This window comes from Pseudomonadales bacterium (assembly GCA_024234165.1).
Lineage (GTDB): Bacteria > Pseudomonadota > Gammaproteobacteria > Pseudomonadales > UBA5518 > UBA5518.
In genome coordinates, this window is record JACKOP010000001.1 from 288357 (window position 1) to 346027 (window position 57671).

The 57671-nt window shown below is 63.5% G+C and carries 53 protein-coding genes and 1 pseudogene (2 of these 54 cut by a window edge); 11 read left to right on the plus strand and 43 right to left on the minus strand.

The features are described from left to right. On the minus strand, positions 1-491 hold the start of the coding sequence (locus H7A12_01170; GenBank protein MCP5319439.1) for a biotin carboxylase. It extends 2380 nt beyond the left edge of the window; only the first 491 of its 2871 coding nucleotides appear in the window; its start codon is at positions 489-491; the stop codon falls past the left edge of the window. Positions 492-528: 37 nt separating this feature from the next. Next, positions 529-2256, minus strand: a complete 1728-nt coding sequence (locus H7A12_01175) for an acetyl-CoA carboxylase carboxyltransferase subunit (GenBank protein ID MCP5319440.1) — start codon at positions 2254-2256, stop codon at positions 529-531. 231 nt (positions 2257-2487) lie between these two features. Here H7A12_01175 and pabB point away from each other — a divergent pair, with 231 nt between their 5' ends. After that, positions 2488-3888, plus strand: a complete 1401-nt coding sequence (gene pabB, locus H7A12_01180; GenBank protein ID MCP5319441.1) for an aminodeoxychorismate synthase component I — start codon at positions 2488-2490, stop codon at positions 3886-3888. Here pabB and thrH read toward each other — a convergent pair. Continuing rightward, positions 3875-4486 carry a bifunctional phosphoserine phosphatase/homoserine phosphotransferase ThrH gene (gene thrH / locus H7A12_01185; protein ID MCP5319442.1) on the minus strand — a complete coding sequence of 204 codons (612 nt, stop codon included), beginning with the start codon at positions 4484-4486 and terminating at the stop codon, positions 3875-3877. The genes pabB and thrH overlap by 14 nt on opposite strands. Positions 4487-4567: 81 nt before the next feature. Then, positions 4568-5542: an HTH-type transcriptional regulator CysB gene (gene cysB, locus H7A12_01190; GenBank protein ID MCP5319443.1), complete on the minus strand. Its 975-nt coding sequence runs from the start codon at positions 5540-5542 to the stop codon at positions 4568-4570. A 205-nt stretch (positions 5543-5747) separates the two neighbouring features. Here cysB and H7A12_01195 point away from each other — a divergent pair, with 205 nt between their 5' ends. Together H7A12_01195 and H7A12_01200 are read left to right on the plus strand one after the other, a co-directional pair. Beyond that, the gene (locus H7A12_01195) at positions 5748-6116 is read left to right on the plus strand and encodes a DUF202 domain-containing protein (GenBank protein MCP5319444.1); all 369 of its coding nucleotides are present in this window, start codon (positions 5748-5750) and stop codon (positions 6114-6116) included. A 27-nt stretch (positions 6117-6143) separates the two neighbouring features. Next, positions 6144-6974, plus strand: coding sequence for an urea transporter (locus H7A12_01200; GenBank protein MCP5319445.1), 831 nt, complete (start codon positions 6144-6146; stop codon positions 6972-6974). 30 nt (positions 6975-7004) lie between these two features. Here H7A12_01200 and H7A12_01205 read toward each other — a convergent pair whose 3' ends face one another. The 11 genes from H7A12_01205 to H7A12_01255 form a co-directional block, all read right to left on the minus strand. After that, positions 7005-7904, minus strand: a complete 900-nt coding sequence (locus tag H7A12_01205) for a 5'-nucleotidase (protein MCP5319446.1) — start codon at positions 7902-7904, stop codon at positions 7005-7007. Between the two features lies 1 nt (position 7905). Next, positions 7906-8718, minus strand: a complete 813-nt coding sequence (locus tag H7A12_01210; protein MCP5319447.1) for a DUF2889 domain-containing protein — start codon at positions 8716-8718, stop codon at positions 7906-7908. A 3-nt stretch (positions 8719-8721) separates the two neighbouring features. Next, positions 8722-9753 carry a D-cysteine desulfhydrase family protein gene (locus tag H7A12_01215; GenBank protein MCP5319448.1) on the minus strand — a complete coding sequence of 344 codons (1032 nt, stop codon included), beginning with the start codon at positions 9751-9753 and terminating at the stop codon, positions 8722-8724. Positions 9754-9777: 24 nt separating this feature from the next. Beyond that, entirely contained in the window at positions 9778-10125 is a 348-nt protein-coding gene (gene yajC, locus H7A12_01220; protein MCP5319449.1) for a preprotein translocase subunit YajC, read from the minus strand. 279 nt (positions 10126-10404) lie between these two features. Next, on the minus strand, positions 10405-11211 hold the full coding sequence (gene xth / locus H7A12_01225; protein ID MCP5319450.1) for an exodeoxyribonuclease III: 807 nt from the start codon (positions 11209-11211) through the stop codon (positions 10405-10407). Positions 11212-11274: 63 nt separating this feature from the next. Next, a complete protein-coding gene (locus H7A12_01230; protein ID MCP5319451.1) occupies positions 11275-12309 on the minus strand; it encodes a zinc-binding dehydrogenase in 1035 nt (344 codons plus the stop codon). A 34-nt stretch (positions 12310-12343) separates the two neighbouring features. Next, positions 12344-13096, minus strand: coding sequence for an SDR family oxidoreductase (locus H7A12_01235; GenBank protein ID MCP5319452.1), 753 nt, complete (start codon positions 13094-13096; stop codon positions 12344-12346). 18 nt (positions 13097-13114) lie between these two features. Further along, positions 13115-13873, minus strand: coding sequence for an SDR family oxidoreductase (locus H7A12_01240; GenBank protein ID MCP5319453.1), 759 nt, complete (start codon positions 13871-13873; stop codon positions 13115-13117). Positions 13874-13924: 51 nt separating this feature from the next. Further along, a complete protein-coding gene (locus tag H7A12_01245) occupies positions 13925-14410 on the minus strand; it encodes a nuclear transport factor 2 family protein (GenBank protein ID MCP5319454.1) in 486 nt (161 codons plus the stop codon). A 100-nt stretch (positions 14411-14510) separates the two neighbouring features. After that, entirely contained in the window at positions 14511-16667 is a 2157-nt protein-coding gene (locus H7A12_01250) for an FAD-dependent oxidoreductase (protein ID MCP5319455.1), read from the minus strand. Positions 16668-16669: 2 nt separating this feature from the next. Further along, on the minus strand, positions 16670-17080 hold the full coding sequence (locus H7A12_01255; protein ID MCP5319456.1) for a nuclear transport factor 2 family protein: 411 nt from the start codon (positions 17078-17080) through the stop codon (positions 16670-16672). Positions 17081-17294: 214 nt separating this feature from the next. Between H7A12_01255 and H7A12_01260 the strand changes: the two genes are divergently transcribed. After that, positions 17295-19643 carry a TonB-dependent receptor gene (locus H7A12_01260; protein ID MCP5319457.1) on the plus strand — a complete coding sequence of 783 codons (2349 nt, stop codon included), beginning with the start codon at positions 17295-17297 and terminating at the stop codon, positions 19641-19643. A gap of 73 nt (positions 19644-19716) precedes the next feature. Next, a complete protein-coding gene (locus tag H7A12_01265) occupies positions 19717-20193 on the plus strand; it encodes a nuclear transport factor 2 family protein (GenBank protein ID MCP5319458.1) in 477 nt (158 codons plus the stop codon). A 73-nt stretch (positions 20194-20266) separates the two neighbouring features. Here H7A12_01265 and H7A12_01270 read toward each other — a convergent pair whose 3' ends face one another. Then, on the minus strand, positions 20267-21403 hold the full coding sequence (locus H7A12_01270) for a helix-turn-helix transcriptional regulator (GenBank protein MCP5319459.1): 1137 nt from the start codon (positions 21401-21403) through the stop codon (positions 20267-20269). Positions 21404-21602: 199 nt separating this feature from the next. On the opposite strand from H7A12_01270, the gene H7A12_01275 reads away from it, so the two are divergent. After that, positions 21603-22049 carry a nuclear transport factor 2 family protein gene (locus H7A12_01275; GenBank protein MCP5319460.1) on the plus strand — a complete coding sequence of 149 codons (447 nt, stop codon included), beginning with the start codon at positions 21603-21605 and terminating at the stop codon, positions 22047-22049. 248 nt (positions 22050-22297) lie between these two features. Here H7A12_01275 and H7A12_01280 read toward each other — a convergent pair whose 3' ends face one another. From H7A12_01280 to H7A12_01290, 3 genes are all read right to left on the minus strand, one after another. Continuing rightward, a complete protein-coding gene (locus H7A12_01280) occupies positions 22298-23659 on the minus strand; it encodes an IS701 family transposase (protein MCP5319461.1) in 1362 nt (453 codons plus the stop codon). A gap of 222 nt (positions 23660-23881) precedes the next feature. Next, on the minus strand, positions 23882-24340 hold the full coding sequence (locus H7A12_01285) for a hypothetical protein (GenBank protein MCP5319462.1): 459 nt from the start codon (positions 24338-24340) through the stop codon (positions 23882-23884). Between the two features lie 67 nt (positions 24341-24407). Then, positions 24408-25277 (minus strand): TIGR03619 family F420-dependent LLM class oxidoreductase, encoded by an 870-nt coding sequence (locus H7A12_01290; GenBank protein ID MCP5319463.1) that lies wholly within the window; start codon positions 25275-25277, stop codon positions 24408-24410. A gap of 142 nt (positions 25278-25419) precedes the next feature. Here H7A12_01290 and H7A12_01295 point away from each other — a divergent pair, with 142 nt between their 5' ends. Next, positions 25420-27396: a PAS domain S-box protein gene (locus H7A12_01295; protein MCP5319464.1), complete on the plus strand. Its 1977-nt coding sequence runs from the start codon at positions 25420-25422 to the stop codon at positions 27394-27396. Positions 27397-27410: 14 nt separating this feature from the next. Continuing rightward, positions 27411-28268 (plus strand): TIGR03619 family F420-dependent LLM class oxidoreductase, encoded by an 858-nt coding sequence (locus H7A12_01300; GenBank protein ID MCP5319465.1) that lies wholly within the window; start codon positions 27411-27413, stop codon positions 28266-28268. Positions 28269-28733: 465 nt separating this feature from the next. Here H7A12_01300 and H7A12_01305 read toward each other — a convergent pair whose 3' ends face one another. The 7 genes and pseudogenes from H7A12_01305 to cas4 form a co-directional block, all read right to left on the minus strand. Continuing rightward, a complete protein-coding gene (locus H7A12_01305) occupies positions 28734-28970 on the minus strand; it encodes a hypothetical protein (protein ID MCP5319466.1) in 237 nt (78 codons plus the stop codon). Positions 28971-28980: 10 nt separating this feature from the next. Continuing rightward, positions 28981-29830, minus strand: a pseudogene (locus tag H7A12_01310) (AAA family ATPase). Continuing rightward, positions 29827-31308: a transposase gene (locus H7A12_01315; GenBank protein ID MCP5319467.1), complete on the minus strand. Its 1482-nt coding sequence runs from the start codon at positions 31306-31308 to the stop codon at positions 29827-29829. The pseudogene H7A12_01310 and the gene H7A12_01315 overlap by 4 nt, the downstream one beginning before the upstream one ends. 77 nt (positions 31309-31385) lie before the next feature. Then, positions 31386-31961: a hypothetical protein gene (locus tag H7A12_01320; protein ID MCP5319468.1), complete on the minus strand. Its 576-nt coding sequence runs from the start codon at positions 31959-31961 to the stop codon at positions 31386-31388. 4752 nt (positions 31962-36713) lie between these two features. Further along, the gene (gene cas2, locus H7A12_01325) at positions 36714-37004 is read right to left on the minus strand and encodes a CRISPR-associated endonuclease Cas2 (GenBank protein MCP5319469.1); all 291 of its coding nucleotides are present in this window, start codon (positions 37002-37004) and stop codon (positions 36714-36716) included. Positions 37005-37007: 3 nt separating this feature from the next. Next, positions 37008-38039, minus strand: a complete 1032-nt coding sequence (gene cas1c, locus H7A12_01330; protein ID MCP5319470.1) for a type I-C CRISPR-associated endonuclease Cas1 — start codon at positions 38037-38039, stop codon at positions 37008-37010. 2 nt (positions 38040-38041) lie between these two features. After that, positions 38042-38671 (minus strand): CRISPR-associated protein Cas4, encoded by a 630-nt coding sequence (gene cas4, locus H7A12_01335; GenBank protein ID MCP5319471.1) that lies wholly within the window; start codon positions 38669-38671, stop codon positions 38042-38044. Positions 38672-38723: 52 nt separating this feature from the next. Between cas4 and H7A12_01340 the strand changes: the two genes are divergently transcribed. Both H7A12_01340 and H7A12_01345 read left to right on the plus strand, forming a co-directional pair. After that, positions 38724-38975, plus strand: coding sequence for an addiction module protein (locus H7A12_01340; protein MCP5319472.1), 252 nt, complete (start codon positions 38724-38726; stop codon positions 38973-38975). Beyond that, positions 38972-39280 carry a type II toxin-antitoxin system RelE/ParE family toxin gene (locus H7A12_01345; GenBank protein MCP5319473.1) on the plus strand — a complete coding sequence of 103 codons (309 nt, stop codon included), beginning with the start codon at positions 38972-38974 and terminating at the stop codon, positions 39278-39280. The genes H7A12_01340 and H7A12_01345 overlap by 4 nt, the downstream gene beginning before the upstream one ends. On the opposite strand, the gene cas7c is transcribed toward H7A12_01345, so the two are convergent. From cas7c to H7A12_01430, 17 genes are all read right to left on the minus strand, one after another. Further along, complete coding sequence (cas7c, locus tag H7A12_01350) at positions 39268-40269, minus strand: type I-C CRISPR-associated protein Cas7/Csd2 (protein ID MCP5319474.1); 1002 nt, start codon at positions 40267-40269, stop codon at positions 39268-39270. The genes H7A12_01345 and cas7c overlap by 13 nt on opposite strands. Before the next feature lie 14 nt (positions 40270-40283). After that, complete coding sequence (cas8c, locus tag H7A12_01355; protein ID MCP5319475.1) at positions 40284-42083, minus strand: type I-C CRISPR-associated protein Cas8c/Csd1; 1800 nt, start codon at positions 42081-42083, stop codon at positions 40284-40286. Beyond that, positions 42076-42819, minus strand: a complete 744-nt coding sequence (gene cas5c, locus H7A12_01360) for a type I-C CRISPR-associated protein Cas5 (GenBank protein ID MCP5319476.1) — start codon at positions 42817-42819, stop codon at positions 42076-42078. The genes cas8c and cas5c overlap by 8 nt, the downstream gene beginning before the upstream one ends. Before the next feature lie 13 nt (positions 42820-42832). Further along, positions 42833-45049: a CRISPR-associated helicase Cas3' gene (cas3, locus tag H7A12_01365; GenBank protein MCP5319477.1), complete on the minus strand. Its 2217-nt coding sequence runs from the start codon at positions 45047-45049 to the stop codon at positions 42833-42835. Positions 45050-45426: 377 nt separating this feature from the next. Further along, complete coding sequence (locus tag H7A12_01370; GenBank protein MCP5319478.1) at positions 45427-45768, minus strand: type II toxin-antitoxin system prevent-host-death family antitoxin; 342 nt, start codon at positions 45766-45768, stop codon at positions 45427-45429. Between the two features lie 202 nt (positions 45769-45970). Continuing rightward, positions 45971-47077 carry an S-(hydroxymethyl)glutathione dehydrogenase/class III alcohol dehydrogenase gene (locus tag H7A12_01375; GenBank protein MCP5319479.1) on the minus strand — a complete coding sequence of 369 codons (1107 nt, stop codon included), beginning with the start codon at positions 47075-47077 and terminating at the stop codon, positions 45971-45973. Beyond that, positions 47074-47829 carry a thioesterase family protein gene (locus H7A12_01380; GenBank protein ID MCP5319480.1) on the minus strand — a complete coding sequence of 252 codons (756 nt, stop codon included), beginning with the start codon at positions 47827-47829 and terminating at the stop codon, positions 47074-47076. Before H7A12_01380 ends, H7A12_01375 begins: the two co-directional genes overlap by 4 nt. Before the next feature lie 80 nt (positions 47830-47909). Beyond that, positions 47910-48821, minus strand: a complete 912-nt coding sequence (locus H7A12_01385) for an alpha/beta fold hydrolase (GenBank protein MCP5319481.1) — start codon at positions 48819-48821, stop codon at positions 47910-47912. 30 nt (positions 48822-48851) lie between these two features. Further along, a complete protein-coding gene (locus H7A12_01390; protein ID MCP5319482.1) occupies positions 48852-49280 on the minus strand; it encodes a SufE family protein in 429 nt (142 codons plus the stop codon). A gap of 30 nt (positions 49281-49310) precedes the next feature. Then, entirely contained in the window at positions 49311-49844 is a 534-nt protein-coding gene (sufT, locus tag H7A12_01395) for a putative Fe-S cluster assembly protein SufT (GenBank protein MCP5319483.1), read from the minus strand. Beyond that, on the minus strand, positions 49844-50185 hold the full coding sequence (locus H7A12_01400) for an iron-sulfur cluster assembly accessory protein (GenBank protein ID MCP5319484.1): 342 nt from the start codon (positions 50183-50185) through the stop codon (positions 49844-49846). Before H7A12_01400 ends, sufT begins: the two co-directional genes overlap by 1 nt. 29 nt (positions 50186-50214) lie before the next feature. Further along, positions 50215-51441, minus strand: coding sequence for a cysteine desulfurase (locus H7A12_01405; GenBank protein ID MCP5319485.1), 1227 nt, complete (start codon positions 51439-51441; stop codon positions 50215-50217). Further along, positions 51438-52745, minus strand: a complete 1308-nt coding sequence (gene sufD / locus H7A12_01410; GenBank protein ID MCP5319486.1) for a Fe-S cluster assembly protein SufD — start codon at positions 52743-52745, stop codon at positions 51438-51440. Before sufD ends, H7A12_01405 begins: the two co-directional genes overlap by 4 nt. Next, positions 52746-53495 carry a Fe-S cluster assembly ATPase SufC gene (gene sufC / locus H7A12_01415; GenBank protein ID MCP5319487.1) on the minus strand — a complete coding sequence of 250 codons (750 nt, stop codon included), beginning with the start codon at positions 53493-53495 and terminating at the stop codon, positions 52746-52748. It abuts the gene before it with no gap. A gap of 52 nt (positions 53496-53547) precedes the next feature. Beyond that, positions 53548-54984, minus strand: a complete 1437-nt coding sequence (gene sufB, locus H7A12_01420; GenBank protein MCP5319488.1) for a Fe-S cluster assembly protein SufB — start codon at positions 54982-54984, stop codon at positions 53548-53550. After that, positions 54981-55424, minus strand: coding sequence for an Rrf2 family transcriptional regulator (locus tag H7A12_01425; protein ID MCP5319489.1), 444 nt, complete (start codon positions 55422-55424; stop codon positions 54981-54983). The genes sufB and H7A12_01425 overlap by 4 nt, the downstream gene beginning before the upstream one ends. A 73-nt stretch (positions 55425-55497) precedes the next feature. Beyond that, positions 55498-56121, minus strand: coding sequence for a TetR family transcriptional regulator (locus tag H7A12_01430; protein ID MCP5319490.1), 624 nt, complete (start codon positions 56119-56121; stop codon positions 55498-55500). A gap of 274 nt (positions 56122-56395) precedes the next feature. Here H7A12_01430 and H7A12_01435 point away from each other — a divergent pair, with 274 nt between their 5' ends. After that, positions 56396-57671, plus strand: the 5' portion of a protein-coding gene (locus H7A12_01435; protein MCP5319491.1) for a carboxypeptidase regulatory-like domain-containing protein. 854 nt of this gene lie beyond the right edge of the window; 1276 of the gene's 2130 nt are visible here — the first part of the coding sequence; its start codon is at positions 56396-56398; the stop codon falls past the right edge of the window.

Genomic DNA, 57671 nt, shown 5'->3' on the forward strand with positions numbered 1-57671 from the left:
TCGTCCTTGAAGCCCGCGCCGCGCACGGTACGGCTGCACGGCCCGATGAACGTGAGCCCGGCCTGCTCGATCGCCTTGACCAGTTCCTCGTCCTCGGACATGAAGCCGTAGCCGGCGAAGATCGAATCGTAGCCGTTGTCCTTCGCGATCGCGATGATCTGGCGAATGCGCTGCGTACGCTCTTCCTTCGACGCGCCGGTGTAGTCCGGCACGCGGTGGACGCGATCGGGGTCGGTCAGGGTGCGCAACTCCGGCGCCAGTGCATTGCTGTAGACGATGGAGTCCTTCTCGGAGAGCAGGATGCCGTAGCTGCAGATTCCCATTTCCTCGAAGACGTCCATCGCTTCGCGCCGGATCGGGCCGCGACAGATGATCAGCGGACGCATGTCCTCGCAGGCGAAGCTGCGCACCCACGTCGAGGCGCTTTGCGCCAGCCTGCGGTTGCGATGTATCAGGGGGTTGTTCAGGTAGTGTTCGTTGCTTGTGCGCACTGGTTGTTTTCCGCGATGTATGCCGGTGAGACGGGTTTCAGTGGAACTCGCGCTGCACGCCGGAGAACGGTTCCGGACGGTAGTGCTCGAGGTGGAACAGGAGGTTCTCTCCGATCACACGACGCAGGTCGGACGGCATCACGATCTGCGAGATCGAACCGAGGCTCAGCGCCTCGTTCGGATTCATCAGCTCGCGCTCGTAGCGTTGTGCGAGAGCGGTCTCGCCTTCCTTCACCCACGCGTCCACGTGATTGCGGGCGACGGCGACCGCTTCATCCTCCGGCATGCCGTCGCTGCGCAGACGCCTGAGCTCGGCGCTCATGCGCTCCTGCCGCTGGCCGCGGATCGCACGCAGTTCGTCCTTGTAGACGAACTCCACGCCGGCAGGCCCCATCACCGCCGCGCGCGTGGTCGGCAGCGCGATCACGAAGTCGGCACCGGTCGGGTAGTTGTTGTACGAGGCGTAGGCGCCACCGAAGGCGTTGCGCAGGATCACGAGGAAGCGCGGCGTACGCAGGTCGACGATCGAATCCAGCATCGCACGCCCCGCCTGCACGATTCCGCGGGTTTCCTGGTCGCGCCCGGGCAGGAAGCCGGTGGTGTCCTCCATGAACACGATCGGAATGTTGTAGAGGTTGCAGAAACGGATGAACCGCGCGTTCTTGTACGCCGCGTCGATGTCGATCTGGCCGGAAGCGACCGCCGAGTTGTTGGCCACGAATCCCACCACGTGTCCACCCATGCGACCGAACGCCGTGATCGTGTTGCGCGCGCGGTCGGCCTGGACCTCGAGGAAATCGCCGTGGTCGCTGATCTGCTGGATGATGATGCTGGCATCGAACGGCGTGTTGAAGCCGGTCGGCGAGTTGAACGCCTTTTTCAGCAGGATATCGATATCCCAGGTCTTGCGCTCGATGGGATCGGAAGTCGGCTGGTAGCGCGCAAGCTCACCGTTGTTGTCGGGAATGTAATTCAGGATCTCGCGCACCTTGCGCAGTGCAGCGACCTCATCCTCGACCACGAAGTCGGTCACCCCGGATTGCGAGTGCACGGAGGGTCCACCGAGTTCCTCGGGCGTCACATCCTCGCCGAGCACCGACTTCACGACGCCGGGACCGGTAAGGCCGAAGAAGGTGCCGCGCGGCTGGATCACGAAACTGCCCTGGCGCGGAAGGTAGGAACCGCCGCCGGCGTTGAAGCCGAACATGCACATGATGCTCGGAACCACGCCACTCACCTTGCGCAACGCGGTGAACGCCTCGGCATAGCCGTCCAGCCCACCGACACCGGCAGGAACGTAGGCGCCTGCGCTGTCGTTCAGGCCAACCAGCGGGATACGGCGCTTGCCCGCCAGCTCGAACAGACGCGCCAGCTTGCGTCCGTTGGTCGCATCCATCGAACCCGCACGCACCGTGAAGTCGTGTCCGTACAACGCGACTTCACGGCCCTTCACCTTGATTACCGCCGTCACCAGCGAAGCACCGTCGAGATTCTCGCCCCAGTTCTGGAACAGCACCGTCGGCTCGCCGTCAGCCAGCACCTTGATGCGCTCCCAGATCGTCATCCGGTCCTTCTGGTGCTGGCGCTCGATGTTGACCACGCCGGCAGCACGCTGCGGACGCTGCTGCAGCGCATGGCCCGCCGCCAGCGTCTGCTCGTAGAGCCCCGGCTCGTAACTGATCTGCCCCGGGACCGTGAACTCCATGTCCACTTCCTTGCCGAACGGGTTCTTCAGCGAAAAACCCACGCCCTTGTCGTCACTCATCTGACTTCGCCTCTGTGGATTTGCGGGCGCTGCGTCGCCCAACGCAATACATGACAGCTATCTGTTTTGCGGCATCTGGCCGCCAGTTTGCCATGCCAGCCCGCATGCCGGCAGTGCCACTCCGGCACGGGGTTGGCAAGAAGTCACCAACTGGATAAAAACCGCGACATATTAATGACTTACGTTTATGATATCAACACGTTCCATAGCTGTTTTCGCAAGACCCGCGCAATGGGCGAACTCTCGATTCTGCCGCTGCCGTACCGCATCGACTGTTGCGATCACTTTGCCCGGCTGCGCTCGCTGCCCGGTGCGGTGCTGCTCGACAGCGTTCGCGCGCACGGTGCGCAAGGACGCTTCGATGTGCTGAGCGCGCTGCCGCTGTGCGAACTCGTGAGTCGCGGCAACCTCACGACGATTCGCGCGCGTGACCACGTCACCCACAGCACCCTGGACCCGTTCAGGCTCGTCGCGCAGGCACTGGAGGATCATCTTTCCCCTGCTGCGTCCAGGCCCGACGCGTGGCCATTCCAGGGCGGTGCGATCGGCTGGTTCGGGTACGAGCTCGGTCGGCGCAGCGCAGGACTCGCTCTGCGCAGCACGGCAGACGCACCAGCCGACATGCAGGTTGGCATCTACGGCTGGGCGTTGCTGCAGGATCACGAGCAGCGCAGCGCGGTTGCCCTGTTTACTCCCGCAATCGACGAGGCCACACGGCGGCGCGTGCTCGCCGCGCTCGAATCGCCGCTGTCGCCGCCGGCAGCACCGTTTCTGCTCGACGGTCCATTCCGGAGCAATTTCGGCACCGGCGGCTATGAACAGGCATTCGCACGCGTGCAACGCTATCTGCTCGACGGTGACTGCTACCAGGTCAACCTTGCCCAGCGCCTCAGTGCACCCTGCCACGGTGATCCGTGGGCGGCTTATCTGCACCTGCGTGCGCGTACCGCCTCGCCTTTCTCGGCCTTCCTGCAGGGAGACGATGCCACTGCCGTGCTGAGCTTCTCGCCGGAGCGTTTCGTGCGCGTGACGGGGGCGCACGTCGAGACGCGTCCGATCAAGGGCACGATACGCCGCGGCAGCACACCCGAGACCGACCGGATCCAGGCCCGCGCCTTGCTCGCCTCGGAAAAGGATCACGCCGAAAACGTGATGATCGTCGACCTGATGCGCAACGACCTGGCACGCTCGTGCCGCATCGGTTCGGTACGCGTGGAAAAACTCTGCGCCCTGGAGAGCTATGCCAACGTGCACCATCTGGTCAGCGTGATCAGCGGCACCCTCGACGCGCACTCCGGTCCGCTCGACGTGCTCGCACGCTGCTTTCCGGGGGGCTCGATCACGGGTGCGCCGAAGATCCGTGCGATGCAGATCATCGACGAACTCGAGCCGGATCCACGCAGCGTCTACTGCGGCGCCATAGGTTATGTGTCACGTCACGGTGCGATGGACACCAGCATCGCGATCCGCACGCTGGTCTGCGACGGTCGCGAAGTGCATGCCTGGGGCGGCGGCGGCATCGTGGTGGAGTCGGACTGCAGTACCGAGTACCGTGAAACACTGACCAAGATCGAACCGCTGCTCGATGGCCTGCGCGCCGCCAGCGCGGCGCCCGGGATCAGATGTCCCTGATGCTGGCAGCCCGAAACGCCTCCTTCAGCGCTTCATAACCTTCCACTGCCGGGAACTGCGGGAACTCGGCAACCACGTTCGCCGGCGCATTGAACAGGATGCCGGCATCGGCCTCTGCGAGCATCGTGGTGTCGTTGTACGAATCACCGGCTGCGATCACGCGAAAGTTCAGCGAACGGATCGCACGTACCGAGTGGCGCTTCGGATCCTTCTGGCGCAGCACGTAGTTCGTGACGCGTCCGTCGCCGTCGACCTCGAGCCGGTGACAGAACAACGCCGGCCAGCCGAGCTGGCGCATCAGCGGCGCCGAGAACTGGTAGTAGGTGTCGGACAGGATCAGCACCTGGAAACGTTCACGCAGCCAGTCGAGGAACTCACGCGCACCGGGCAGCGGCTCCATCGTGTCGATCACAGCCTGGATGTCGGGCAGGCGCAGCCGGTGCTGATCGAGCAGGCGCAACCGCTGCTTCATCAGCACGTCGTAATCGGGAATGTCACGCGTGGTCGCGCGCAACTCTGCGATTCCGGTGCGTTCGGCGAATTCGATCCAGATTTCCGGTATCAGCACGCCTTCAAGGTCGAGACAGGCTATTTCCACAGGGGTCTCCAGCAGGATTGGATGCAATGGGAGCTCTGCATGCGACGCATGCCGCTGTCACGGATTCGTCATTACGTGCAATCAAAACGTCGGCAACTCGATGTGCTCGAACATCGCCTCCACCTCGGTGCGACTCTGGCAGTGCCACGCCTGGTCGACGAGCCGGCGCGTGAGGTGCGGTGCAAACAATTCCATGAAATCGTACATGTAGCCACGCAGGAAGGTGCCGCGCCGAAAACCGATATTGGTCACGCTGGGCTTGAACAGGTGGCTCGCATCGAGCACCACCAGCCCACGATCCTGCGCCTCGTCGACCGCCATGCGCGCGATGATGCCGATGCCGAGGCCGAGCCGCACGTAGGTCTTGATCACGTCGGCGTCCGTCGCGGTGAACACCACGCGCGGCGTGAGGTGCTTGCTGTGAAATGCCTCGTCGAGACGCGAGCGACCGGTGAAACCGAACACATAGGTCACGATCGGGTACGCCGCCACATCCTCGATCGTGAGGCGTCCGACGTTCGTCAGCGGATGCCCTTCGGGCACGATCACGCAACGATTCCAGCGGTAGCACGGCATCATCACGAGGTCGGTGAACAGTTCCAGCGCCTCGGTCGCAATCGCAAAATCGACCGTGCCGTCGACTGCCATCTCGGCAATCTGGACCGGAGTGCCCTGATGCATGTGCAGCGATACGTCCGGGTAACGCTGCATGAACGCCTTGATCGTAGGCGGCAGGGCGTAGCGCGCCTGGGTGTGCGTGGTTGCGACCGACAGCGTGCCCTTCTGGTCGTTGCGAAACTCCTGCGCCACCTGCCGGATCGACTCGACGCGACGCAGTATCTCGCCGGCGCGCTCGAGGATTGCCTCGCCGACCGGGGTTACACGCGTGAGATGCTTGCCGCTGCGCTCGAAGATCTCGACGCCGAGCTCGTCCTCGAGCAAGCGGATCTGCTTGCTGATGCCCGGTTGCGACGTGAACAGGCTCTGCGCAGTCGCCGAAACATTCAGGTCGTGACGGGCGACCTCCCAGATGTAGCGCAATTGCTGAAGCTTCATGGAGTCGGAAATCGGCGAACAGGCGCGTTCAGGACGCGCGCAGGATAGCGGTTCTTGCCAGTGGCGGCTACCCGATGCCGGTGGGCGATCGGCAAGCCGGCAGGAAGTCCGGCAAGGTTGCAAAATATGCCGGAACGGGCGCGCTGCGCTTCCATCGGTACGCCTGGTCGCGTTAAATCGCTGCCAACGTGTACGGGAGTCGTCGATGTCCGATCTCAAGGACCCAAGGGTACTGTTTGCAGCCGAACGCACCCTGCTCGCGTGGAATCGCACCAGCCTCTCGCTGATGGCTTTCGGCTTCGTGGTCGAGCGTGTGCGGATCGTGATCCAGGCGATGTCACCGGATTCGATTCATGCAACCAATATGGAAACGAGTTTCTGGCTGGGGCTCGGTTTCATCGTGCTGGGCACGTTCACATCGGCGTACTCGGCCCGGCAGTACGCCGTCGTGCTGCAGTCCCTCACACCAGCGGAGTTCCCGCCGCACTACGCAGCGCGCTGGGGTATCTGGGGCAACCTGGCGCTGGCTGCGTTCGGGATGCTGTTGGCGCTGATCCTTTTCGTCTGGCGCTGATCCCTCACCCGAAATCCGGATCTTCCGATGGAATTCCTTTTATCCGTGCTGCGTGGCCTCGGCCAGATCATGTTGCAGCGCAACGCTGCCACCGGAGTCGGGTTCGTGCTGGCGATCGCCATCAATTCCCCGGTTGCTGCGTTCGCTGCATGCCTCGGATCGCTGGCGGGCACGGCGCTGGCGTGGCTGGGGAAGTTTCCGCCGACCGAAACCCGGGACGGCCTGTACGGCTTCAATGCCGCACTGGTCGGCATTGCGACCGTGCACTTCCATCCCTTGTCGATCGTCGTTGCTGCGGCAGGAATCTGCAGCGTCGTGGTTGCAACCGGACTCATGCGTGCGATGCAGCTCCGCTCGCTGAATCCCTATACCTTTCCTTTCGTGCTGACGGTCTGGCTGATGTTCCTGCTGATCCCGCCAGGGCAGGCAACAGGATCGAGCCACATGACGAGCGGGTATGCGCTCGCGGACGGATTCCTGCAGGCGTTCGGCCAGATCATGTTCCAGGGGAATTCGCTGACCGGCCTGGTCTTTGTCGTTGCGATACTGATCAACTCGACCCGATGTGCCGGATTCGCCACCCTCGGTGCGGCCGTGGCCGTCGCCACCGCTGCCGCGCTCGGCTGGCCTGCCGATCAGCTCGCCGCGGGAATCCACGGGTACAACGCCGTGCTGAGCGCCATTGCGCTTGCGCTGGTTTCGCGAGGATTCATCTTGCCGGTGATTGGCATCGCGCTGTCGATCGCGATTACCAAGGCGTTGCTCGTGAGCGGCGTTCCGGCGCTGACCTTCCCCTTCGTGCTGGCGACCTGGATCGTCCTGATCGCCCGCAGGTTTGCAACCGGGGAGGCGCGTTAGTCCACCAGCGCAATCGCTACGCGTGGGCGCTCAGCGGTTGGCCACACCGTGCGGTACGTGACCGGTGGCGACGTGGCGGCTTGCCGAGTCGCAATGGCCGAGCTGGTCGTCGAAGAACACGTCGGCACCGTAAGCACGCAGGAATTCGCCCTTGTCGAGCCCGCCGAGGAACAGGGATTCGTCGATCCGTATTCCCCATGCGCGCAGGGTGCGTACCACACGCTCGTGCGCCGGCGCCGAGCGGGCGGTCACCAACGCGGTACGAATCGGGCAGGTGTCGTGCGGGAATTCGTGCTGCAGGCGCTGCAGTGCGGCCAGGAACGCCTTGAACGGCCCCCCGCTCAGCGGTTCGCGTGCGGAAGCCGTTTCGCTGCGTGCGAATGCATCCAGTCCCTGGCTCTTGTAGACCTGCTCCGCCTCGTCGGAAAAAAGCACCGCATCGCCGTCGAACGCGAAGCGGATCTGCTGACCGGCCAGGCCGGAGTTCTGCGACGGCAGGAAGGTCGCCGCCGCGACGCCCTGCTCCAGCGCCTGACGCACGTCCTCGGCTTCCGTCGAAAGGAACAGGTGACAGCCGAAGGCGCTGACGTAACGCCACGGACTCTCTCCGCCGCAGAACGCCGCGCGCGAAATCGCCAGGCCGTAGTGCTGGATGCTGTTGAACACACGCAGTCCGGTGTCGGCGCTGTTGCGCGACATGAGGATCACCTCGACGCGCGTGTCCTCGGGCAAGCGCTCGTTCAGTGCCAGCAGCTTGTGCACCAGCGGGAACGCGTCTCCGGGTGCCAGCACCTCGTCCTCGTGCTCGATCTGGTAGCGGTGATACGCCTCCAGGCCTGCACGTTCGAAGACCTCGTGACTCGCGTCGAGGTCGAACAGCGTGCGCGAGGAGATCGCGATCACCAGCCGGTTGCCCAGTACCGCAGCCATCTCATCGACCGTCCGTCTGGCCGCTGGACCCGGGTTGCACGAATCGGACGAGTTCCTCCGGCGCGTCGCCGTAATCGCGGACCGAATCGACGACCGGTAACGCGCTGTCGAATCGCACGTTCTGGTACGCAAAGCAGGTATTGGCAGCACGCTCGCGTGCGCTCAGCGTTTCATCGGGAGCGCGTTGACGCATGGCTGCCAGGTCCCAGCGCTGCGAGGTGCCCACGATGATCGCCATCTGCAGCACCGCTGCCGCCTCCAGCTCGTCGCCGCTCCAGACCTGGGCCGACCACGCAGCGAAACCACGCAACACTTCGCGACCCGCAAGTTCCACCGGCGTCACGATCCGCGGGTGATCGATGCGCCAGCGATGCACCACGCGCCCGTCGAGCGCCACCTCGGCAAGCGTCGATTCGCCTTCATGCGGGTCAGGCAGCGTGACGTCGTACTGGCGTGACGGCGTGCCACGCAGCGCCTGCGCGACCGCGAACCCCAGCAGGTCGTGCAGATGGGTGCAGTGCGTGCGCGGGTCTTCCCAGGAGCGGAATTCGGCGCGGCTGCCGGTCAGCGGCCGGCCGACCAGGCGCTCCAGATGTGTGGTGGACGCCGGACATATGCGCGTCGGATAGCGCAGCCATTGCGCCTCGATCGCGCGGATCACGTGCCCGTCGTGGTGCAGGCTGAGTCGGCACGCATGCAGATTGTCCTCAAGCCCACCGCGTACCACCGTTGCGTCGTCCGCCAGCAGGCGAATGCGACGCCGGAACACGCGCTCACCGTAACGTGGATGAGGAATCGGTGGTCTGGTGAACATCGCTCAACTCCCATGCTCCAGCAGCCCGGCGGCGTGCGCTTCTGCACGCTGTGCAAACAGCCCGAACACGCCGCCCGTATGCACGAATACCACATCGCCGCTGCCGGTGAAACGCCCAGCGCGGATTTCCTGGAGCATCCCGTGGAATGCCTTGCCGGTGTAGACCGGATCGAGCACGAGTCCTTCGACGCGCGCAAGCTCGCCAATCGTGGCGAACACGGCGGCATCGGCCTTTGCGTAGCCGGCGCCGATGTAGGCGTCGAGCACATGCACACCGAGTGCTCCCACGTCGAGCGTCACGCCATAGCGCTGCCTCCAGGCAGCGAGGTCGGTACGCACCTTGCGCCGGAACCACGCGGCATCGTCACAGACCGCCATGCCCCAGACTTCCGCCGGCATCCCGGCCAGCGCCAGCCCGGCAGTAAGCCCGGCCTGGGTGCCGCCCGAACCCGTGGCGCACACCACCTGCTGCGGCACGATGCCAACCCGCACGCAGTCGGCTGCGAGTTCGGCGGCACCGGCCACATAGCCCCATACGCCGATCGCGTCGCTGGCTCCGGTCGGGATCAGGAACGGACGACGACCCTCGGCGTGCAGCCGCGCCGCGTGTGTGGCGAGCAGTTCGTCGAGTTCCTGTTGATAACGCTGCACCGGGTAAGTGTGCACCGCGGCGCCAGCGAGTCGATCAAGAAACAGATTGCCGTCCGGAATACCCTGCGGCTCGCCACGCAGCACCAGCTCGACGCCAAGGCCCAGCCGCGCACCGAGCAGCGCGGTCGCACGACAGTGATTCGACTGCAGGCCACCGCAGGTAAGCAATGTGTCGGCACCATCGGCGAGCGCCTGGGCGATCGTGAACTCGAGCTTGCGGATCTTGTTGCCACTCGCCGCGCACTCGCTGAGATCATCGCGCTTGACCCAGATCCGTGGGCCGCCGATCGCCTGGCTCAACCGATCCAGCGGTTCCAGCGGGGTGGGAAGGCGAGCCAGTTGCAGGCGCGCAGGTGCAACCAGCCCGCAGATCCGCTCGTCCATCAGCTCAATCCCGGCACCGCGACATCACTTCTTCTCGCCCGCGGCGCCCACGCCCTTCAGCGTTCCCTTCGGCAGCACACTCTGCACCGCCCACTTCTGCAGCTTGATCTCGACGTCGTCCGCCACCTTCAGCACCACGAAGTCCTGTTCGAGCGCGGTGACGCGCCCGAGGATTCCGCTCGTGGTCGCCACCTCGTCACGTACCGCGAGCTTGCCGAGCATGTCCTGGTGCTCCTTCTGGCGCTTGCGCTGCGGACGGATCGCAATGAAATAGAACAGCGCGAAGATGCCGATCATGAACGCAAACGAAATCATCGGATCCCCGCCTGCGGCCGGGGCGCCCTGAGCATGTGCAGCCGGAATCAAAAACATGAATTCTCCTGAAATCAATGGATTGGAAAATATACTTCAAGCGTGATATTCAAAATGAACTTACGGGGTGCGACTGTAAAGACTTTGGCTTCGCCTCACAACCGCAAGCGTTTGACCCAAAACCCCGATGCAGGGGTATCGAGATCGTCGCAAAACGCTGCGAAACGTGCGGCGATGCCTTCACCTCGGGGGGCGTGCGCCGCAGGGATGCGGCGCTCGAGCCTGCACGGATGCATTTACGGCGTCCCACCGAGGTGAAGGCATCGTCGCACGCTGCCTCTATCGAGGATCGGAGGCTTTTGCGACAGCCTCTTGCAGGCTCCACTCGAAGTCCATCGCGAGTGGTGCGTGGTCCGAGAAGCGCTCGTCCCGGTAGATCGACTCGCCACGGATCCGCTCGCGCAACCCCGGTGTCACCGCCATGTAATCCAGGCGCCACCCCACGTTGTTCTCTCGCGCCCGCCCACGGTTCGACCACCAGGTGTACTGACGCGGCTGCGGGTTCACCTCCCGGAACGCATCGATGAAACCCACCTCACCGAACAGCACGTCGAGCCACGCGCGTTCCTCGGGCAGGAAACCGGAGTTCTTGCGGTTGCCACGCCAGTTCTCCAGGTCGATCTCCTTGTGGCAGATGTTCCAGTCGCCACAAACGATGTACTCGCGCCCGTCTGTACGCAGTTGGCGCAGATGCGGCATCAACCGCTCCATCAGCGCGAACTTCACGGCCTGCCGCGCTTCACCCGAACTGCCTGACGGCAGGTACAGTGACACCACGCTCAGGCCGTCGTAGTCGGCCTGCAGCCAGCGTCCCTCGCTGTCGACGGGATCCCAGCCCAGACCTCGTTGCACGGCGAGCGGCGGCTGACGCAGGTAGAGCGCGGTGCCGGCATAGCCGGGACGCTGGGCGTCGAAGTAGTGACAATCGTAGCCGGCAGGAAAAAAGTGCCCGTCGTTCAACTGGTCGATGCGCGCGCGCGTTTCCTGTACGCAGACGATGTCTGCGTCCTGCGCTTCGAGCCAGCCAAAGAACCCTTTTGCCGCTGCCGAACGGATGCCGTTCGCATTGAACGTGATGATTCTCATGCATCGATCCCCCGCATCGGGCTGCAACGTACAACGCCCTGCGGGATCATCGTCTTGCAAGGTTCAAGGACAGACCATCACCTTGATGGCCCGGCCATTGCCTTGGGTGACGAACGCGTCGGCAACGTTCTCGATTGGAAAACGGTCTGAAATCAGCTTGTTGCGATCTATTTTTCGATTCTTCATCAACTCCAGAGCCTGCACAAGCTCCTCCGCCTGGTAGCCGAGCGACCCCATGATCAACGGCTGCTTGTGGATCAGGTCGGTCAGATTCAGCGTCACTTCGTCCTCGAAGGCGCCGAAGCATACGATCCGCCCACCCCAGGGGCGCAGCAGGTCGAGCGCGGTCTGCAACGGCGGCGGTCCCTTCATATGACGGATATAACCGGCGCAGTCGATCACCACCGCAACGTCGGGCGGGGTCATTGGCGGGAACAGCACCGGTATCGTGCCGCAGATCCGTGCGGCTGCAGCGACCACGTCCTCGCTCGCCGCGTTGATCGTATCGCTCGCGCCGACCTCCAGTGCCATTGCCAGCCGGGATGCCGAAACGTCGACCGCCATGATGTGACCGATATCCGGAACCAGGGCACGCAGCGCCTGCACCACCCCGAGCCCGATCGCGCCCACGCCGAAGACGACCACGTTTTCCCCCGGGGCGACTGCCGCCTTGCGCACCAGTTGCAGACTGTCCGCCAGCGGTTCGGTGGTTGCAGCCTCCTCGAACGACACCTCGTCGGGAATCCGCGCCAACTGGAACGGGTTGACCGGCACGGGCACGAATTCTGCCATCGCACCACCACCGGTAACGCCGACCACCCGATCGCCGACGGCGTATCCCTCGACGCCGGCACCAAGCTCGGCGATCACGCCGGCGAACTCGTGTCCGATGATCATCCGCCCGTCGGCATCGACACGCAGCGTGCCGGAGTACATATCGCGCGCGGAACGCGAATCCACCCGGTAGATGTGCAGATCGCTGCCACAGATGCCGCACGCTGCCACCTGGATCAGCACCTCGCCGGGACCTGCTGCAGGACGCGCAACGTCCGCACGCATCGTCACGTCGCCAACACCACCGAATACCGCTGCCTTCATCGTCGCCATTGCTTTGCTCCTCCGTATCCGTTGCTCAACAATGCTGCCCGCCGTCGATGCTGAAGGCCACTCCGGTCACGAAGCGTGCCTCATCGCTTGCCAGGTACGCGACCGCTGCGGCGATCTCGCGCGGCTCGGCATCGGGCTGTGTCATCGGAAACACCCGTTGCAGCGCTTTCATATCGATACCGGACGGAATGCTGTACGTCCCCGGCAGCGATGTGTTCACGCTTCCGGGGCAGACCGAATTCACGCGCACACCGCGCGAGTTGAACTCCACCGCCAGGCTCGTGGTCAGCGAGACCACCGCCGCCTTCGACGCCGCATAGGCGATGAAGTACGGTGCTCCGCACAGCCCTGAGGCGGATGCCATGTTCACGATGTTGCCGTGGCTTGCGATCAGGTGCGGCAGTGCCGCCTGACAGATCACTGCCAGACTGCGTACATTGATCGCAAAGAGGCGGTCCCAGTCGCTCAGTCGCATCTCGAGGAAATGATCGGCACGGCACGCACCGGCGATGTTGCAGAGCACGTCGAGGCGTCCGGAGCGCTCGACGACGCGTTCGGGGAGTGCGCGACACGAAGCCTCGTCGAGGGCGTCGTAAGGCAGTACCAGGCACGTGTTGCCGGCTGCCACAAGCTCGATCTCCAGACTGCGCAACCCCTGCTCGTTGATGTCCGCCACCGCGACAGTCGCCCCCTCGCTGGCCAGACGCACTGCCGTGGCACGCCCGATCCCCGACGCGGCACCGGTCACCAGGCAGATCCTGTCCGCGAAACGCTTCATCCCTTCTGCTCCTCCGGATCACTCGGTTACGGAATAGCCGCCATCGACCACCAGAGTGTGCCCGCTGATGAATGCAGCTCCCGGACTGCAAAGAAAAAGTACCGCTGCTGCGATCTCGTCGGGTCGACCCCAGCGCGCCAGTGGCGTTGCGCCCGACACCATAGCATGCACCTCGGGGTTCTCCGCAAAGGCGTTCGTCATCGGCGTGGGGATCGAACCCGGCAGCACTGCGTTGACCCGCACGCCACGCGGTGCGAACGCTGCGCAAAAGGTCCGCGTGAGCTGCACGACGCCTGCCTTGGCGGCTCCATAACCAGGGAAATACGGACTGGCGAACAGCGCCATTTCGGAGGCGATGTTGAGCACGGATGCGCCACCCTCGAACCCGGATGCCGCCAATGCGTCGCCGAGAGCGTTACTGAGGTGATACACCGAGCCGAGGTTGACGCTCAGCGCGGTGTCGAAATCGTACGGCGTCGCTGCCCCACCAGTGCCGCCGGCGTTGTTGACCAGCACGTCCAGGCGTTCGAATTCCGATGCCAGTCGCGCGATGTCGCCACGCTCGGTGAGCCGCAACTGCCGGTAACTCACGCGGGCAGGGAGCCCGTCGTACGCCGATGGATCGGCAGCGCTGCCGGTTATGGTGACCTCGGCGCCCGCCGCGACGAATGCCGTCGCAATCGCATGACCTATGCCCTTGGTACCACCCGTGACCAGGACACGGGCTGACGAAAAATCGAAAGAGACGCGTGCGAAGCGGCCACTGCATTGCTCCATGTAACTACCCTCTGCTCGCGATCTTCAGACCCGCAGCCACGCTCGCAGGCCTCATTTCGACGCAGCCGGAGCAGCAGCGCTTCCGGGTCCGAATTCACGCAACATATGCCGCGAAAGGTCACCGTAGTGTTCGGTGCAGATCTGACGTTCCGTGTAGCGCCAGTTGCCGTCGACTTTCTCGAAACGGTCCAGATTGCGCCCGGCGATGATCGGCTGCAGCGCGAAGTCTTCGATTCCCTGGAACACGACGATGTACGAGCGGCAACTGGCACTCATGCCGTCGGCGGCAAAGTCGATGATCGGGTTGGCGACGACGTGCTTCGTGCCGGGCGTTCCGGTGTGCGGATAGATTCGCGTGTAGCTGCGATACATCTCGACGATTGCCGCGGGGTCGCCCACGGCGGCAGGCGTATCACCGGGTGTGACGAAGCGTGCATGGCGGAACAGTTCGGCCATGCCCGGGAAGTCTCCCTGATCCAACCGCTCGCAGTAGAGATACAGAAGCTTCTGGATTTCGTAGAGATCAGTGCTGTTCATGCAGTAGCGCTCCTCAATTTGTCAGCAGATCCGCGACTCGCTCGGCCAATGACTGTGCCATAAGGCTTCACCGTGAGATGGATCGTCCGTTCGTGGACCCCTAGAGACTGCGCGCAAGGGCGTTGCCACCACGAATCGCCGCCTCGATATAGCCGATTGCGGCGCAATCGCCGACCGTGCGCACATCGGTTCCTCCGGCACGCAAGGCGTCGGCGAACGCGGTGTTTTCGGCGGCACCTGCTGCGAGGATCACGCTCTGCGCCGCAATCGCCCGCCGCTGCCCGCCCGGCGTGAGGTAGCTCACCTGATCGGACTCGATGCGCGGCTCGCGCACGTTCGCGATCAGGTTCACCCCGCGCGCGCGACAATCGTGCAACGCTCGCCAGCGGCGCAACAACCGCATCTGGGGGGCAAACAGGGCGCCTTCTTCGAGTACCGTGACCTTGCGTCCACGCGCCGAGAGAAACTCGGCGAGTTCGATGCCGACGAGCCCGCCGCCGTAGATCAGCACTTCGCGCCCCAGCGGCATCCAGCACCGGCTCGCCTGCGTCAGCAGTTCCGGCGAGCGGGTGATGCCAAGCCGGGACGCCAGGCGCAGCATCGCCCGCAGACCGACCGGGACTCCCTTGGGCAGCGGCCCATCGCCTGCACCGAGCATCGCCCGCAGCGACTCCCCGTCCAGCACGTGCGGCAGATCAACGCCCGGAATCGCGAGCGACTGCCAGCGTGCACCGGTGGCGACCACGACCACGTCCGGTGCGTGCGTGCGCACGAACCCCTCATCGACCTGCGTCTGCAGCCGGATCTCCACCGGCAGCGTGGCAAGCACATTCTCGAAGTAGCGCACCAGTCTTCCGTTCGGCGGGTAGCTGATCGCCGACAGGCGCACGCTGCCCCCGAGCGCACCACCCTTTTCGCACAGCGTGACGCGATGACCGCGCAGCGCCGCCACCCGCGCCACCTCCATGCCGGCGGGTCCGCCACCGACCACCAGAACGCGCCGCGGACGTTCGACCGGTGTCAGCACCACTTCGGTCTCGAAACTCGTCGCCGCGTTCACGGCACAACGCACCGGCGCGTTCACGAAGATCTGGCTGATGCACGTATAGCAATAGATGCACGGCCTGATTTCCGCAACCCGGCCTTCCTGGAGCTTGCGCGGCAACTCGGGGTCGGCGAGCAACTTGCGGCCCATGCACACGAAATCGATCCGATGCGTGCGGATCAGCCGATCCGCGACCTCGGGTTCGATCCGCCCGGCAGTGATCACCGGTATGTTTACGGCGGCACGAATCGCCGCAGCGTACGGCACGAACTGCCCCGGGATATGTGTCGCGTGTGCCTCGGTAAAACCGATGCCTTGATCCGGATCGGCATAGGCGCTGACGTTGATCGCGTCGACTCCGGCGCGCTCGGCGAGTCGCGCGGCGGCGACCGCATCCGGACTCGTGATGCCTTCCGGCTTCAGGAACTCGACGCCGTCGAGGCGCAACCACACCGGGTAGTCCCGCCCGACGCGCGCGCGCACCGCCTGGACCACTTCCACCATCAGGCGTGCCCGGTTCTCCAGCGAACCGCCGTAGCGATCGCTGCGCCGGTTCGTCGAGGGCGACAGGAAGTTCGAAATCAGGTAACCGTGTGCCGCGTGGATCTCGACTGCGTCGATACCGGCCTTCTTCGCACGCTCGACCGCATCGGCGAACTGCGTGCAGACCCAGGCCAGATCCTCTTCGGTGGCTTCGCGATAGTGCAGCTTCGAGTTCGGTTGCATGAACGGCCGTGCCATCGCACCGGCCTCTTCCTCGGTCAACGTCGGACCGATGTCGCTCTGGCCTTCCTTGGGCACCGACGGCACCAGCAATGGACGCCCGTCGGCGACGTCATTCATCGCCGTGACGCCCGCGTGCTGGAGCTGCAGCGCGATCCTTGCGCCGTGGCCGTGGATGCGCCGCGCAAGGTCGGCAAGACCCTCGATGTAGCGATCGTCGGAAATCGCGACCTGGCAGGCGTTCGCCGAACCGATCGGCCAGGAAATCGAGACCGACCCCATGATCACCATCGCCGCGCCGCCCCGTGCACGCGCCTCGTAGTACGCCTTGATGCGTTCGTTCAGCGTGCCGTCCGGGTTGCACAGATTCGAACCCATCGCGGTCATCACGATGCGGTTGCGCAGTTGCATGCTGCCGATACGCCCCGGCGCAAGCAGCGAGTCGTAGCGCTTCTTCGGCTTGAGCTTGTCGATCGGTATCCTGTCCATCATCACTCGGCATCCTGCTGCATGGCGCGACGGATGATTTCCGGGTTCACGTACTCGCGCCAGTATGTGATCAGGCCATCGCGGAAATGGAAGATTCCGAGATAGCGGTTCGCGTACTCACGACCGGTAGGGCGGTAGCGGGTGAAGGAGCCGTACTCGGCGATGAGCTTGTCCGGGTCTGCCAGCCGATACACCTGATCGACCCGGTAACTGTACGGGTCGAACTCCGCCGTGCCGGCGGCGATGTACTCCATCAGCGCACGCGCACCACGCAGCTCGGTCGGCGTTCCCGGTGCTGGCTGATACGGCCAGTCGGCGTAGAGATCGGGAGCAAGGTGGCGCTCACAGGCATCGAACTCCTTGCGTCCCAGATGTTCGAGCATGGCGCGAAAGACCCGTTCGTTATCGTTCATTGGCGTCTCCGGGAGCATGGGGTTTCACCTTAAGCCGATCCGGCTGCCTCAGGCATCACCTCTTTGGATGAGGATGCCGCACGAGCCTGAGCGTTTGCAATGCTCCGGGATTGCATTCCCTCACCCGATCGGATGAACCCCGATGCATGAACTGTGGTTAATGTCTGCGTGGTATCCGGCTCATAATCATCAGACCGACTGGAGCATCGCCACCATGAAACGCCACACTGCACTTCCTTTCCACATCACCCTGCTCGGAGCCGCGCTGCTGCAGTGCTCGCTCGACGCCAGCGCACAGAACCCGCCGGCCGAAGGCCAGCGCGCAACCCAGATCGAGGAAGTGATGGTCACGGCACGGCGCGTCACCGAGGACATCCAGAGCGTTCCGACCGCAATATCCGCGATCGGTGCCAAGGATCTCGCCGGGCTTCGCATCGAGGGCTTCCAGACCGTCGGCCAGACGATCCCGAACCTTTACATCAACAAGCAGGGTGGCAGTCCGGCCGCGCCACAGATGAACATGCGCGGCGTCTCCAACGGCTCGCTGAACCCGGAGGTGGACTCTGGCATCGGGCTCTACGTCGACGGCATCTATCTGAGCCGCTCCGGTGCGGCGGCCTTCGAGATGGCGGACCTCGAGCGCATCGAGGTGATGCGCGGACCGCAGGGTACCCTGTTCGGACGCAACTCGACGGGCGGTGCGATCAACCTGATCACGGCGCGCCCGACGGGTGAACCGGGGCTGCGTCTCGACGGGGGATTCGGGAATTTCGCCGAGCGCCACTACAAGATCATGGCGGATAGTCCCGAATGGAACGGGTTCAGCGCGCGGCTCGTCGTCGGGCACACTGAATCCGAAGGTGATGTACGCAATATCGCCACACGGCGCACCTACTACCTGCCGCCACCGTTCGGGCGCCAGACCAACAAGAAGCGTGGTGGCGACAGCGATACCGACAGCGCCTTCCTCGCCGTGCACTATGCCGGCAACGACAGGCTGACGCTGGATTACAAGTTCGACTACACGGACTGGGAAGGAACCATGCCGACGCGCCAGATGGTCGGTCAACTCGGGAACTGTGTGGACTTCACCAACACGCCAGCCCAATGCATCATCGGCAACGGACTGGTGACTCCGGTGCGCCCGTATCCGCAGTCCTTCGGCTATCGCGACAAACTCGCCGCGTCGGTCGAATCCACCGCGACGAACGAGGTCAAGGGACACTCGCTTATCGCCGAGTACACGATCTCGGATTCGATCCACCTGAAGTATCTGTTCGGGCACCGCAGTTACGATCTCGATGCGGGCGCGAACGAGGTCTACGGCGGTGCCGAGTACATCGACACCGGCGCACTCGGCAACGCCGGCGGCGCCTACGCACCGCTGCTTGCGTTCCGGGTCGAAGCACAGAAGCAGGATTCGCACGAACTGCAGTTGATCGGCAGCCATGAGCGCATCGAGTGGATCGCCGGCGTGATCCGTTTCGACGAGCGGGTCAGGGTGAACAACCCGATCCTGCTCAGCCGTGTGATCGGCAACGGCGACCACGTAAGCATCAACCCCGCTGCCTTTGACTACTTCATCGGACAGAACACCAAGGTGAACAACAAGTCAGAGGCGGCTTATGCGCATGCGACCTGGCACCTGGGCAGCTTCGACCTCAGCGGCGGTGTGCGCTACACCGAAGACGATCGCGAGGAACTGGTGATTGCCGCCGGCTTCTACGGCCTGTTCCTGCCCGGCAATCACCGCTCGCGCTACAAGGGTGACCACACCGACTACGACGTTGCGCTCACCTGGCACCTGGACGATTCGACCAACGTCTACGCGAAGTACGCCACCGGCTACGTGTCCGGTGGCACACTGCTCGGCAATCCGTTTCGCGAAGATGAAATGAAGCTCTATGAGCTCGGACTGAAATCGGATCTGCTCGACAACCGCCTGCGCTTCAACGTTGCCGTGTTCCGGCAGAAGCGCACCGATGTGCAGCAGGAGGACTTCGATGCATCTGCCGGCGGCTACATCATGGGCATGGGTGATGAAATCATCTCCGACGGTGTCGAAGTCGAAGCCACCTGGATTCCGCTGACGGGCCTGACCCTGAACGCCTCCTGGGGTTACACCAATGTGGACGCATCGGGCGATCTGCGGACCTGGCAACCCGAAAACACGGCCTACGTCGGTGCCCAGTACGATTTCACGCCCATACTCGACGGCGTTGCTCCGTCGTTTCGTGTGGACGTGTCGTGGCGCGACGACGCATCACGTCTGATCTGCCCTGCAGGGAGCTCCACGGTTCCGGGTACGGATCGCTGTGTCGGAACGCCTGACTGGGCACTCGACAAACAGGCGCTCATGAAGGCGGTGACCCAGGTGGGTGCCCGCCTCGACTTCGCGAATATCCGGTTGGGCAGTCATGCCACGGGACGTTTCGGGATCTGGGGCAAGAACCTGCTCGACGAAGACGAAATGGAGTTCATCTTCTCGCTGGGTGGCCCGACCCTGGCGGCGACCTACATGCGTCCAAGGACCTACGGCATGGACTTCAGCGTGCAATTCTGAGACAAGGACCACCACACAGCCGGCACCCGGGTGCCGGCACGGCGCATCCGCCAGCATGGGGAGAAAGACGACGATGGACACCGCCGCGACACTGCAGCGCCTGCTCGATCTCGAAGAGATCAAGACGCTGAAGCACCGCTACATCCGCTACATGACGCATTCGCTCTGGGATGAGCTCGAAAGCATCCTTGCGCCCGATGTCGAAGCATCCTACTCGGACGGCAAATACACCTTCACCGGACGCGATTCGCTGATGGCCTTCCTGCGCGGAGCACACGACGCCGCCACCACGCAGGTGCTCGGCTTCTGGCACGTCACGATGCCGGAGATCGATTTCCGCAGTGCCGACGAAGCGCACGGCATCTGGGCGATGTACCACTTCTATCTCGACAAGAACGAACTGCAGCAGCTCGAGATGTTCGCGTATTACGACGACGTCTATCGCCGCATCGACGGTCGCTGGCTGCTTGCGCGCACCGGCTACCGGCGCGTGATGGAACAGACGCTCGATCGCCGCAGCGTTGCGGGGCTGCAGCTGCAGGTGGGCTGAGCACGGCAGAGACGCCACGGTGCTTCCGCCGCGCGCAGGGTGATCCCGCGAAGGCGCCCGAATCGCGCGGGATTCACAGCAGGCGCGCGATGGAACGATTCAGCCGGGCCACAACCTGGGGCTGCCGGTTCGCATCCAGTTTCTCGTAAAGCCTTCGCAGGTGGGTCTTCACGGTGTTGATGCTGACGTGCAGCGCGTCGGCTGCTTCGTCCAGCGTCATGCCACGCGCCACCTGGGTGGCGATCCGGCTCTCGCTCGGCGTCAGTCCGTACATGGCCGCGAGCACCGCTGGATCCAGACACAAACCCGAGCTGTGGTTGTCACTGATGTAGACCACTGCCGCCGGTTGCTCACCGGATTGCAGCATATGATCGCCAACGAAGGGTCTGATCACCACGTCGAAGAGTCCGCTCTTGCCGCTGCTGCCAAGTTGCAAACCCACGCCGCGTTGCGAGCGGCAACGATTGCGGTGAGCCGCCAGCGCCAGATCGACCGCGCGCCCCAGCGCACGCCCGTCGATCCCCTCTGCACAGCACAGGCGCCCTCCCCGCACTGCCAGCACTTGCGCATCCCGCAGCAGTTCGCGCGCGCAATCGTTCATCGAGCTCACGTTGCCCTGGCTGTCGAGGACCACGCTACCGATCGACAGCCTGCCCATCGCCTCTTCGAAGAAGCGCAGCATGCTGTCACCACGGCTGTGCTGCTCGCGCAGGCGGATCGCCCTGCCCAGGTGCGGCGCGACAAACGCCAGAAAATCCTTTTCCTTCCCGGTGAACGGTGACTGGTCGACGTTGCGCTCGAGCGTCAGCATCGCGCAGGCAGCCTCGCTGCGCACGACGTCGCAACTCAGCAGGTGACGAATGTTCAGCGGTTGCAGGAATTTCCGGTACAGCACACTGCGCAGGAACTCGCCCCCGGGCATCAAATCGTCGGCGCTGATCGGTTGCGGCTGTCGTATGCCCAGAAGCGGATTCACCGACATGACCCGATCGACGTTCAGTCTTCCCGTCACCACCGGATCTTCGTTGTTGGTCAGCAGAAAATACATCGCCGGCATCGACGGCGACGCAACCAGCAGGCATGCATCCCGTGAACCGGTTTCGGCGCTGATGCGCGACATCAGCGGCTTCCAGCGACTCACATCCTCGATGCCTTCGTACACCAGGGAAACGATGTCATCGTATTCGTACAGACGGTGTGTCGATCGCATCCCGTGTGCCCTCCTGGTGCGCAAGGGTCTTTTATCTCGTGGCTACGCTATGCCACACCGCATCGCAGGTCAATTGCGGTGCACCACAGTCATCCGCCGCCGGATCCTCCTGTGTGAGACGGGCGCCGGCGCCTATCACGAGCCGGTCATGATCTGCGATCATCGGTTCCACCGTGGAACAAACTGCAGGAGCGTACCGATGAACCAGCGCCCGAAGAATGAGCCAGCCATCCCACCCGATCTGGCACTGATGGCACTGCGCCATATCGAGGTCGAAGGACGCGGTGACATCGAAGCGACGCTCGCGACCTTCGAACAGGACGCCTGCTTCGAGCTTTTTCCATGCGCACTGCGCATCCGCGGGCACGAGCGCGTGCGCCGCTACTACGAGTACTTCTTTGCCGAATCACGCCATCGCGTCACGGGCTACGTCGATCACGGCACAACCCGCGGCGCGCTCGCGCTGACCAGTGAAATGACGGTGACGGTAGGCTATCCCGACGGCAGCCGGCGTGATTTCCGCACGCTGACCCTGTTTCCGTACGGACGGCACGCGCTGCTTGGCGAGCGTATCTACGCCGATATCGAATTTTTCCGCGTGATTTTCGGCCCGCTGCTCGCCGAAGCCGAACCGATCACCCCGTAGGTCGGCATTCATGCCGACGGGGGATTTGCATCGCTACCAGTCGGGTTGAAACCCGACCCACGTGCGCGCGCCGGACGTAGGTCGGCATTCATGCCGACAGGGGATTCGCGTCAATAATCAGTCGGGTTGAAACCCGACCTACGTGCGCGCGCCGGACGTGGGTCGGCATTCATGCCGACAGGGGTTCGCATCAATAATTTTACTGTGTTAAAAACTGAGACCGATTGGTTCTCCCACAACACGGACACCTACCGAGAGCTGTGATCAGCATGGCGGCAAGTTCCAGACGCAGCGTCGCGATCGAATCGGGAAGATGACGTTGCCGGCGCAGGGGAACCACGCGGGCGGTAGTCTTCGGGTAGGGCGGGGATTTCGCCGAATACCGGGTGATACAGCGTTTTTTTTGGAGCGGTGATTCGCTCGGCTACCAGAAATCCATAGGCGGCAATGCACAAACTGGCGTGATGATGGAAACCACGCCAGCTGCGCCCTTCGAATTGCCCGAGCCCGAGTTCCTGCTTGAGTTCCTGATAATCGCGCTCGATGCGCCAGCGCAGCTTCGCCAGCCGCACGAGTTCACGTACCGGTGTCGCTGCGGGCAGCGTACTCAGGAAATACTTCTCCGGTTCACTCGCTCCCTTCGGCCACTCAATCAATAACCACTGCTCGGGCTCGAGCTCGGCGTGCTCTCCCTCGCGTCGTGCGCAGCGGATGCGAAGCGCTGCAAATCGCGAGCGCAACGGCGCGTTCGTCCCTTCACGCCAGGTCACCTGACGATAGCGGGTCTGTGGCAAACCGAAAGCCAACGTCTTTACCGAAACCGGGCGCTGTGAGGCATCTGCAACGCGGCGCACGGGCGGGCGCCCCCTGCCGCCATACGCCGGCACAGAACCCGGCTCGACACCGGGAGGCCACACCTTCACGCTGCCCGTGATCCCCACGACGTAATCCATGCCCAACGCCCGCAGATCCTGTCGAAACGCGCCACTGACGCCGTATCCTGCATCCGCGAGCGCCAGCGGCGGTAACGCACCGGCTTCCTTCAGCTCACGCAGCAAGGCAATCGCGATCTGCGCCTTGGTGGCGAACGCCACATCTTCCGGCACCTTGGCCTTGCGCCGGCGCTCAGCGTCTTGCGCCCACTCCTGCGGCAGATACAGCCGGTACCCGACCGGCAAGCTGTAGTGCTCATTGGCCAACGACACGCTCACCGCGACCTGGCAGTTGTCCTGCTTGCCCAGTTGACCACAATACTGGCGTGCCACACCGACCGAGTGCCGTCCCTGCTTCGGCATACCGGTGTCGTCGATCAGCACCGCCTCGGGCACCTCGCCACGGCGATGCACCCGATCGAGCACGTACTCGCGCACCGCCCCGAGCAGCGCTGCGTCCGACCACGGTGCATCGGCCACGAAGTGATGCAGGCTCTGGTGCTTCGAGCGTACCCGGTCAGGAGCAACCTGCGCCGCCATCGGCTCGACGCTCTTGCGCTCTCCTGGCAGCAGCAACCCCGTGCAGTAATGCCTGAACGGCTCACGCCGATCTGCATGCCCCAACACGCTGGCTATCGATGCCACGAACGCCTCGAAATGTTCCATGCTGTGGCCCATACTCCCTCCGCAACTGAGAGACCTGAGACACAGTAAAAGTAGTTCATGTTTTTAACACAGTAAAAATAATCAGTCGGGTTGAAACCCGACCTACGTGCGCACGCCGAACGTAGGTCGGCATTCATGCCGACAGGGGATTTGCATCCATACCAGTCGGGTTGAAACCCGACCTACGTGCGCGCGCCAGACGTAGGTCGGCATTCATGCCGACAGGGGTTCGCATCAATAATCAGTCGGGTTGAAACCCGACCTACGGCCCGGGAGATAGGTATCGAAGATGCGGCCGATCTCGGTATTCTCGGGCTCCGGTACGTCGTACCAGGTGCGGATCAGTACCGAGCCGTCGGCCTCGAAGCGATACGATTCGATGCTGCGCAACACGTTCACTTCGCCGTCGGTCGAGAAGTGGTTTTCCATCACCCAGCAGATCTCGTTGCCGCAGATGAATCGCGTCTCTGACGGCACATGGAACTGGATGTTCGGCTGGAACAGATCGAAGGAATTCTCGCAGCAGTTCTCGAAACCGATTTTCTCCGGCGTCCCGACCGGATCGAGCATGCGAAAGGCTCCCGGCGCCATGCTGCGCCAGTTGCGCACCCAGGCTGCCTTGTCACCGGCATTCCAGAAACGTACGTAGTTCTGACCCCAGGCATCGATCTGCTCTCGTGTCGGCAACGTCATCGGCCCTTCTCCTTCCACAAGCTTCGTCTCACTCACATTGCATCCGCGTGCTGCGGGTGATGCCGGCTCACAGCTTCCCGATCACCTCGTCGGCGAAACGCCGCATCCCATCGACCTTGGCTGCCACCGGCGCCTGAAGCTCAACCCCGTACAACGCCCACGGCATCGTCGACACCACGCCGACCCCCATGTCACGCATGGCACGGAAACCGTTCACATCCCACGCGTCGGAACAACTGAAACTCAGGATGCGAAAAGGCTGTCCGGCACGACCGATTTCTTCCCGGTAGGCGTGCATGCGCCCGATCAGCACCTCGAGTTCGGCCAGGGTGTGCAGATCGGCGATCCAGCCGTCATGGCGTGCCGCACGGCGCATGGCCGGTTCGGAGAATCCGCCCACATAGACAGGCACCGGCTTCGCAGGCGCAGGGCTCATCCGCAACGGCGCGAAATCATAGAACTCGCCGTGGTGCTCGACCCAATCCCCACTCCACAGCTTCTGCATCACCTCGAGCATTTCGTCGACACGTCGTCCGCGAGCTGCGAAGGGCTGCCCGGCCACCGCGAATTCCTCCGGCATCCAGCCCACGCCCACCCCGAGGGCAACCCGATCACCGCTCAGGCGTGCCGCGCTGGCGAGCTGCTTGGCGGCGAGCACGGGATTGCGCACCGGCAGCACGTAGACGCTGGTGTAGAACCACAGGCGCTGCGTGACGGCTGCCATCGCCACCGCACTCAGCCACGGATCGGGAAAAGGGTCGTCTGGCGTGAAGCGCGGAACCCCGTCCGGCGTATAGGGATACGGCACCGACATCTCGCGCGGATAGATCAGATGATCCGGCAGCGTGATGGCAGCGAAGCCGTTGTCCTCTGCCGCACGCGCCAGCGTCGCGTAGTCGCCCGGGTCTGTGAATGCGATCGAAATACCGAATTGCATGACGGTGGCTCCCTGAACCGAACGATGCGCCCATCGTAACCGTTCGTCGGCCCGCACGCACCGCCCGTCGCGAGGCATGTGATATGGCGTCGTATATGTGGCTATATAACAGCCATACGCACCGTGGCGAAGGACAGCCCGCTTGGACCAGACCCGTAACACCTCGTCTGCCGTGAAAGCTCTGGCTCGGATCGCAGACCGCCATCGGTCCGGCGTGTGGATCTGTCGCCATCTACCGTGGCTGTTTGCCTCGACCTCCTGCCTTGCCGCGGATACTGCGCCTGGAACCAGCTTCCTGGCGTGGTGCCTGGCCGCGCTGGCGACCGGTTTCGCACTGATCGCCGAAGGCGTGTGGCTGCGCCTGAAGTGCAAGGACAAGGAGCTGCAAGACGGCATTGCAGAGCGAAAAAGACTGCAAGCCGAGCTCGAACTGTTCCGCACGGCGGTCGAGCACAGCCCGGTCTCGACGCTGATCACCGGATCCGACACCTTGATTCGCTACGTAAGCCCGAGCCTGGTGCAAACCACCGGCTTCGATCCGGCAGAACTGATCGGCAAGACCCCTGCCGTATTCCAGTCGGGCATCACTCCGGACTCCACCTACGCCAGGTTGTGGCGAACGCTGCACAAGGGCCAGACGTGGACCGGCGAGCTGCAGAATCGCCGCAAGGATGGCGATCTGATCTGGGAGAGCACCAGGATCGTGCCCGTGAAGGCTGCAGACGGCAGCATGCAGGCATACGTAGGATTGAAGCTGGACCTCACGGCACCCAAGGCTGCAGAAGACCGCCTCGCCGAGAACGAACAGAAGTTTGGTGCAATCCTCGAGAACCTGCCGTGCGTGGTGTATCAGGTGCAGATGAACGTGACCGATCGGAGTCTGCACTTTCACTACATCAACGGCCGCGTCGATATGTACGGTCTGAGCGCCGAAGACGTGCTGCGCAATCCCCAGATCCTCATCGAACGTACGCATCCGGAAGACCGTGAAAGGCTCGTCGCCAACGCCCTCGACGTCGAACGCAGGATGGAGCCCAGTCGCTCCGTGTTTCGCGTACATCGCACCGATGGCAAGCTGATCTGGGTCGTGAATCACAACATACCGTCACAATTGCCCGACGGTTCCATTCTCTGGACCGGTTACTCGACGGATATCACGGCACAGCGCGAGGCAGAGGAGCAGCTTCGCGCCAGCGAGGAGAAATTCCGTACGCTGGTCGAAACCGCGAATGACATCATCTATACGCTCGACAGTTCGGGCCGTGTCGATTACGTGTCGCCAAACTGGACCACGATCCTCGGCCATCCGGTCGGCGCGATCATCGGTCGCGATTTCGACGAACTGCTGCACCCGGATGATCTGGCATCGGCGCGTGCGTTTCTGCACGGCATCGTCACGGCCGGCCGCAAGCAGGCCAGCGCCGAATACCGGGTACGTCACCTCGACGGCACCTGGATCTGGCACACGGCCAACGGCGCACCACTGCACGATGCCGAACGGAAGACGGTCGGGATGTTCGGCATTGCACGTGACATCAGCGAGCGCAAACAAAGCGAGGCGCGCATCCTCCATATGGCGCACTACGACGCGCTCACCGATCTGCCGAACCGTTCCCTGATCTTTGATCGCCTCGAGCAGGCACTGCAGCTCGCGGCACGGCGCCAGCACAAGCTGGCGCTGATGTTCGTCGATCTCGACCGGTTCAAACTCATCAACGACACGCACGGGCACGCCGTCGGCGACCGCGTGCTGCAGCAAGCCGCACAGCGCATGAGTGACGCACTGCGCGGCTCGGACGCCGTCGGGAGAATCGGTGGTGATGAATTCGTCGTGCTGCTGAGCGAGATCGACGACGTACACACGGCGCTCGACGTGGCTGCCAAGATCAGCAACGCGATCAGCGCACCGGTGAAGCTCGCCGACCTGGAACTGCTCATCTCGTGCAGCATCGGTGTTGCGGTCTACCCCGACCACGGCAAGGATGCGCCGGAGCTGTTCCGCCATGCCGATCTGGCCATGTATCGCGGCAAGGAAGGTGGGCGCGCCACGATCCGCCTGCACGGACACAACGCAAGCAAGGAGCCGGTTACACTACGCGCGATCCCGACAGCCGTCTGACAGGAATTCGTGCGATGAAACACTGGCAATCCCTTTCCTGGATGGAACCCGAGCAGATCCTCGAGATCGCCCGTTTTGCCGAAGAACTCGGCTTCGAGGGCGTTTTCGTCAGCGACCACGGCATCTATCCGCTCGAACTCACCTCGCCCTACCCCTACTCGCCCGACGGCACGCCGCCCATGGAGTGCTCGTGGTGGTACCCCGACGTGTGGACGACGCTCGGTGCGATCAGCGCCGTCACGTCGCGGCTGCGCTTTTCGCTCACGGTATACGTGTTGCCGCTGCGCAACCCCTTCGAAGTGGCGCGCGCCACCGGCACACTCGACATCCTCAGCAACGGCCGCCTCGCGCTCGGTATCGGCAGCGGCTGGATGAAGGACGAGTTCGATCTGTACGGCGTGGATTTCGCGACGCGTGGCGCACGCATGGACGAGATGCTCACGATCCTCAGTGGCTTCTGGCGTGAGGGCATCGTGGAATTCCACGGCAAGCATTTCGATTTCCCGCGCGTGCAGATCTCGCCGGCACCGGGCCGCGACGTTCCGGTGTACGTAGGCGGCGCGGCACCGGTGGCGCTGCGCCGCGCGGCACGCCATGACGGCTGGATCGGTACCGGCAACACCCTGGAGGAAGTACCGCAGGTGCTCGGCGAACTGGCGCGCCACCGCGCCGAACTCGGCCGCACGATGGCGGGCTTCGAGACCTTCGTTGCAATCACCACGCCGTTCAACGATCACGATCTGCTCGAGCTCGAAGCGCTCGGGATGACCGCGATGATCAACGCGCCGTTTGCCTTCTCGCTCGGTCAACGCTCCACGCTCGACGCCAAGAAACGCAACATGGAAAGTTACGCACGCCGCTACATCGCGTAGGTCGGGTTTCAACGCGGCTGATAGCGATGCGAATCCCCAGTCGGCATGAATGCCGACCTACATCGATCCGTCGGCATGAATGCCGATCCACGTCGGTCTGTCGGCATGAATGCCGATCCACGTCGGTCCGTCGGTATGAATGCCGATCCACGTAGGTCGGGTTTCAACCCGACGATCAATTAAAGGAACACGAATGAACACCACCGCACCAACCCACCTCACCCGCATGGCACTTGCCGGCATCGTCATCGCGATTACGGCCGGTTGCACCAGCGTAGGCCCACACACTGAGCATGACCACGGTAATCGATGGCGAGCTGATCACGCTTTCTGATGGTCTGCAGCCGTGATGTGATATTGCGAGGTGTCCGGCATTGGCGCTGCCGGTGTCGACCGCGTTTTGGGTGCGACGCAACCGCAGCGCCCGGCGGCTGCGAGGCGCTGTGGCGACGGTCTGACGATGGCTCAGAAGACCGGGTCGGACGGCTCGTCGGGGATTGTGAGGGGCAGTTCGAGCTGGGTGCGCTCGGCGCGCTGGGCGGCGTACTCAGCGGCGGTGTGGCGATGGTGGCGACGGATCTGCACGAAGTAGCGCGACTCGAAGGCGCGGATCACCTCGTAGAGGAAGTCGAGGATGTGTGCCGCGCCCTCGTCGCTGAGCTGCTCGGGGAATTCGATGGGGTGGTGCCGGGACGATTTCATGGTTGCCGGCTCAAGCGCTGGTGAGCCGGGTGCGGCGCGTGCCGGCGGATTGCCCCGGGGGCGTGAACACCGCGAGGTACAGCTTCTCGTCGAGCTGGACGAGCTCGCGCTGCGCGGCGGCGGCGAGCAGTTCCGCGGCCATGGTGGTGAGCGCACGGTAGTTACCCATGGCGTGGTCGCAGACGGTGTGCATCAGCTCGGGTGTCATCAGAGCGGGGGCGCCGGCGCTTGCGAGCAGGTGCTTCAGGCAGGCCAGCAGTTCCTCGCGGCTGGCGTACTCCAGCGAGAGGCGTGCGCGGATGCGCGAACCGAGCGGCAGGAGTTCGTCGCGGCGCAGCAACTCGTTCAGACGCTGGTCGCCGGCGAGCACGACGCTCAGCAGGCTGCGCGAGTCGAAGTGCGCCGAGGCGAGCAGGCGCAACTCCGAGAGCACGAGCGGGGCGACCTGTTGCGCCTCGTCGATCAGCAGCACGGGGCGAAGCCGCGTGCTCTCCAGATGGGCGATCCAGCGGGTGCGCAGCGCCTTGAAGCCCATCCAGCGGTTGTGCGGGCGCAGCTCCACGGCGAACAGATCACCGAGCTCGCGGTAGAAGTCGGCGAGGTTGGCGCTCGGGTGCGTGAGTGCGGCGACGGTCAGATCCGGCACGGGGCGAGGCGCTCGGCGATCAGGCGCAGCGCCACGCTCTTGCCCGTACCGACGTCGCCGCTGATCAGCGCGAAGCCGCCTTCGCGCACGAGCGCGTGCTCGATACGCCAGCGAAGTTCTCCACCGCCGGCGTGAGGCGCAGCGCCTCGGTGGGCAGTTCGGGCGAGAAGGGATTCCACTTCAGACCATAAAGGGCGAGCAGTTGCTTGTTCATCGCAGCGGATCCTCGGCAAGGGGTGCGTCGTTGGACAGGGGCACGTAGGCCGGAGGCAGCCCGGTGGCGGCATACTCGACCATGAGCGCGCGTAACAGCGGCGCCATGGGGCTGTGCGCCGGCGGGTCGGGCAGCACGGGCACCGTAGGCGTGCGCACTGCGTGCAGGCGTCTCGCGGCGCTGGCGTGAGCCGTCTTGTCCAGCGGGTAGAGCGCACAGATCGGCGTCCCGCTCAGCGGATCGATCAGCTCGACCGTGCGCAGGTCCCAGCGCGCGTAGCGCACCGTGAGCCGTGCGAGGTGGCGGTAGCGCGAGGGCACCTCGAAGCGTGTGCTCTCGAGCGAGAACGTGCCGTCGGAGCGCCGTTGGGTGCGCACGGCTTCGGTGCGAAACGCCTGGCGCAGCCGCTCGCTCCCGGGGCACTCGCGCCCGACATCGGTGCCGTCGCCGTAGCGTGCCAGCGGAGAACAGCCGAGTTCGCTGTGCGAACGGCGGTTGTACTCCATCTCGACCCAGGCCTGCGTGGCCTCGTTCAGCCGCTCGAGCGTGAGCTCTGCGCAGCCCTCGAGCATCGCCATCAGGCGCGACTCCACGCTCGCCCAGAACGTCTCCTGCTTGGCGTTCTGGTACGGCGAGTACGGCAGCGTGGTCTCGTGCACGATGCCGAGCGTGTGCAGCCCGGCCGTGACCTCGGCGGCCAGCATCGGTGCGCCGTTGTCGGTCATCAGCGCACGCGGCAACGCGCGCTTCTGCAGCGCTTGCGAGAGCCCGTGCACGAAGGTCTCGGCCGTCTCGGCCAGATACCACTGCAGGTGGCAGGCAAGACGCGAGTGGTCATCGATCACCCCGAGCAGCACGGGTTTTTGCCACACGCCCGTGCGGCTGAGCACCGGGTGTGTGCCGTGGTGGAAGTCGGCGTGCCAGAGCGCGTTGGTGTGCGCGCTCTCGTAAGAGCGGACCTCGACCCGCGCGAGCCGTTCGCGTGCTTCGGCGCGAGCGGCGCTGTCGCGCACGGATCGCCGCGCCTGGCGAAACAACCCCTGCGCCGCAAAGTAGCGGCGCACGCTCGCGTACGAGGGCGCCGCCCCGAGTGCCGGATCCTCGCGCAGCCGTACGGCCAGGTTGTCGTAGTGCAGCTGCACCGTCCAGCTCGGGTGCGCGTGGTACTGGGCGTACAGCAGCGCACCGATCGCCGTCGACAGGCTGCGCTGGCGACCGGCATCCTTGCGCACCCCGCGGCGTAGTGCCGCCACCGGATCCGTGCGGGCGTTCTTCGCCGCGTAGTACCAGCGCTCGATCGTCGAGCGCCCGAACCGCACGGCCTCCCCCGTGACCGGGTGGCGCCAGTGTCGGGCCGCCAGCTGCACCAGCGTCTGCTGCAGCGCACCCGGCTCGGGCGGCGCCGCCAGCAGCGGACCGATGATCATGAAGCGCAGCCGTGCCCAGCGGTCTCGATCGCCCTCGACCGTCCTGCCCATGCGAAATCCCCGTGCGGTGAGTGTATGCGCAGCCTACGCAGCTCCTCCCGCCTCGCGGCACCCGCATCGTCTGCGGGTCATCCGCGCGCCCTCACCGAACGCGACAGCGGTGCGAGCAGCCGCAGCAGCCCCACCACCGAAGTTGCCGAGAAGGCCTCACCCCAGCGTTCCAGCAATCCGCGCGGCAACGCTTGCTCCTCCACTGGCGTGGCCAGTCGTGCCCGGATCGCCGCCCACGGCGCACTGGCTGCGAAATCTCTCCGCCACCACCGTCGCCAGCGCTCGAGCGTGCGCAAACCGACCCCGATACGCTCGCACAGTCGCTGCCGGTGCCGCTCACTCAGACCCTGTGCCAGCGCACACGCCAGCACCACCACGGCGCCCGCAAACACCCGGCGCCCCAGAAAACGCACCGACGACGGCGTCATGCGCCGTCGGCACCCGTCGCGGGCACAGCAGAAACTCAGGCGTCGCACCCCGTCCGGCCCGAACAGCGCACGCGGCACGCCGCGCGGCTTGCGCGGGTAGTCGGCGCGATGCAGCGGCGCACCGCACGCCGGACAGCCGCCAGCGCTCTCCTGCTCCGCCAGGTCGTGATCGATCAGCTGCAAAAACCGCCAGAAGCTGGCATCGCGTAACAGGGCATGGCACATTGGAGTGGTCTCGCATTCTTGGTCGAACACGAGACAACCCCCTCGGAGGGCTTCTTGCAAGCTCTTCGAGGGGGCCTTGCTTCCGCTCCTCACCAACCGTGACAAAAAACGGCCGGAAATCCCTCAGATAGTCTGGTCAAGCTCATCAGGGCAACAGTAAGGGGCTGAGCTTCAGCGGTTCGTTTCAATCCTCGCCCCCCGAGTTCGGGGGGCGCATCAGCAGAGCACGGTGCTATGCAAGCATTTCAATGTATGGTTTCAATCCTCGCCCCCGAGTTCGGGGGGCGCATCAACGGGAAGACCGGCTACGCCGGTGTTGATCAGAGTGTTTCAATCCTCGCCCCCGAGTTCGGGGGCGCCATCTGGATAAAGGTATGGATCGGCGAAATGCGGGCGTGTTTCAATCCTCGCCCCGAGTTCGGGGGCGCATCTGAGACGGCACCAGCAGCCCCCACCGCGACGCCAGTTTCAATCCTCGCCCCCGAGTTCGGGGGCGCATCCGCTGCAGGGTCGCCTCGCCGAACTGCGAGTCGTCGTTTCAATCCTCGCCCCCGAGTTCGGGGGCGCATCCCGTTTCCCGCTCGTGCCGCGATGATCATCAGCGCGTTTCAATCCTCGCCCCCGAGTTCGGGGGGCGCATCGTTGCCGGCTCTACCTGCCAGATCCCGAGCGCAGGTTTCAATCCTCGCCCCCGAGTTCGGGGGCGCATCTGTCGCCTCGGCGCCATTTATCCGCGTCCAGCCGGTTTCAATCCTCGCCCCCGAGTTCGGGGCGCATCGGTCCGCTGGGCGATGGATCAGCAGTGCCTCACATCGTTTCAATCCTCGCCCCCGAGTTCGGGGGCGCATCCTGCTCCGGCGTGGCGTCGTGTTGGGTCAGGTTCAGGTTTCAATCCTCGCCCCCGAGTTCGGGGGCGCATCCGTCATGCGGCGCATTCCTTGCACTTATTCAAGCGTTTCAATCCTCGCCCCCGAGTTCGGGGGCGCATCGCTACCCGCCGCACACTGCGCGGGGCCGGCCGCCTGTTTCAATCCTCGCCCCCCGAGTTCGGGGGCGCATCGCCTCGCAGATCTGCGCCGTCAGGCCGATGCTCTGTTTCAATCCTCGCCCCCGAGTTCGGGGGCGCATCATATTCGGAATATCGATGATCTGAGTTTCACATTCGTTTCAATCCTCGCCCCCCCGAGTTCGGGGGCGCATCCGATGATGGCACGCACCTCGGCGTCGGCGTCGACGTTTCAATCCTCGCCCCCGAGTTCGGGGGCGCATCGCGTCCTTGCCCTTGAACTCATCGATGTTGGCGGAGTTTCAATCCTCGCCCCCGAGTTCGGGGCGCATCTTCGCGCGCCCCGAAGTCGTCGTCCCAGTCTGTTTCAATCCTCGCCCCCGAGTTCGGGGGCGCATCTCCGAGCAGGCATTGCCGTCGTTGAGAAGCTCATTGTTTCAATCCTCGCCCCCGAGTTCGGGGGCGCATCGTCACCTCAGTCGAGGACGTTCATCCCGGCACGCGTGTTTCAATCCTCGCCCCCGAGTTCGGGGGGCGCATCGCCTGCCGGGCAGGTACTCAGTCATGGCTTGCGTGTTTCAATCCTCGCCCCCGAGTTCGGGGCGCATCCAGTGACCAGAAGTCGATCGCCCCGCCGGTGATCGTTTCAATCCTCGCCCCCCGAGTTCGGGGGCGCATCGCTGGAAAAGTGAGTCGCCCACGTATCGGCAGCGCTGTTTCAATCCTCGCCCCCGAGTTCGGGGGCGCATCCTCATTCTGGCCCACTCCCCGTACGCATCATCTTGTTTCAATCCTCGCCCCCGAGTTCGGGGGCGCATCGGTCCCAGAGCGCATATCGTTGGCCAGCATCAGGGTTTCAATCCTCGCCCCCCCGAGTTCGGGGGCGCATCCGTCGCCACATTCAAAGGGGAGAACGTCTTGAGTTTCAATCCTCGCCCCCGAGTTCGGGGGCGCATCCCAGCGTCGCACGGTGGAGGTTCCTGTGTATCGCGTTTCAATCCTCGCCCCCGAGTTCGGGGGCGCATCGCACTCTGCCTCACATTGCGCCACCCGTTACGGTTTCAATCCTCGCCCCCGAGTTCGGGGGCGCATCGATGGATCGCTCGTGCGAGTCCACCCCGCCACGAGTTTCAATCCTCGCCCCCGAGTTCGGGGGCGCATCATACTAGTTCCATCAATCAGGCAGGAGAACACACCATGTTTCAATCCTCGCCCCCGAGTTCGGGGGGGCGCATCGCTATATGCGCCCTTGGCGTACAGATCGCGCACAGTTTCAATCCTCGCCCCCGAGTTCGGGGGCGCATCCTACACGCATCCTCCTCGCACATGCACAGCGTGTTTCAATCCTCGCCCCCGAGTTCGGGGGCGCATCGTTGTTGAGCGGCTTCCCAACCATGCGCTTGAATGTTTCAATCCTCGCCCCCGAGTTCGGGGGCGCATCGCGGGGCGACGGAATACCGTCGCGCACCGCAGGGTTTCAATCCTCGCCCCCGAGTTCGGGGGCGCATCGGCAACGCGCGCGTCATCAACGACGCGCAGTACGTTTCAATCCTCGCCCCCCGAGTTCGGGGCGCATCCAAGGTCGGCAAGATCCTCGGCGTTGCCACGGTCGTTTCAATCCTCGCCCCCGAGTTCGGGGGGCGCATCGTCTCCGGCGCGGTCATCGCGCAGGGCGAAACCTGTTTCAATCCTCGCCCCCCGAGTTCGGGGGCGCATCCGCTGAGCAGGCTGCAGTACGCCGCGAAGCTGAGCGTTTCAATCCTCGCCCCCGAGTTCGGGGCGCATCATCCTTGCAGGGCTGGCGCGACGCGCCGGACGAAAAAGTTTCAATCCTCGCCCCCGAGTTCGGGGCGCATCCGCTGAGCAGGCTGCAGTACGCCGCGAAGCTGAGCGTTTCAATCCTCGCCCCCCGAGTTCGGGGGGCGCATCGCTGCTGGGGCTGGCGCGACGCGCCGGACGAAAAAGTTTCAATCCTCGCCCCCCGAGTTCGGGGGGCGCATCAACAGCCGCCGCGCCAGCTCGCACGTCCACGACGGTTTCAATCCTCGCCCCCCGAGTTCGGGGGCGCATCCCATGCGGCCACCTCATACCGAATCGAGCCATCAGTTTCAATCCTCGCCCCCCGAGTTCGGGGGCGCATCTTGATGCCGCGCTCGATGATCATCTGATGCGCGGTAGTTTCAATCCTCGCCCCCGAGTTCGGGGGGCGCATCCCGGAGGAACGTGAAACGACGTTGCTTGCTGAGTGAGTTTCAATCCTCGCCCCCGAGTTCGGGGGCGCATCCCCAGACTTCCGACGGTTCGACCGCTGCCATTGCATGTTTCAATCCTCGCCCCCGAGTTCGGGGGCGCATCATCTAACTGCGCAGCCGATCACGTGCGGTTTCGGAGTTTCAATCCTCGCCCCCGAGTTCGGGGGCGCATCACCCGACCAGCCCATGACCGAACGATATGCACGTGTTTCAATCCTCGCCCCCCGAGTTCGGGGGCGCATCCGCCACAGGCCAGCGCAGCGTGACGCTGTTCGCTATGTTTCAATCCTCGCCCCCGAGTTCGGGGGCGCATCCCGGCACCAGCGTGGAGCCGTCGATGCGTGTCTTGTTTCAATCCTCGCCCCCCGAGTTCGGGGGCGCATCATCTGAAAGGCCGTCATGCACAGCGGGGTCGGCATGTTTCAATCCTCGCCCCCCGAGTTCGGGGGCGCATCGCCGGTGAGCGTCGTCCAGTAGCAATCCCGATAAGTTTCAATCTCGCCCCCGAGTTCGGGGGCGCATCCGCTCGTCGATTGCTGCATTGATGCAGCGCTCGATGTTTCAATCCTCGCCCCCGAGTTCGGGGGGCGCATCCTTCATCCCAACTCATGTACCCGGCCTGCTTGACCTTGTTTCAATCCTCGCCCCCCGAGTTCGGGGGGCGCAATCTAAACGGGTACGGCGGGAGGGTTGGCGGCCAGTTGTTTCAATCCTCGCCCCCGAGTTCGGGGGCGCATCCTCGAAGCTGAGAGCGAGCACCTCCGGGCTGGCGGTTTCAATCCTCGCCCCCGAGTTCGGGGGCGCATCCTGCGCCGGGTCAGGAAGAACTTGGCGCTGGTGTCGTTTCAATCCTCGCCCCCGAGTTCGGGCGCGCATCCAGCTTGCACAGCGCTTCGAAGGCGTTGCGGCCGATGTTTCAATCCTCGCCCCCCGAGTTCGGGGGCGCATCGAACCCTTCATGGATGGCGGCCGCAGATCACCGCTGTTTCAATCCTCGCCCCCCGAGTTCGGGGGCGCATCCGCAGGTACGTTTCGCCGCCCTCGGTCTCGACGTAGGTTTCAATCCTCGCCCCCGAGTTCGGGGGCGCTATCAGTCACGCAGAGCGCGTTCTGACATGGATTTCCTGTTTCAATCCTCGCCCCCGAGTTCGGGGGGCGCATCGATTCCGTGGCTGTTCGGCACGCGGAAGATCAAGGTTTCAATCCTCGCCCCCCGAGTTCGGGGGGCGCATCCCTTCAACGCCACGCCAGTCACGCTGAATACCGAAGTTTCAATCCTCGCCCCCCGAGTTCGGGGGGCGCATCCGTTCGCGCGTAACAGGCTGATTTCACGGAATTTTCGGACCGCTTTGCGCGAACCGACGCTCGAACTGTTTCCCGCGAATCCATCGGATTCCCGATTGGCTTTCGCCAGCCTGAAAAATCAACTTCTTACGTCCCGCGCGAACCTCACTGCAATATCACCACCGCTTCATGTTCGCGCTGCGGACTACTCTACACCACCAATGGACCTTCGAAATCCGTTGCCCTGAAAATTCCATGCTGTCGCACCTCACAGCCGCGCGTATCGGGCATGCGGTAGAGGCGGAGGTTGTCCTCCTCTAGATTGATTTCCGACAGCAGGCGCCGCTCCAGTTCTTCCATCTTCGCGAGGTCGATCTGGCACTCGAACACCGATTTCTGCACGCGCTGACCGACACCCTCACATGCGCGCGCCACGCGCCGCAGGCGACGACGCCCTACGCGGGTTTCGGTATTGACGTCATAGCAAACGATCACCAACATGGATCACCTCATGAGGAACGGCACGTAATCATCCATATCGCCGCGCAGTGTGCGGGCGAGCAGGCGTGCCTGCAGCTGCGGCAGCAAGCCGAGCGCGACCGGCTCCTCCAGCAGCGGATGGGAAATCTCTTCCCGTTTTCTCTCCTGCCAGGCCACCACCACAGCTTTGCGGCCCCGTTCGTCCAGGGTGACGCCGCCGCCCTCATGCAGCATAAAGTCGTCCATGCTCAACTGCCCGCGATTGACGAGCGTCAGGGCAAGGCGGTCGGCCTGATGGCGGAACTCTTCCATCAAGTCGAGCGCGAGCGCGGCGCGCCCAGGCCTCAGGGCATGGAGAAAACCCAACTGCGGATCCAATCCCACCGACTCCACCGCCGAGCGGCAATCGTTCATCAGCATGGAATAGAGAAAGGACAGCAAGGCATTCATGCGATCCCTGGGTGGGCGACGGGTGCGCCCATCGAGGGTGAAATTCGCCCGCGCGTCACCTCGAACGAGAAAATTGAAGCAACCGAAATACTGCCGGGCCGCTTCTCCCTCAATGCCACGAACCGTATCCAAATCTCTGGCGGCCGGCAGCGCACGCAAGGATGCCGCCAGATCGTTCGCGCCACGCGACAGGGCCGCGACATCCGATTCGGACTTCACTTCGCGCGCACCGCGCAACAACACCTGCCGACAGTTACGCAGTTTGCCCGCCACGCAGGCCCGCGCCACCTCCAGCGCAAACGCTCCATCGCTCGCCCTCTCGTGTTGGGCGCGGCGCAGCAGGATGTTGCCCGACACCGGCCCTTCCAGCCGCGCCTTGAAACGGCCATTGCCATCCAGCAGCACCAGGCTCTGACCTTGATCCGCCAGCCGGTGCATCAGCGCCGGCGAGACCAACACGTTGCCGAAAACGACTACCCCTCCGAGGTGATGCAGTGGCACACGCAACTTCGTCTCGCGCTCGACTTCGATACGCACCGTGTCGTTGTCGAGATGCAGATATGCATGAGGCGTAGTGACGTACAGGGTATTGAGCAGCGTGCGCACGGTCAGCTTCCTTTGCCATTTGGCTCGAACAGCGTTTCTGCGAGATGCCGCCAGCGCTCACGCCCGGCTAGCACTTCAGGCTGGCAAATCTCGACAAGCGAGCACTCCTTGCAGCGCTTGTCATTGACGGGCGGCGGCAAAGTCAGCGCCCGCAGGGCAGCCCGTACCTCGGCGACACAACTCTCGACCGCCGAGCGCAACTCCAGCGTGATCGCGACCTCTCTTCTGCGACGGGAACTGGCATGGTAGATAGCGCCCAAAGGCACCTGCTTGCCGGTCATCTCCTCCAGACACAGCGCCTGGGCAGCGAGCTGGATGTCGTCATTGATCCATTTCTTGCGCGCGCCATGCTTGTATTCCACCGGGTAGGGCGTGCCGTCAGAAAGAAACTCGACCACGTCGCACTTGCCTACCAGCCCCAGTCGATCCGACCAGACTTGCAGCGCAGTCTCCATCCGCCGGTCACCCGATATTGCATGGCGCACTTCGTCAGCTCTTGCATGCTCCGCCGTGCCACGCAACGTATGAATGTTGTCGGCGTACTCTCCTTCCATGTGAATCAGGCAGCAGCGGCGCGGGCAGTAGGTCCAGTGATTCAGCGCCGAGAGCGGAATCAGCTCTGCATCGTTCAGCACCGGGCTGTTAATATTCATGGTATTCGGCATTCTTGACGGAGGTTCTCAAATGGCGGCTATCCTGAAAGACATCGAAGCCAAAGCCTTGGAGTTGTCGCCCAAGGAGCGCGGCAGCCTGATACACAGCCTGATCATGAGTCTCGACGGCCCGACAGAGGAAACACCGGAGGAAATCGCCAAGGCGTGGGACGAGGAAATCGCCCGGCGCATCGCGGATATTGAGTCGGGACGGATGCAGTGCGTCCCGGCTGACGAGGTGTTCAACGAGCTCGACGCCATCATCCGCGAATACGACAAGTGAAATTCCGCTTCGCACAAGCAGCCCGGGGCGAGTTTGCCGAAGCTGCGCGCTGGTACGCCCGGGAGGCAGGAGCCAGCCAGGCAAGGGCGTTCCGCAACGAAATTCTGAGAGTCATCCAACTGCTCATCGAGCATCCCGATATAGGCACTCCCACCGTACCGCCCTGCCGGCGCATGACGGCGCACCGATTCCCCTATGACGTTGTCTATCGCCGCGACAAGGGCACGATCACTGTCGTTGCAATTGCCCACCAAGGTCGTCGCCCGGGGTATTGGACCGGACAGCGACAGGATCAGCCACAGTAGTTCACCAGTTCGACCCCTCTCGGCAATCTTTCGACTTGCAATGTCACTACGTAGTCCGAAAAAGACCGCGGCGAGCCGGGCAAGCCTTCCTTCCTGCGAATGTCGATGATGGATTCCGGCACTTCCCGCCGGTGCGTTGAAAAATCCAGCAGTCGATGCGCTGGTGCGCAACCCAGTTTCGCCTGCTGCTTGCGCTGTTCCTCGTTGCTATCGGTGCCCACGTGTCTGAACACATACAGACCGCGGCAGGTCATGACGCCCTTGCTTGCGGAACGATCATGGTCGTACATGTTTGCGAGCGCCTGCCAGAGCAGGGCAAGGTCGTCCTCGGTGAATTTGGTGCCCTCAGCCAGGTTGGCTGACACGAAGCCCTTCATAGCGTACAGGCCATAGGGGATGAGCTGCTTGCGGCCCATGGTGCGCAGTGTGTCCTCTGGAACATCCGCTTCCAGAGCCGTGAGTTGTTCGCTGCTCATGTCCTTTTTGTCTTCCACACCGTGCGTCTTCTTTTCGAAGCCCGCGACCGCCATCCGAGTAATGGAAATATCCATTGGCAGCACCGGGTCGATGGAACGTGCAAAAGAAAACTGCACCGGGCCACGTACCTGGCCAGCATTGGCGCCAGTGCTCATCACTGCCCCAAAGGTACGCACGTCGTAGAAGTTCTCGCACATCCACTCGCGTGCCTTCTTCACCTTGTCCTTGCTGGCCTTTTTCGGAATGCCGCCGTTGGCTATCTCGTGCGCGAGCGCGATGGGCCGATTCAGGTTGGTGGCGTGCTCAACGAAAATGGCGTGCGGTGCCTTATTGTCTTTCAGCACCTGGATGTAGTTGCGCACTCGGCGTTTGCCGGCCACATCAGACACCAGTCCATGCATATCTTCAGGGTCGATCCGCGGCGCGTTGCCGGCATCCGGATCGCCATTGGGGTTGCCATTCTCGCAATCGAACAGGAACAGGAATTCGTAACGGTTGGCAATGATGCTCATGGTTTTGCTCTCCTTCATTCGGGTTGGTTGGCTTCGGAGTCGTCGTCAGCCTCGCCTTCGGGCAGGCCCTGTTTGCCGGCCCTGAAATGAGCGAGCTGTTGGTAGTAGCCCAAGGCAAACAGGCTTTGTTCTTCCAGGGTAAGAGTGCGCGGCACAACGTCCTTGATGCGGGCGAGGATGTCGGAGAGCTGCATTTCATACCACGCAGCCAATCCTCCGTTGAGCTTACCCAGGTGATTCTTGGCGTTGGCGGACAAGCGCCCAAGGATGAGGCCGGGAGTCTGGGCAGCGGCGGTGTAATACCGCTGAACAACATTCGCACCTACCTTGCCCAAAGCGGCGCGTTGCAAGCGGGCGAACAGAGCGAGTGCCCGTCCGCAATGATAGGCTGGATCGGGGTGGTCGGGATTCATGTAGGGCTGCATGTCTTGGTCTCCTTTGTTCCGGATAAGATGGGCTTTCATCAAGGCCATGCGTGCATGGCTAGCAGGCTGGTCCTGAATAACGTCGATGCGCGCTCTGGCGACGGCCTGCGCCAACGAAGCGGAGGGAATCGGGCCGCCCGTCACGGCAGCACGCCAGAGTTGCTGCAGCCAGGGGCTTGGCACCTCCTTCAACACCTCGTTGATGCTCTTCTTCCCGTCATTACGAACGAGGCTTGCCGCGAGGGTCGAGAATTTCGGGTCAGTTGCCTGTGATTTTCCGTCACTCCGAACTATCCCAAGATCACGGAACCAAGACTCGTTATTGGCGGCCAGCTCCTCAAAGCTGCCCTGCATCACATCTCTCACCATGACACGGGACGTGCGACCCGAGAGCACCAACGCAACAAAGCGACTGCCAGCCAAGTCTGGCCGAACGCCACTGCGAATAGCGTTGAGCAATTCATGGGCACGACGTTCGGCAGCCCCGGCGGTCTGCTCCGGCGACCCATCGCGGAAGTAGGACATTACGTCGTCCTCTTCGGAAACGTCATCCTGCCCCGAGAACCAATAAACGGTCTGCGAGTTTCCCAATTTGACGCTCTTTTTCTCGATCAGCAGATTTAGCGTGGCTGCGTAAGCCGTTGCTGTCTCCAGAGACATGGCGGCATTGGTCGACTGCTCCAATCCGTAAGACTGTGATGACTGCTTGTCGAAGGAGATAAGCGCGTCGCCGGATTGAATAAGCCCTTCGCCTGGCAGGCCCTTGATTTTCGCCGGATGCGTCAAAGCCGGCGAAATACACTCCCCCGTGACCAAGCATCGCATCAGCCCTCTCCCCCCTTTTCTTGGAGGCTTACGGAGGGCGCTACGAAATCGTCGCCACCAGTCGCGCCAGTCCTCTCTTTCAAGAGGATTGATTGTGCCCACCCGTACCGTGGCCGACTCAGTAGGCTTAGCCTTGGCCGTCTTGAGATCACCTCGGATTTGAGTAAGCACATCCGTATCCTCCAACAGCTTCGCAGCGGCTTCGAGATACGGGGCATCCCGCGACGCTTGTCGCAGCAGGCTTACGAACCAGGCATGCTTCTCACCAAATTTCTTGCAGTCTTCGGCATATTTCTTTGGGTCCTTTTCTTTGACTTTGTCATCGAGATAGAGGGCAACAGTAGGCAAGGCCTCGACGAGGAAATGCGCCCGCGGCTCCTTCCCGCCAATCAATTCCGGGTGGGACAGATTCGGGCACCCGTCGAAGGCTCTCCCCTTGCCTTCGCCCAACGCCACCACGCCGGTGTAGCGTCCTTCCGTCGTGCAAGTGATTGCCCATTTGACATACTTGCGGGCAAAACCGGGCTCACTCTCGCCCGCCTGTTTCAGCACCAGATCAAGCATGGAAGTCCTCCCCGCAGGCTTTCTTCACTGCGTCGTCATCGTAGCCGGGCACTTGCATGACGCCCTTCATGATTCGGGCGTGAAAAACGCTGATCGCCGGTTTGGCGTACTCGTCATTGTCGATACCGAGATCGAAAACATCGTAGAGCATGTAGCCCAGATCGATATCCACTGGGATGGATTGAACTTCATTCGCCTTTTCGGCGGTCAACTCGAACCACGCAGGAAACTCCCTGCAGCCGAGGAAAGGCTGGTAGTAGCATTTGCCTTGTCCGGCGCGGCGGATGAACTGGGCGTCCAGGGCATTCACGTCGGCTTGTCCACCACGGACGCGCATGTGGGCATGAAGCCGATAGCGCACGTTCTTGAGCGCCATCGTCTGGCGCTGTGTACGCCCCTTCTGGTCGGTGCCGAGATCGTCCTTGCTGCCGTCGGCCCAAATCGGCTCCGGTGGCTCACGCCCCTCCATCCAGGCCTTGAGGGTGCGTTCCGCAGGCGCCTTGTCTTTCACCTCGTTGCGCCGCAGGGCGATGTATTTCGGAGGGCTGAGGATTTCGACTCGCTCGATCTGCCAGTAGAAGCCGTAGGTCTTTTTCCAGTAGATGGCGTCGAAGATGCCGCGCGCCGCTGACGGCGTGATGACGGGATAGCTGTAGCGCTCCACCTTCATCTCCGGACGGGTGAAGCAGGCGAGTTCTCCCCAGACTTCCAGGCAGTGAGTCTTGCCGCGGGCCATGTCGTCCTCCTTTCTAGGCAATCCAGGTGTTGAGCGTGCCGGGCGGAACCAGCCCGAGTTGCGGGTGGTAATGTTCCGGAACAGCGTAGATGAACCAGTCGTTCCGCTCGCGCTGCCGCCAGCCGGCGACCGGCACGGGCAGCAGAGCATCCCAGATCGTGTCGCTGTCTTTCGGTCGATAGAGGCTCACGGCAAGCGGGCGGGCACGGCGTATCCAGGCCGCGGTCAGCCCGCGATCTTCCGCCTCCGCCCGCAATTCGTCGAATAGCGTTCGCTGCGGAGCGTAGGGCACCAGCACGTTGATGGCATCCTGCCTGATGAGCCGGTACAGCCTGGCGACATCGGGGAAACTACCGATCTCGATGGCCTTCAGAATCTCGCTGCTCGCCGGTGCATTCGCCACATCCGCGAGGGCATACAACTCGCGGTAATACGCGGTAACGAAAGCGGGATCGTCGAGGTTCATGCCGGCTTCGCCATGCCGCAGATACAGCATCTGAGCGATCTGCGCAGCCTGTTGGTAGCCGCCGGTTGGATAGGCAGCGTCTTCGGGTTGGAAAACTTGTAGTTTTCCGAAGCCCACTTGCCGTCCCTCGCGGTTGCAACGGCCAGCGGCCTGAATGATGGCGTCCAGCGGTCCCCAGGCGCGCATGACGACGGGGAAATCCACGTCCACGCCAGCCTCCACGCATTGGGTGGCGACCAGATGGACGGGTTCGTTTGCCGCGAGCCGCTTGCGTACCGTCTCCAGCACGTCCTGGCGATGAGCGGCGCAGAGATTGGTGGACAGGTGCAGCGCGGCCGGGTCGTCCAGCTTTTCCCATAGCGTCTTGGCATGGCGCTTGAGATTGACGATGCACAAGGCCTGGCGAGACTCGATCATTTGCCGCGCCACGGCACCCCAAGCAACCGGAGCATCCGGGCTGCCCCAGGCAACTTCGACCCGCTTCATAGGCGCGAACAGCGATGCGGGTTCGGGCACGATCTCGCGCGGCTGCCAGCCGGGCGATTGCGTCCTCGCCACCGCGTCGTCGAGATGCGCAAAGGCCGGCTGGGTCGCGGTGGCGAACACGACACTGGTGCCGCAATCGGCCGACAGGTGGGACAAGGCAGCCAGGGTCGGCACGGCGAGATGCACCGGCAGCGTCTGCGCCTCGTCGAAAAGGATCACGGCTCGTTGCAGCCGATGCAGCTTGCGGCAGGCGGCGGGGCGGTTGGAAAAAAGAGACTCGAGCATCTGCACGCTGGTGGTGACGATGATCGGCGCATCCCAGTTTTCCGCGAGCAGGCGCCGCCGGCGTTCGGCATGGCCGACTTGTCCGGTTTCGCCTTCATTGTCCTGTTGCATATGTTCCTCGCCAACGCCGGCCAGGGAGTGATGCTCCAGCACGAATTCATCGCCGAATACGGGTGCAAGGATGTTCCGGTAAACGCGTGCCGTCTGCTCCGTGATCGTGAGGTAGGGAATCACCATGACCACCCGATCGAGGCCATGCCGGATTGCATGCTTCAAGGCGAATGCAAGCATGGCTAAGGTCTTGCCGCTGCCGGTGGGGGCCGTAAGGGTAAACAACCCCGGTTTGCGCTCCGCCCCTCGCAGGCAAGCGGCAAGCAGGGTTTCACGCACAGCGCGGACCTTTGGAGAAGCGTTGCTGCTCTCGCGAGTGGCTTCAATGAAGCGCAGCACGGCGTCCAATGCTGCGGTGGCGTTCAGCCGCGGCCCCGGGGCACGGTATCGCTTGCCGGACGCATCGCCTTCGAAATGCGCCTCGGTATCCAGGTAGTCGGCATCCACCAGGGCCGAAAACAGCAGGCGCACATCCAGCATCGATGGCACGGTCGCGTCCAGGCTCGATCCGAGCAAGGTCTTCGCCGGGAGAGTGATTGCAACCCCGTCTTGCGCAAGCTTCTCCTTTAGTTCGGTCATGTCCGCAGTCAGGCGCAGTCCGGGCACACAAGGATTGGGCAAGCGGCCCAGCGAATCCCGCGATAGCGACTGCAAACCGATGTGATGTCCCTCGATGGCGAGCGCCGCGGCCGCCGCACGGTGTTCCAGCGCCATGCGCGCACCTGCCGACCAGTGGTCCAGGCCGGACTCCTCGCCGCGCAGGCGGGCCTGGAAGCACTCGCCATACTTGCCGAGATCGTGCAGCCGGCCGGCGAGGCGCGCTTCCTCTTGCCAACAAAAGGTACCGGCAAACCCGGCCGCCAGCTCGCCTACGGCGGACAAGTGCTCCTGCAGTGGGTGCCAAACACCAGAAGCATTCGCGCTATGTGCAAAGAAGTGAACCATTGCCCCTCGCAATCAGTTGCCGTACCGATGATCGTCCTTTATCGAAGGCTCATGGGGTGAGCCTGCCGAGCATTGATTTTGGGCTCTTTCGCAGAATTCGTGGGTTGATTGGATCACTGTGTGAACAGTCGGCTACGCCGATACCCGTCTGAGCGTCGAGGCGCTCTCTAGCACGATAGCAACAGGTTACCGCTGGTCTCTGCTTGCCCGCCTGTCGATTGGCGGCGTGCACTGTTTGCGTAATACAGGCCTTCCCGAAAAGCGCCGACGGCAGGTGCAGCAACCCGCGCCCCGCCAGCGCGATCAACGGGCCACTATCCGCGACGATACAACTCATTGAATTGGTCCAGTTCCTTCTGGATTTCAGACGCGTCATGCCGAACAACCGGCACGTGCCTCGCCGCACAGGCCTCGAAGAACTCCGCCAACGAAAGACCTGCGAGCTTGGCAGCCTGCCCTTGGGTGAGCACATCCTCGTCGAACAGCTTCACCGCCAGGGACACATGCACTCCCTGCTCCAACAACTTCTCGTCGAAGGGCAAAGCCACGAACACCGGTCGACCATGCTTGGTAACCAGTGCCAAGTGGCCAGCCTCGGCGCCCTGGATCAGTTCGCCGGTACGGTCGCGGAGGTCTCGGACAGTGAAGGTTTCCATAGGGAGGCTCATTTGCACTCACAGATGGTGGCACGAATCAGGGGGCGAGGCACCTCTCCCGCCAGCACCGTGGTCTACTCTCGCGCAGAGAGTACTGTGGCAATCACGACCCGGCTCTGTCGAGCTTCGGCTACTGGAGCCGCAAGCGGGCGATGTCGGGCACAAGACCGACGCCGTCTGGCCCGCGCACGCCGCTGTCGCCTCAATACAACACCACCGAACGGATGCTCTCCCCGCGGTGCATCAGGTCGAAGGCGTGGTTGATGTCCTCGAGCGGCATCGTGTGCGTGATCAGTTCGTCGATGCGGATGCGTCCTTCCATGTACCAGTCGACGATGCGCGGCACGTCGGTGCGCCCACGCGCACCGCCGAACGCCGAACCACGCCAGACGCGCCCGGTCACCAACTGGAACGGTCGTGTGGAGATTTCCTTGCCGGCACCGGCAACGCCGATGATGCAGCTCTGGCCCCAGCCCTTGTGGCAGCACTCGAGCGCCTGACGCATCACGTCGACGTTGCCGATGCACTCGAAGCTGTAGTCGACACCGCCGCGGGTCAGATCGATGATCGCCTGCGTGACGTTGTCCACGTCGAGCGGATTGATGAAATCGGTCATGCCGAAACGCCGTGCGAGTTCCGCTTTCGCCGGGTTGCGGTCGATACCGATGATGCGCGCGGCTCCCACCATGCGCGCACCCTGGATCACGTTGAGACCGATTCCGCCCAGGCCGAACACGGCGACCGTCGCACCCGGTTCCACCTTCATCGTGAACGCCACGGCACCGACGCCGGTGGTCACGCCGCAACCGATGTAGCAGACCTTGTCGAAGGGCGCGTCGGAGCGGATCTTCGCCACCGCGATCTCCGGCAGCACGGTATGGTTCGAGAAGGTCGAGCAGCCCATGTAGTGCAGGATCGGCTTGCCGTCGAGCGAAAACCGGCTGCTGCCATCCGGCATCAATCCCTGCCCCTGGGTAGAGCGGATCGCCTGGCACAGGTTGGTCTTCGGGTTCAGGCAGTACTCGCACTCGCGGCACTCGGGCGTATAGAGCGGGATCACATGATCGCCCGGTGCGACGGACTTCACGCCTGGCCCCACCTCGAGCACGATACCCGCCCCCTCATGGCCCAGGATCGCTGGAAACGCACCCTCGGGGTCATCTCCCGACAGCGTGAACGCGTCGGTGTGGCAGACGCCAGAGGCCTTCAGCTCGATCAGCACCTCGCCAGCACGCGGTCCCTCCAGATCGACCTCGAGCACCTCGAGGGGTTTGCCGGCAGCAAATGCAACCGCGGCACGTGTCTTCATTGCTTCTTCTCCTGCGACAGAGGCACCAGCGCCAGCTGCCGCGACTGGGCAACCAGCACGCCGGCGTCATCCCAGATCTCACCGTCTTCCTCGACGAAACCACCCGTGAGAAAGCGTGACGTAAAGACCGCACGCAGCCATCCCGGCGCAGGGCACACACGCAGGTGTGCGGTGAGTTCGATCGTCGGCACCCAGGCAAGCGAGATCTGGTCGGCGTTGAACACGGTAGGCGGAAACGCATCCACTGCAACCAGCAGGCTCATCACATCGGGTACCGCATCCCCCGGAAAGCGCAACCAGCCGCGCACGCGCATGCGACCGCTGGGCTTGCCGCCGGCAAGCGCGGCATCCTCGGGATGCAGACGCAGGTCGATATTGCGGTACATCGTGGGCGGTCCCGGGGGACCGTCGTAACGTACGCAGGCATCCGGTTCGGGCAACGCGGGTGGCGCGCCATCGATGATGCAGAATTCGCTCGCTGCTTCCCCCGGATCGCCAAAGGTCCCGAGCACCTGCAGCAACGGCGTTTGTGCCGCCGACATCGTGGCGCTCAGGATCGAGAAGCGCTTGCCGCGCTTCACGAGCTGCGTCTGCACCTCGGCCAGACCGGGTTGCCCCGGTGCCAGGAAATGTGCCGTGATCGTGACCGGGTGCGGACGCCCCGCTTCGGCAGCCATCGCACGCGCTGCAAGCGCCAGCATGAAACCGCCGTTGGCCTTGCCGGCGATGTCCCACTCCGCGGGCAACGCCACCCGGTAGCGTCCGGGCTGCATACACTCGACTTGGCTATCGGCAGTGAACGATCGCACCACACACTCCCCTGCAGTACGGCTCACAGGTGTTCGAGCAGGAAATCGCGCATCACCGCCGAACTGCGTTCGAACCCCGGACCCTGATAGACGACGAAGTGGTCACCCTCGATCACTTCCAGGCGCTTCGGCTCGCCGGCATTCGCGAATGTCTGCCGGGCGCCGTCGACCGGAGCCATGCGGTCTTCGCTGGCAAGCACCATCAACAAGGCACGTGGCGCGATATGCGGCGCACAAACAGCCGGGTCGAAGGCAGGCGTGGAACTGGTCGGCAAGGCACGCAGCGAGACACGGTTCTGCCAGGTCTTGCTTCTGCGCAAACCGTATTCGCGGAACCAGTCGGTTGCTTCCTGGAACGGCAGGAACGCCGGCAGTTCCACGCGTTCATCGGCGACTACCGCGAGCGGACCGATCGGATCACCGCCGGCATCGGCCGGTCCATTGCCGCTTTCGTCGAACAATGCCGTCCTGATCGCCTCGAAGGCACCGGGTTCCGGCTGGCGCTGCGCCACGTCGGGCAGGCTCGCAAACGGCACATTGGCGATCACCGCAGCCACGCGCCGGTCACAGCCACCGACGACCAGCACTTCCCCCCCGCTGAAACTCGAACCCCAGATCCCGATGCGCCGTGGATCGACTTCCGGGCGCTGCTCCAGCCAATCGATCGCGCGCCGGTAGTCGCGCGCCTGCGCCCAGATATTGATTTCCTGCCGTGGCTCACCGTCGCTCAGGCCGAGGTTGCGCTGGTCGTAGGCCAGCACCGTGATGCCGGCAGCACAGAACACGCGCGCGAATGCGTCGATACCCATATCGATCGTGGCCGAGAAGCCATGCGCCATCACCAGTGCCGGGCCGCTGCGTGCCCCCTCCGGCACATACAGCCAGCCGCGCAGCGTGGTGCCGCCGTGCCCGGGAAATTCGATGTCGTGCCGCATGATGAGGAGCCCTCGTGTCGTCGGGAAAAACTAGGCGACGCTGCGCACCTGCGCGACATCACGGATGCGTTGTACCATCGCGCGCAGCCCGTTGCCACGCGTCTGGCTGATATGGCGCAACAGGTCGAGCCGGGTGAAATAGCCCTCGATATCGAAGTTGAGGATTTCACGCGGAGTGCGCCGGTCGTAGACCGCGAGGATCAGCGCGATCAGTCCACGCACGATCAGCGCGTCGCTGTCGGCCTCCAGAACGATGCGTCCGTCTTCTTCCTGCCAGTCGAGCCAGACCTGACTCTGGCAGCCGCGCACCAGCAGTTCGTCACGCCGCCGCTCGACCGGCATCTCGGGCAACTCGCGCCCAAGGTCGATGATGTAGCGGTAGCGATCTTCCCAGTCGTCAAAGAAGCCGAGCGTCTCGACGATCTCGTCGGCAGACGCTGCCGCACTGCTGGAACCCATGTTGTTGCTGTCCGTGCCGTAAGTCGGAGTTCAGTAAAACAGCCCCGTTGCGAGGCGAGCCTCATCCGACATCATATCGCGCGTCCATGGCGGATCGAATACCAGATCGACCGTGATCTTGCGCACGTGCGGCACCTTCATGACACGGCTCTCGATGTCACCGACCAGCACCGGCCCCATGCCGCAACCCGGTGCAGTCAGCGTCATGCGTATGTATACCTCGCGCGCGTCCTGATCGATGCCGACTTCATACACCAGACCGAGCGATACCACGTCGACCGGGATCTCCGGGTCATAGATCGTCTGCAGCACCTCGAATACCTGTTCGCGCGAGATCTGCCCATCAGCGGACGCCTCGAAGTCGAGATCGATTCCCTCGAGGCCAAGCGCATCCGCGTCGGTACCGTCGACCCGCGCCATATTGCCGTTGACCGTCACCGTGTAGCTGCCACCAAGCGCCTGGGTGAGCGTCACGAAAGTGTCCTTGGGGATCATGATCGGCGTGCCGACCGGAACCAGGCGTGCGGGACAATCGCGCTGTGTCACCACCATGCGTCGTTCCATCAGACCGCTGCCTCCCCGGAGACATTGAAGCTCTCGCCACAGCCGCAACGATCCTGTACGTTCGGGTTCAGGAACCGCACCGCGCTGTTGACCCCCTCACGGGCGTAGTCGATCGTGGTGCCGCGCACGATCGGGAGCGCCGTGGGATCGACCCACAGCGCCACATCGGTCGCAACGGCGATCAGCACATCATCCGCTGGTGCTTCGTTCACCAGGTCGAGCACGTACTTGTAGCCGGTACAGCCGCTTTGCTTCACGCCGAGTCGCAGCCCCGCAGCTCCCTTCGCTGCGATCTGCTGGCGAAAATGGCGCAACGCCGTCTCGGTGATCCGTACCGGCATCGAGGGATCGAATTCTGCAACCGTGGCATTCACAGGAAACTCCGCACCTTGTGCAGCGCCGCGAACAGGCTTTCGACCTCGGCGTGCGTGTTGTAGAGACTGAACGAGGCACGCACCGTGCCTGGTATTCCGAAACGGTTCATGACCGGTTGCGCGCAATGATGGCCACTGCGCACGGCAATGCCCTGCTGATCGAGCAAGGTTCCCACGTCCTGGGGGTGCGCGCCCTCGAGCACGAAGCTGAGCACCGCCACCTTGTACGGAGCACGACCGAGCAAACGAAAACCGGGGAAATCACCAGCAAGCTCGAGCGCGTGTGCGAGCAGCTCGTCTTCATGGCGTGCCGCCACCGGCCGATCGATTCCCTGCAGCCATGCGATCGCTGCTCCCATCCCGATCGCTCCTGCGATATGCGGCGTACCCGCCTCGAAGCGGTACGGGAGGCGTGCGTAGCTGGTGTGGTCGAAGTCGACGCTTTCGATCATCTCGCCGCCGCCCTGGTACGGCTGCATCGCTTCAAGCCACTCCCGCTTGCCATAGAGCACACCGATGCCGGTAGGTCCGAACATCTTGTGTCCGGAGAACGCGTAGAAATCGACATCGAGCGCCTGCACGTCGATCGACATGTGCCCGACTGCCTGCGCACCGTCGAGCAGTACCGGCACGCCCACCGCGTGGGCCTCGGCGATGATGTCGGCAACCGGGTGGATGGTTCCCATCGCATTCGACACGTGTTCGAGCGCAACCAGGCGCACACGCGAATCGAGCAGTTCGCGCAATGCAACCAGATCGAGCTCTGCCCCGTCGGTGACCGGAATCGGTACCACACTGGCTCCTGCCGCTCGTGCCGCCAGTTGCCACGGCACGATGTTCGAGTGATGCGCCATGCCTGAAACGAGAATGCGATCTCCGGCACGCAGGCGTTCACGCGCAAAACTGTGCGCCACCAGATTGATGCTCTCGGTCGTGCCTCGGGTCCAGATCAACTGCTCCCGCGCCGGTGCGTTGATGAAGCCAGCCACCGCATCACGCGCATCCTCGAACGCGCTGGTCGCACGATCGCTCAGAGTATGCGCACCCCGGTGCACGTTCGAATTGATCGTGCGGTAGTAGTCTGCGACTGCATCGATCACGCAGGCCGGTTTCTGTGTCGTCGCCGCGTTGTCGAGATAGACCAGTGCCTTACCGTTCACCTCCTGGGCGAGCAGCGGGAATTCGGCTCGCACGCGCTCGACGTCGAACCCGGTCGCGCTCATGACAGCGCACCACCGCCCGGGCGTCCGAGCCAGTCACGCACCACATCGCGCAGCGCAGCAGCAAGCGCGTCGTTGCCGACGCGTGATACCAGTTCGTTGACGAAACCGTAGCCGAGCAGCACCTCGGCTTCGCGCCGTCCGATCCCGCGCGTCAGCAGGTAGTAGAGGCTCTTCTCTTCGATCCGGCTCACCGTCGCACCGTGCGAGCAACGCACATCGTCGGCGTAGATTTCCAGCTCCGGCTTGGTATCGACCTCAGCCTCGTTGCTGAGCAGCAGGTTGCGGTTGCTGAGGTCGGCGTTGCTCTTCTGCGCCTGCGGATGAATATGGATACGGCCATTGAACACCGCGCGCGCGGCATCGTCGATGATGCCCCGATAGACCTGCGTGGTGTCCGCGTGCGCGACCTCATGCTCGATCGCGGTGTGCAGGTCGACGTGCTCGTGGTGCCGTGCCAGATAGATGCCGTCGAGCCGGCACGAAGCGCCCCGTCCCCGGTGGTGCAGACGCAGGTCGATGCGCTTCAGCGTACTCCCGAGCGCGAACAGCAAACCCTCGCAACGCGCATCGCGTGCAAGTTCCACATGCACGGCACCGATATGGATCGCACGCTCGTCCTCGGCATGCAGGCGATAGTGTCCGATACGGGCGCCCTCGCCGACGCGCAGTTCGGTGAGCCCGGTCACCAGCGACTCTCCGGCATCCGGCAGGTCGACGAACTGCTCGACCAGATCCACGTCCGCACCGCGTCCAAGCACCGCGAGCAGGCGCTGCGCGTGTGCAAATGGCTGCGGCTGCGGCGCTCCCACGTGCACCACGTGCACGGCACGCTTGGCACGCACACCGGCATCGAGGTGCAGCAGCACGCCATCGTCCAGCCAGCAACCGTTCAGCACAGCAAACGGACTGTCGCCTTCGGCACTGAGACGCCCCAACGCCTGGTCGATCGTCGCCCGGTCGCCGGAATTCGCGCTGCGGAAGTTCACCACGCGCACGCCGGCCTGCGCCGTGATGCTGGACAGTGTCGGCTGGTAAACGCCATTCACGAACACGATCCGGTCGGCTTCGAGTGCCGGGATCAGCGCCGTGGCGTCGAGCTGCGGAACTGCTGCCGTGGCACGGCGCAGGTAGTCGCGCTCTCCAAGTGCATCGAGCGCGGTGTATTTCCACGCCTCGGTCTTGCGGGTCGGCCAGGGTGCGGTCACCCAGGCCGAACGCGCTGTCTCACGCAGCGCCTCGATCCACGTGGGTGCCGACTCGCCCGCGTACAGACGTGCTGCAAGATTGCGATCGAATGCACCCATCTAGCCGGCCTCTTTGTCGATCCACGCGTAACCCTTTTCCTCGAGCTCGAGCGCGAGTTCACGCCCACCCGACCTGACGATGCGTCCTTGCGCAAGCACGTGCACGAAATCCGGCACGATGTAATCGAGCAGGCGCTGGTAGTGGGTGACTATCACGAACGAGCGATCCGGCGCACGCAGGCTGTTCACTCCGGCAGCGACCACCTGCAGTGCGTCGATATCCAGACCGGAATCGGTTTCGTCGAGGATCGCAAGCCGAGGCTCGAGCAGCATCATCTGCAGCACCTCGTTGCGCTTCTTTTCGCCTCCCGAGAATCCCTCGTTGACGCCACGCTTCAGGAAATCCGTCTTCAACCCGACCGCCTCGCACTTCTCGCGCGCCAGCCGCATGAATCGCACCGCATCCAGCGCCTCGACGCCGCGATGAGCACGCACCGCGTCCACCGCGGCCTTCATGAACTCCATGTTGCTGACACCGGGGATTTCGACCGGATACTGGAACGCCAGGAACAAACCGGCACGCGCCCGCTCCTCGGTTGCCATCGCAAGCAGGTCGTGGCCATCGAACGCCACGCTGCCTGCCGTGACTTCGTAACCCTCGCGTCCCGACAGCACATAGCCGAGCGTGCTCTTGCCGGAGCCGTTCGGCCCCATGATCGCGTGCACCTCACCCGGCTTCACCTCCAGATCGATGCCACGCAGAATCGGCTTGTCGTCGATGCGTGCGTTCAGGTTGGAAATGCTCAACATGTTCAGATCCTGAAATTCCCCTGTGATCCGGGCCGCGACCCGGAAGTGCCTCTCAACCTACCGACCCCTCGAGACTCACCTCGAGCAGCTTGCCTGCCTCCACCGCGAACTCCATCGGCAGCTCCCTGAACACCTCGCGACAGAAGCCGTTCACGATCATCGACACCGCCTTCTCCGCATCCAGCCCTCGCTGCCGACACAGGAACAACTGGTCATCGCTGACCTTGGAGGTGGTCGCTTCGTGTTCGACGACGGCCGACGCATTGCGGCTCTCGATGTACGGGAAGGTATGCGCACCGCAGCGGTCACCGATCAGCAGCGAATCGCACTGCGTGTAATTGCGCGCACCTTCGGCGCGTGGACTGATGCGCACCAGCCCACGGTAGGCGTTGCTCGAGCGCCCGGCCGAGATTCCCTTCGAGATGATCGTCGAACGCGTGTTCTTTCCAAGATGGATCATCTTGGTGCCGGTGTCGGCCTGCTGGAGGTTGTTGGTCAGTGCGACCGAGTAGAACTCGCCGACCGAGTGATCACCACGCAGCACCACCGAAGGGTACTTCCAGGTGATCGCCGAACCCGTCTCGACCTGCGTCCACGAGATCGACGCGTGATCGTGACACATACCACGCTTGGTGACGAAGTTATAGATGCCGCCCCTGCCTTCATGGTCGCCGGGGTACCAGTTCTGCACCGTCGAATACTTGATGCGCGCACCCTTCAGCGCCACGAGCTCGACCACTGCGGCGTGCAGCTGGTTCTCGTCACGCATCGGTGCCGTACAGCCCTCGAGATAGCTGACGTGACTGCCCTCGTCGGCGATGATCAGCGTGCGTTCGAACTGCCCGGTCTTTTCCTCGTTGATGCGGAAATACGTCGACAACTCCATCGGACAGCGCACACCCGGCGGGATATAGACAAAGGAGCCGTCACTGAAAACCGCCGAATTGAGCGCAGCGTAGAAGTTGTCGCGGCGGGGAACCACCGAACCGAGATACTTGCGTACCAGTTCCGGATACGTGCGTATGGCTTCGGACATCGAGCAGAAGATGACGCCGGCCTCGCTCAGTTTCTCCCTGAACGTGGTCACCACCGACACCGAGTCGAACACCACATCCACAGCGACACCGGCGAGCTTGGCACGCTCATGCAGCGGGATACCGAGTTTCTCGTAGGTGCGCAACAGCTCGGGGTCGACCTCGTCGAGACTCTTTGGACGATCGGCCATCGATTTCGGCGCCGAGTAGTACGACACACCGTCGAAATCCACCGGCGGGAAGTGCACGTGCGCCCAGGTCGGCTCCACCATCGACCGCCAGCCGCGGTACGCCTCCAGACGCCACTCGGTGGCCCACTCGGGTTCGTCCTTCTTCGCCGAAATCAGCCGCACCACGTCTTCACTGAGTCCGGGCGGCAGCGTCTCGGATTCGATCTTGGTGACGAAACCTGCCGCATAATCCTGCTTCAGCAGTGATTCGATCTGTTCAGTCATGAAACCACCTCTCCGGTACCCGCGTCACCGTCGGCGCTCTGATGCCGGCGCAGCAGATCCGCAATCGTGATGCCGTGCAGGAACTCCTGCAGGTTTTCGCTCAACTCGCTCCACAGATGGTGCGTCAGGCAGGTATCGCCCTGCTGGCAGTCGGCCTTGCCGCCGCAGCGCGTGACGTCGAGACGTTCGTTCACCGCATCGATGATCCGCCCTATGCTGAGCTGATCCTGCGGTTGGGCCAATCGGTACCCGCCACCCGGGCCGCGTACACTGGCGACCAGCCCCTCGCGACGCAAACGTGCGAACAGCTGTTCCAGATACGACAGCGAGATGCCCTGGCGCTCGGCAATGTCGGCAAGCCGCATCGTACCGCTCTCCGCGTGCAGCGCGAGGTCGAGCACGGCCGTAACGGCATAACGACCACGGGTAGTGAGTTGCACCTTGATTCTGCCTCGTCGGGGGAGCAGTGAACGTGGCCGCAGTATCCAATACCCAACTACTAAGGTCAACTATTTAATTGACTTGCGCGCTCGGGTATTTTGTCTGACTCAACGCCTCGATGCCACCAACGACTCCGGCAAAAGCGGTTTCGAGGATCTCCTTTCTTTTCAGTGAGGGCAGCATGCTCTGCACCTCGTTCAACGCAATGCGTTGATCTTCCTGCAACGGCATGGCCGTCAGATCAGGGAGCGATTCGCGACGCAGGAATTCCGGCGCTGCCTGCAACATGCGCATCAGACTGACCGAAACCGACGTGACCAGGTGGCAGGCCGTCGCCAACGCACGACCACGCAGTCCCACGTCGTTACGCAGCAACAGCGCGACCGGAGCAGTCATGCGCACCCACTCCGGCGGCGACTTGCCGTTCAGCCCGATGATCCACGGCATGACCGGATAACGTTGCGCGTGCCGTGACAGTGCCCACAACCACGCCAGCAGCGTCTGCTGCCACCGCACGGCGGGCCTCGGTTGGCGAAATCGCCTGCACACCTCATCGGCCACCGCCGTCAACACTGCCTCGCGTCCATCGAAATACTTGTAGATCGCGGTCGTCGCAGTCCCCAGACGATCGCTCAGCATCTTCAGCGTGAACACCTCGACAGGAGTGTGCGCCAGGATTTCCAGCGCCGTACGCACGATCGCTTCGCGCGAAATGCGTGCCGGCCGGCCTGGTCTGCGCGCTTGCGCAGAGTCAGCGCGCGCTTTCGATCGCGGTACTGTTCGGCCCGGTCGAACCATCACGGCAGTCATATGCTTGTTGTATCTGATACCAGCGTTCGGCGACGTGCATGGTAGCGCTGCGAGCGTAGCGTTGACAGCATTTCTGCGGCGCCTTAAGTTAAGCGCCTAACTAATTACGAACATCGCGTCGCGCTCGCCGACGTGAAGGCCCTGTGCCAGGGAGGATTCAGTGCTGCTTGTCAGATCCGCGCTGCTGGGATTTGCCGTTCTGTTTGCCGCTACCGGCTGGACCGCAACACCCCGCGATGTCGCCATCGACAGCGACGATATCGGTGGAGTGGTTCGTGGCCCCACGGGGCCGGAGGCAGGCGTCTGGGTGATTGCCGAAACCACCGATCTGCCGACACGCATGACGCGGATCGTGGTCACCGACGACGAAGGGCGCTACCTCGTCCCGGACCTGCCTTCCGCCAGCTACCGCTTGTGGGTGCGTGGTTACGGCCTCGTGGACTCCGAACCGCTGGTGAGTCACCCGGGCACGCATCACGAGCTGCAAGCTGTACCGGCACCCGGTCCACACGAAGCGGCACAGTATTTTCCCGCCAACTACTGGCTTTCGCTGTTTCAATCGCCGAAGGAAGACGAATTTCCCGGCACTGGCGAGAGTGGCAACGGCATTGCCGAAGCGATGCCCAACCAGCAGCACTGGATCCACGTGCTTACCGAACGTTGCCGGCTCTGCCATCAGCTCGGAACGCAGGCAACACGCGAACTCCCCGCCTCGCTCGGCAGCTTTGCGAACTCGCAGGAAGCCTGGCGACACCGCCTGACACTCGGCGTGCTGGGCGGGTGGATGACTGCCGAGGCGAGCCGTATGGGCCCGCGCGCGATCACCGAGCTCGCCGCGTGGAGCGACCGTATTGCCAACGGAGCCCTGCCGCCGACACCGCCGCGCCCGAGCGGCGTCGAACGCAATCTGGTGCTCACGTTGTGGGACTGGGGCGCAGGCGCCATGACGCACGACGTGAGCAGCACCGCACGCTTCCACCCGCAGGTAAACGCCAACGGCCGCGTGTACGGGGTGTCGGAACGCAAATGCTGCGCCGGTGACATCTCGGACAAGATGGTGTGGTTCGATCCGGCAGACAATACGGTCGGCGAAATGATGGTGCCCACCCGTGATCTCGACATCCAGCCGAGTCCGCACAACCCGATGCTCGACAGCAAGGGCCGCGTGTGGATGACGGCTGCGTTCCGCCAGCCCGCGAAGAACCCCGGCTTCTGCACCGATCCTGCAAATCCCTACGCAAAGCTGTTCCCGCTTCCGTATCCGGCCGGAACACCGCGTCAACTCGTGATGTACGATCCGGCAACCGGTGGCATGAAGACGATCGAAACCTGCTCCGGCACTCACCACCTGCAGTTCGACAAGGACGACACGCTGTACCTGACCGGCGACATCAAGGTCGCGGCGTGGCTGGACACGCGCCTCTACGATCGTACCG

Bases quoted from the DNA above. Each gene is read 5' to 3' on its own strand.
- cas5c (MCP5319476.1), bottom strand. From the start codon at position 42,819: ATGGCCCGCGGCAAGACTCACTGCCTGGAAGTCTGGGGAGAACTCGCC.
- H7A12_01240 (MCP5319453.1), bottom strand. From the start codon at position 13,873: ATGGAGCAATGCAGTGGCCGCTTCGCACGCGTCTCTTTCGATTTTTCG.
- H7A12_01255 (MCP5319456.1), bottom strand. From the start codon at position 17,080: ATGAACGATAACGAACGGGTCTTTCGCGCCATGCTCGAACATCTGGGA.
- sufD (MCP5319486.1), bottom strand. From the start codon at position 52,745: ATGGGTGCATTCGATCGCAATCTTGCAGCACGTCTGTACGCGGGCGAG.
- sufC (MCP5319487.1), bottom strand. From the start codon at position 53,495: ATGTTGAGCATTTCCAACCTGAACGCACGCATCGACGACAAGCCGATT.
- H7A12_01215 (MCP5319448.1), bottom strand. From the start codon at position 9,753: ATGGACGAGCGGATCTGCGGGCTGGTTGCACCTGCGCGCCTGCAACTG.
- H7A12_01245 (MCP5319454.1), bottom strand. From the start codon at position 14,410: ATGAACAGCACTGATCTCTACGAAATCCAGAAGCTTCTGTATCTCTAC.
- H7A12_01285 (MCP5319462.1), bottom strand. From the start codon at position 24,340: ATGACGTTGCCGACACGAGAGCAGATCGATGCCTGGGGTCAGAACTAC.
- H7A12_01275 (MCP5319460.1), top strand. From the start codon at position 21,603: ATGAACCAGCGCCCGAAGAATGAGCCAGCCATCCCACCCGATCTGGCA.
- H7A12_01315 (MCP5319467.1), bottom strand. From the start codon at position 31,308: ATGGGCAGGACGGTCGAGGGCGATCGAGACCGCTGGGCACGGCTGCGC.
- H7A12_01390 (MCP5319482.1), bottom strand. From the start codon at position 49,280: ATGGGTTCCAGCAGTGCGGCAGCGTCTGCCGACGAGATCGTCGAGACG.
- H7A12_01205 (MCP5319446.1), bottom strand. From the start codon at position 7,904: ATGGCTGCGGTACTGGGCAACCGGCTGGTGATCGCGATCTCCTCGCGC.
- H7A12_01270 (MCP5319459.1), bottom strand. From the start codon at position 21,403: ATGCGATCGACACACCGTCTGTACGAATACGATGACATCGTTTCCCTG.
- H7A12_01235 (MCP5319452.1), bottom strand. From the start codon at position 13,096: ATGAAGCGTTTCGCGGACAGGATCTGCCTGGTGACCGGTGCCGCGTCG.
- cas8c (MCP5319475.1), bottom strand. From the start codon at position 42,083: ATGCTTGATCTGGTGCTGAAACAGGCGGGCGAGAGTGAGCCCGGTTTT.
- cysB (MCP5319443.1), bottom strand. From the start codon at position 5,542: ATGAAGCTTCAGCAATTGCGCTACATCTGGGAGGTCGCCCGTCACGAC.
- H7A12_01290 (MCP5319463.1), bottom strand. From the start codon at position 25,277: ATGCAATTCGGTATTTCGATCGCATTCACAGACCCGGGCGACTACGCG.
- H7A12_01320 (MCP5319468.1), bottom strand. From the start codon at position 31,961: ATGTGCCATGCCCTGTTACGCGATGCCAGCTTCTGGCGGTTTTTGCAG.
- H7A12_01260 (MCP5319457.1), top strand. From the start codon at position 17,295: ATGAAACGCCACACTGCACTTCCTTTCCACATCACCCTGCTCGGAGCC.
- H7A12_01400 (MCP5319484.1), bottom strand. From the start codon at position 50,185: ATGCCGGTACGGATCACCGAGACGGCGTTGCGCCATTTTCGCCAGCAG.
- cas7c (MCP5319474.1), bottom strand. From the start codon at position 40,269: ATGAGCATCATTGCCAACCGTTACGAATTCCTGTTCCTGTTCGATTGC.
- H7A12_01200 (MCP5319445.1), top strand. From the start codon at position 6,144: ATGGAATTCCTTTTATCCGTGCTGCGTGGCCTCGGCCAGATCATGTTG.
- sufT (MCP5319483.1), bottom strand. From the start codon at position 49,844: ATGGAACGACGCATGGTGGTGACACAGCGCGATTGTCCCGCACGCCTG.
- H7A12_01340 (MCP5319472.1), top strand. From the start codon at position 38,724: ATGGCGGCTATCCTGAAAGACATCGAAGCCAAAGCCTTGGAGTTGTCG.
- H7A12_01210 (MCP5319447.1), bottom strand. From the start codon at position 8,718: ATGTTCACCAGACCACCGATTCCTCATCCACGTTACGGTGAGCGCGTG.
- H7A12_01405 (MCP5319485.1), bottom strand. From the start codon at position 51,441: ATGAGCGCGACCGGGTTCGACGTCGAGCGCGTGCGAGCCGAATTCCCG.
- H7A12_01300 (MCP5319465.1), top strand. From the start codon at position 27,411: ATGAAACACTGGCAATCCCTTTCCTGGATGGAACCCGAGCAGATCCTC.
- H7A12_01280 (MCP5319461.1), bottom strand. From the start codon at position 23,659: ATGGGCCACAGCATGGAACATTTCGAGGCGTTCGTGGCATCGATAGCC.
- H7A12_01370 (MCP5319478.1), bottom strand. From the start codon at position 45,768: ATGGAAACCTTCACTGTCCGAGACCTCCGCGACCGTACCGGCGAACTG.
- sufB (MCP5319488.1), bottom strand. From the start codon at position 54,984: ATGACTGAACAGATCGAATCACTGCTGAAGCAGGATTATGCGGCAGGT.
- H7A12_01230 (MCP5319451.1), bottom strand. From the start codon at position 12,309: ATGAAGGCAGCGGTATTCGGTGGTGTTGGCGACGTGACGATGCGTGCG.
- pabB (MCP5319441.1), top strand. From the start codon at position 2,488: ATGGGCGAACTCTCGATTCTGCCGCTGCCGTACCGCATCGACTGTTGC.
- H7A12_01385 (MCP5319481.1), bottom strand. From the start codon at position 48,821: ATGCGGCACGACATCGAATTTCCCGGGCACGGCGGCACCACGCTGCGC.
- H7A12_01305 (MCP5319466.1), bottom strand. From the start codon at position 28,970: ATGAAATCGTCCCGGCACCACCCCATCGAATTCCCCGAGCAGCTCAGC.
- H7A12_01175 (MCP5319440.1), bottom strand. From the start codon at position 2,256: ATGAGTGACGACAAGGGCGTGGGTTTTTCGCTGAAGAACCCGTTCGGC.
- cas2 (MCP5319469.1), bottom strand. From the start codon at position 37,004: ATGTTGGTGATCGTTTGCTATGACGTCAATACCGAAACCCGCGTAGGG.
- xth (MCP5319450.1), bottom strand. From the start codon at position 11,211: ATGAGAATCATCACGTTCAATGCGAACGGCATCCGTTCGGCAGCGGCA.
- H7A12_01265 (MCP5319458.1), top strand. From the start codon at position 19,717: ATGGACACCGCCGCGACACTGCAGCGCCTGCTCGATCTCGAAGAGATC.
- H7A12_01250 (MCP5319455.1), bottom strand. From the start codon at position 16,667: ATGGACAGGATACCGATCGACAAGCTCAAGCCGAAGAAGCGCTACGAC.
- H7A12_01195 (MCP5319444.1), top strand. From the start codon at position 5,748: ATGTCCGATCTCAAGGACCCAAGGGTACTGTTTGCAGCCGAACGCACC.
- H7A12_01375 (MCP5319479.1), bottom strand. From the start codon at position 47,077: ATGAAGACACGTGCCGCGGTTGCATTTGCTGCCGGCAAACCCCTCGAG.
- yajC (MCP5319449.1), bottom strand. From the start codon at position 10,125: ATGTTTTTGATTCCGGCTGCACATGCTCAGGGCGCCCCGGCCGCAGGC.